General features: G+C 60.1%; 47 protein-coding genes and 1 other RNA gene. 13 read left to right on the top strand and 35 right to left on the bottom strand.

Features of this window, described 5'->3' with window-relative positions:
* Positions 1-148 precede the first annotated feature (148 nt).
* The 3 genes from EDE05_RS23595 to EDE05_RS26975 all read right to left on the bottom strand — a co-directional run bounded on the left by EDE05_RS23595 (position 149) and on the right by EDE05_RS26975 (position 1988).
* The gene (locus tag EDE05_RS23595) at positions 149-1027 is read right to left on the bottom strand and encodes a 50S ribosomal protein L11 methyltransferase (RefSeq protein WP_132413212.1); all 879 of its coding nucleotides are present in this window, start codon (positions 1025-1027) and stop codon (positions 149-151) included.
* 76 nt (positions 1028-1103) lie between these two features.
* The gene (locus EDE05_RS23600; RefSeq protein ID WP_105370045.1) at positions 1104-1703 is read right to left on the bottom strand and encodes an SCO family protein; all 600 of its coding nucleotides are present in this window, start codon (positions 1701-1703) and stop codon (positions 1104-1106) included.
* Between the two features lie 126 nt (positions 1704-1829).
* Entirely contained in the window at positions 1830-1988 is a 159-nt protein-coding gene (locus tag EDE05_RS26975) for a hypothetical protein (protein WP_157948970.1), read from the bottom strand.
* Positions 1989-2245: 257 nt separating this feature from the next.
* On the opposite strand from EDE05_RS26975, the gene EDE05_RS23605 reads away from it, so the two are divergent.
* The 4 genes from EDE05_RS23605 to EDE05_RS23620 all read left to right on the top strand — a co-directional run bounded on the left by EDE05_RS23605 (position 2246) and on the right by EDE05_RS23620 (position 7009).
* A complete protein-coding gene (locus EDE05_RS23605; protein WP_112798427.1) occupies positions 2246-4213 on the top strand; it encodes a methyl-accepting chemotaxis protein in 1968 nt (655 codons plus the stop codon).
* Between the two features lies 1 nt (position 4214).
* Positions 4215-4682, top strand: coding sequence for a chemotaxis protein CheW (locus EDE05_RS23610; protein WP_105370048.1), 468 nt, complete (start codon positions 4215-4217; stop codon positions 4680-4682).
* 193 nt (positions 4683-4875) lie between these two features.
* Positions 4876-5199 (top strand): hypothetical protein, encoded by a 324-nt coding sequence (locus tag EDE05_RS23615; protein WP_112823772.1) that lies wholly within the window; start codon positions 4876-4878, stop codon positions 5197-5199.
* Between the two features lie 151 nt (positions 5200-5350).
* On the top strand, positions 5351-7009 hold the full coding sequence (locus EDE05_RS23620; protein ID WP_112798431.1) for an FAD-binding dehydrogenase: 1659 nt from the start codon (positions 5351-5353) through the stop codon (positions 7007-7009).
* Positions 7010-7013: 4 nt separating this feature from the next.
* Here EDE05_RS23620 and EDE05_RS23625 read toward each other — a convergent pair whose 3' ends face one another.
* Together EDE05_RS23625 and EDE05_RS23630 are read right to left on the bottom strand one after the other, a co-directional pair.
* Positions 7014-7511: a CreA family protein gene (locus EDE05_RS23625; RefSeq protein ID WP_112798436.1), complete on the bottom strand. Its 498-nt coding sequence runs from the start codon at positions 7509-7511 to the stop codon at positions 7014-7016.
* An 82-nt stretch (positions 7512-7593) separates the two neighbouring features.
* Positions 7594-8184 (bottom strand): 3'-5' exonuclease, encoded by a 591-nt coding sequence (locus tag EDE05_RS23630; protein WP_105370052.1) that lies wholly within the window; start codon positions 8182-8184, stop codon positions 7594-7596.
* A 169-nt stretch (positions 8185-8353) separates the two neighbouring features.
* On the opposite strand from EDE05_RS23630, the gene EDE05_RS23635 reads away from it, so the two are divergent.
* Positions 8354-9001 carry a GNAT family N-acetyltransferase gene (locus EDE05_RS23635; RefSeq protein ID WP_348631528.1) on the top strand — a complete coding sequence of 216 codons (648 nt, stop codon included), beginning with the start codon at positions 8354-8356 and terminating at the stop codon, positions 8999-9001.
* Positions 9002-9004: 3 nt separating this feature from the next.
* Here EDE05_RS23635 and ligA read toward each other — a convergent pair whose 3' ends face one another.
* The 26 genes from ligA to EDE05_RS23765 all read right to left on the bottom strand — a co-directional run bounded on the left by ligA (position 9005) and on the right by EDE05_RS23765 (position 39845).
* Positions 9005-11164 (bottom strand): NAD-dependent DNA ligase LigA, encoded by a 2160-nt coding sequence (gene ligA / locus EDE05_RS23640; protein ID WP_112798538.1) that lies wholly within the window; start codon positions 11162-11164, stop codon positions 9005-9007.
* Positions 11165-11234: 70 nt separating this feature from the next.
* Positions 11235-12908: a DNA repair protein RecN gene (gene recN / locus EDE05_RS23645; protein WP_132413214.1), complete on the bottom strand. Its 1674-nt coding sequence runs from the start codon at positions 12906-12908 to the stop codon at positions 11235-11237.
* Between the two features lie 24 nt (positions 12909-12932).
* Positions 12933-13799 (bottom strand): outer membrane protein assembly factor BamD, encoded by an 867-nt coding sequence (locus tag EDE05_RS23650; RefSeq protein WP_105370056.1) that lies wholly within the window; start codon positions 13797-13799, stop codon positions 12933-12935.
* Between the two features lie 193 nt (positions 13800-13992).
* A complete protein-coding gene (gene lpxC / locus EDE05_RS23655; RefSeq protein WP_112798441.1) occupies positions 13993-14949 on the bottom strand; it encodes a UDP-3-O-acyl-N-acetylglucosamine deacetylase in 957 nt (318 codons plus the stop codon).
* 253 nt (positions 14950-15202) lie between these two features.
* Positions 15203-16993 (bottom strand): cell division protein FtsZ, encoded by a 1791-nt coding sequence (gene ftsZ / locus EDE05_RS23660; protein ID WP_132413216.1) that lies wholly within the window; start codon positions 16991-16993, stop codon positions 15203-15205.
* Positions 16994-17080: 87 nt separating this feature from the next.
* A complete protein-coding gene (gene ftsA, locus EDE05_RS23665) occupies positions 17081-18412 on the bottom strand; it encodes a cell division protein FtsA (protein ID WP_105370058.1) in 1332 nt (443 codons plus the stop codon).
* Entirely contained in the window at positions 18409-19332 is a 924-nt protein-coding gene (locus EDE05_RS23670; protein ID WP_205839296.1) for a cell division protein FtsQ/DivIB, read from the bottom strand. Before EDE05_RS23670 ends, ftsA begins: the two co-directional genes overlap by 4 nt.
* Positions 19329-20255 (bottom strand): D-alanine--D-alanine ligase, encoded by a 927-nt coding sequence (locus EDE05_RS23675; protein ID WP_105370060.1) that lies wholly within the window; start codon positions 20253-20255, stop codon positions 19329-19331. Before EDE05_RS23675 ends, EDE05_RS23670 begins: the two co-directional genes overlap by 4 nt.
* Positions 20256-20546: 291 nt before the next feature.
* Entirely contained in the window at positions 20547-21233 is a 687-nt protein-coding gene (aqpZ, locus tag EDE05_RS23680) for an aquaporin Z (protein WP_112798445.1), read from the bottom strand.
* Positions 21234-21426: 193 nt separating this feature from the next.
* Entirely contained in the window at positions 21427-22401 is a 975-nt protein-coding gene (gene murB, locus EDE05_RS23685; protein ID WP_112798447.1) for a UDP-N-acetylmuramate dehydrogenase, read from the bottom strand.
* Complete coding sequence (gene murC, locus EDE05_RS23690) at positions 22398-23813, bottom strand: UDP-N-acetylmuramate--L-alanine ligase (protein WP_112798449.1); 1416 nt, start codon at positions 23811-23813, stop codon at positions 22398-22400. Before murC ends, murB begins: the two co-directional genes overlap by 4 nt.
* On the bottom strand, positions 23810-24934 hold the full coding sequence (murG, locus tag EDE05_RS23695; RefSeq protein ID WP_112798451.1) for an undecaprenyldiphospho-muramoylpentapeptide beta-N-acetylglucosaminyltransferase: 1125 nt from the start codon (positions 24932-24934) through the stop codon (positions 23810-23812). Before murG ends, murC begins: the two co-directional genes overlap by 4 nt.
* Before the next feature lie 5 nt (positions 24935-24939).
* A complete protein-coding gene (gene ftsW / locus EDE05_RS23700) occupies positions 24940-26094 on the bottom strand; it encodes a putative lipid II flippase FtsW (RefSeq protein WP_105370065.1) in 1155 nt (384 codons plus the stop codon).
* Positions 26095-26096: 2 nt separating this feature from the next.
* Positions 26097-27518, bottom strand: a complete 1422-nt coding sequence (gene murD, locus EDE05_RS23705; RefSeq protein ID WP_132413218.1) for a UDP-N-acetylmuramoyl-L-alanine--D-glutamate ligase — start codon at positions 27516-27518, stop codon at positions 26097-26099.
* 6 nt (positions 27519-27524) lie between these two features.
* Positions 27525-28628 carry a phospho-N-acetylmuramoyl-pentapeptide-transferase gene (mraY, locus tag EDE05_RS23710; protein WP_105370067.1) on the bottom strand — a complete coding sequence of 368 codons (1104 nt, stop codon included), beginning with the start codon at positions 28626-28628 and terminating at the stop codon, positions 27525-27527.
* A gap of 28 nt (positions 28629-28656) precedes the next feature.
* Complete coding sequence (locus EDE05_RS23715) at positions 28657-30090, bottom strand: UDP-N-acetylmuramoylalanyl-D-glutamyl-2,6-diaminopimelate--D-alanyl-D-alanine ligase (protein ID WP_112798457.1); 1434 nt, start codon at positions 30088-30090, stop codon at positions 28657-28659.
* The gene (locus tag EDE05_RS23720) at positions 30087-31547 is read right to left on the bottom strand and encodes a UDP-N-acetylmuramoyl-L-alanyl-D-glutamate--2,6-diaminopimelate ligase (protein ID WP_132413220.1); all 1461 of its coding nucleotides are present in this window, start codon (positions 31545-31547) and stop codon (positions 30087-30089) included. Before EDE05_RS23720 ends, EDE05_RS23715 begins: the two co-directional genes overlap by 4 nt.
* Before the next feature lie 58 nt (positions 31548-31605).
* Positions 31606-33345: a penicillin-binding protein 2 gene (locus EDE05_RS23725; RefSeq protein WP_132413222.1), complete on the bottom strand. Its 1740-nt coding sequence runs from the start codon at positions 33343-33345 to the stop codon at positions 31606-31608.
* Positions 33345-33812 carry a hypothetical protein gene (locus EDE05_RS23730; RefSeq protein WP_105370071.1) on the bottom strand — a complete coding sequence of 156 codons (468 nt, stop codon included), beginning with the start codon at positions 33810-33812 and terminating at the stop codon, positions 33345-33347. Before EDE05_RS23730 ends, EDE05_RS23725 begins: the two co-directional genes overlap by 1 nt.
* A gap of 3 nt (positions 33813-33815) precedes the next feature.
* Positions 33816-34841: a 16S rRNA (cytosine(1402)-N(4))-methyltransferase RsmH gene (rsmH, locus tag EDE05_RS23735; protein ID WP_105370072.1), complete on the bottom strand. Its 1026-nt coding sequence runs from the start codon at positions 34839-34841 to the stop codon at positions 33816-33818.
* Positions 34842-34855: 14 nt separating this feature from the next.
* The gene (gene mraZ, locus EDE05_RS23740) at positions 34856-35302 is read right to left on the bottom strand and encodes a division/cell wall cluster transcriptional repressor MraZ (RefSeq protein WP_112798461.1); all 447 of its coding nucleotides are present in this window, start codon (positions 35300-35302) and stop codon (positions 34856-34858) included.
* 429 nt (positions 35303-35731) lie between these two features.
* Positions 35732-36163, bottom strand: an RNA gene (gene rnpB / locus EDE05_RS23745) — RNase P RNA component class A.
* Positions 36164-36203: 40 nt separating this feature from the next.
* Positions 36204-37394 (bottom strand): FAD-dependent oxidoreductase, encoded by a 1191-nt coding sequence (locus tag EDE05_RS23750; RefSeq protein ID WP_112798464.1) that lies wholly within the window; start codon positions 37392-37394, stop codon positions 36204-36206.
* A 66-nt stretch (positions 37395-37460) separates the two neighbouring features.
* A complete protein-coding gene (locus tag EDE05_RS23755; RefSeq protein WP_112798466.1) occupies positions 37461-38105 on the bottom strand; it encodes a transglycosylase SLT domain-containing protein in 645 nt (214 codons plus the stop codon).
* 232 nt (positions 38106-38337) lie between these two features.
* The gene (locus EDE05_RS23760) at positions 38338-39105 is read right to left on the bottom strand and encodes an N-acetylmuramoyl-L-alanine amidase (protein ID WP_112798468.1); all 768 of its coding nucleotides are present in this window, start codon (positions 39103-39105) and stop codon (positions 38338-38340) included.
* Complete coding sequence (locus tag EDE05_RS23765) at positions 39102-39845, bottom strand: DnaJ family molecular chaperone (protein WP_162712330.1); 744 nt, start codon at positions 39843-39845, stop codon at positions 39102-39104. Before EDE05_RS23765 ends, EDE05_RS23760 begins: the two co-directional genes overlap by 4 nt.
* A 414-nt stretch (positions 39846-40259) precedes the next feature.
* On the opposite strand from EDE05_RS23765, the gene EDE05_RS23770 reads away from it, so the two are divergent.
* The 3 genes from EDE05_RS23770 (at position 40260) to EDE05_RS23780 (ending at position 43342) form a co-directional block, all read left to right on the top strand.
* Positions 40260-41471 (top strand): pyrophosphate--fructose-6-phosphate 1-phosphotransferase, encoded by a 1212-nt coding sequence (locus tag EDE05_RS23770; RefSeq protein ID WP_105370077.1) that lies wholly within the window; start codon positions 40260-40262, stop codon positions 41469-41471.
* Between the two features lie 46 nt (positions 41472-41517).
* Positions 41518-42153, top strand: a complete 636-nt coding sequence (locus EDE05_RS23775) for a hypothetical protein (RefSeq protein ID WP_105370078.1) — start codon at positions 41518-41520, stop codon at positions 42151-42153.
* A 274-nt stretch (positions 42154-42427) separates the two neighbouring features.
* Positions 42428-43342 carry a lytic transglycosylase domain-containing protein gene (locus tag EDE05_RS23780; RefSeq protein ID WP_245505235.1) on the top strand — a complete coding sequence of 305 codons (915 nt, stop codon included), beginning with the start codon at positions 42428-42430 and terminating at the stop codon, positions 43340-43342.
* Between the two features lie 17 nt (positions 43343-43359).
* Here EDE05_RS23780 and EDE05_RS23785 read toward each other — a convergent pair whose 3' ends face one another.
* Entirely contained in the window at positions 43360-44694 is a 1335-nt protein-coding gene (locus EDE05_RS23785; protein ID WP_245505236.1) for a serine hydrolase, read from the bottom strand.
* Positions 44695-44864: 170 nt separating this feature from the next.
* On the opposite strand from EDE05_RS23785, the gene EDE05_RS23790 reads away from it, so the two are divergent.
* From EDE05_RS23790 to EDE05_RS23810, 5 genes are all read left to right on the top strand, one after another.
* Positions 44865-46112, top strand: coding sequence for a DUF3419 family protein (locus tag EDE05_RS23790; RefSeq protein ID WP_112798470.1), 1248 nt, complete (start codon positions 44865-44867; stop codon positions 46110-46112).
* Entirely contained in the window at positions 46112-46780 is a 669-nt protein-coding gene (locus tag EDE05_RS23795; RefSeq protein WP_112798472.1) for a class I SAM-dependent methyltransferase, read from the top strand. The genes EDE05_RS23790 and EDE05_RS23795 overlap by 1 nt, the downstream gene beginning before the upstream one ends.
* Positions 46781-46920: 140 nt before the next feature.
* Complete coding sequence (locus EDE05_RS23800; protein WP_112798474.1) at positions 46921-47709, top strand: GH25 family lysozyme; 789 nt, start codon at positions 46921-46923, stop codon at positions 47707-47709.
* A gap of 135 nt (positions 47710-47844) precedes the next feature.
* Positions 47845-49047, top strand: a complete 1203-nt coding sequence (locus EDE05_RS23805; RefSeq protein ID WP_132413224.1) for a lytic murein transglycosylase — start codon at positions 47845-47847, stop codon at positions 49045-49047.
* A gap of 84 nt (positions 49048-49131) precedes the next feature.
* Entirely contained in the window at positions 49132-50097 is a 966-nt protein-coding gene (locus EDE05_RS23810) for a DMT family transporter (RefSeq protein ID WP_112798478.1), read from the top strand.
* Positions 50098-50468: 371 nt separating this feature from the next.
* Here the strand turns inward: EDE05_RS23810 and metF are convergent, their stop codons facing one another.
* The 3 genes from metF to EDE05_RS27060 all read right to left on the bottom strand — a co-directional run.
* Positions 50469-51356, bottom strand: coding sequence for a methylenetetrahydrofolate reductase [NAD(P)H] (gene metF / locus EDE05_RS23815; protein WP_112798480.1), 888 nt, complete (start codon positions 51354-51356; stop codon positions 50469-50471).
* Between the two features lie 11 nt (positions 51357-51367).
* The gene (locus EDE05_RS23820) at positions 51368-52363 is read right to left on the bottom strand and encodes a metalloregulator ArsR/SmtB family transcription factor (protein WP_112798546.1); all 996 of its coding nucleotides are present in this window, start codon (positions 52361-52363) and stop codon (positions 51368-51370) included.
* A gap of 266 nt (positions 52364-52629) precedes the next feature.
* The coding region (locus EDE05_RS27060) for a hypothetical protein (RefSeq protein ID WP_132413226.1) at positions 52630-52817 on the bottom strand (188 nt) is incomplete at its 5' end.

Here is a 52817-nt window from a genome sequence, read left to right on the forward strand (position 1 = left end):
TCGTCGCCGTCATGCGAAAGATGATCATCATCCTCAACGCAAGAATGCGGGAACACCACGCTAACGCGATTGACACCTAACACCGTTGCTTTTTTCTATGGAGGCGCCTCAGCCATGCGGTAAATTCAATGCTGCAATGCGGAATGTTTCAGCCGTGCTGGAGATGGATTGTCACCCAGCCGTTCCGCCAGATCGTCCGGACATGACGGAGCCGCACGCCGTTATAGGCGGCCAGCACCTTCCACCGCTGCCCTGCCAGAATGCCGGACAAAATGACGGAGCCTCCAAGGGCCAGATGCGCGGCCAGTTGCGGCGCCATCTTCATGAGCGGACGCGCCAGAATGTTGGCGATAATCAGGTCGAATGGTCCCTCTTGAAGGAAAGCGGGTGAATGGAATCCGGACGCCGTCTCTAATCGGATGCCGGTGGCGATCCCGTTGCGGCGCACGTTCTCCTTGGCGACGCGGACCGCGACCGGATCAATGTCCGTGGCAAGAACAGGAATGTTCTTCAACTTGCGCACCGCAATCGCCAGCACGCCGCTTCCCGATCCGAGATCGAGCGCGTTGCGGACCTTACGAGCCCGCATGACATCCTCGATAACTTCAAGGCAGCCGGCCGTGGTGCCGTGATGGCCGGTCCCGAAGGCCTGGCCGGCATCGATCTCGATCGCGATATCATTGGGCTTGACCTTGTCGCGGTCATGCGAGCCATGAACGAGAAAGCGCCCTGCCCTGACCGGTTTCAGGCCTTCCAGTGATTTGGCAATCCAATCGATATCAGGAATGACTTCGCGCGTGATTACCGCATCGGGAAAGGCCTGGCCAATACCTGCAGCCATACGGTCACGCACCGCTTCCTCTTCATCCGCCATCATGTAGACAGAGGCTTCCCAGATATCCTTCTTTTCCTCGACCTCGGTGGTCGCTATGGCAAGATCTTCCTCGCCGAAGACTTCCGAGAGGATATCGAGGATCTGTGCTGCGCCCTTCTCGGTGGACGTGACGTAAAGGCGGATTTCGCTCAAGGAGATATCTCTCAGCTAATGATCAATGGCCGAGAGGATTGCCACAGAAGCATGGGGGGCTTCAACAGCGAAGGCGTCACCCTTTGATCAGATTCTCAAGCTTCTTGACGGCAACGTCAGGATTTTCGCCGTAAGCGATGGTGCCAGCAAAGCGTCCGCCGTTATCCAGCAGGAAAACGGAAGCGGTATGATCCATGGTGTAGTCGCCCTTCGGATCCTTTTCGTCGACCGGGACCTTCTTCGCATAGACCTTGAAGCCCTTGATCATCTCGTTGACTTTTTCGGGAGGCCCCGAAATGCCTTTCACCCGATCGGTGACGTTCGAGATATACTGGCCGAGCAATTCTGGCGTATCGCGCTCCGGATCGACGCTGACGAAGAAACCGTTGAGCTTTGTTCCGTCAGGATCGACCTGCCGTAGCCAGCCGTTCAGTTCGAAAAGTGTAGTGGGGCAGACCTCCGGGCAATGCGTGAACCCGAAGAAGAGCGCCGTCGGCTTTTCCTGAAAGGCTTTTTCGGTGACCGGCTGCCCGTCCTGGGCGACAAGCTGGAACGGAACCCCGAAGGGGCCTTCCGCAAGCTCCTGTCTCGACTTGCTCATTTCCACCGTCAGCCAGACAAGGACGCCCGCGAGTGCCACGACAGCGACCCAGAGGATGGTGCGAAAGGTCTTCATTGGAATTCTCTCAGTTCGCGCCTGCTAGTCAGGCTGCAGTTCCTGAAGAGATAGATGGGAAGTCGGTCTCGCGCAATTCAACACGCCGTCGTCGCGCTAATTTGTCCCACGGGCGCAATGCTTCGCTCAAAAGCACCAGGAGAGGCCACCCTCGTCGAGCACCAGCATGATGGAAGAGCCAAACCGCAACCAGCCATAGAAAGCCATTCCTCCCAGGCCGAGGAAAAATAGGCTCGCGATGGCGATTATCGGCACGCGATGAGCGTTGGTGGCATCCGGGTTCATGGCCTCATTCTAGGGCTATACATGATTTTTCGAAAGCCCTTTGCCGATTAAGATTAGCAGAGACTTAATATCTTTTTGAGAGCTTGAGGCTGCGAAACGGCTCGGAGAGTCGGCCCGAAGCGAGAAGCCGCGCCGGCAGCCTCTCGCTGCCCTGTGACACTCCGACCACCAAGACATGACGTCGCGCAATCGGTTCGCCTGCCCCATCGTAGTGAAAATCCGCCGATCTTATCCGGCGCAAAAGGAATTCAAGCTGCATGACGAATGGTCGTTCTAGCAAGACGCTTTCCGTGAACCAACGTCTCTGGACACTGGCCGGAGCTGCCTTCGCCGGTATCGGCGCCATGCTTGTCGTCGGATGGTACGAAGGCCATCAGGTTGAACTGGCCCTCGAACGGGCAACGCACATTCACAACCAGGTAGATTCCGTCAACCAGATGCGGATCGCCAATTCGCAGCTCATACTCGTTGCGATGGATACCATCGTGGATCGCGAAGAAAAGCGCGTGGCTCCCGAGCGCTTGGAAGCGATTGCATCCTCCATCCGGCAGATGAACCTCGGCGTGAGCGATATGAACGCGCTTGCTGCCGAGATCGGCACACCAGCACTCGTATCCACCTTCGAAGCTGATCTCGCCGCGGTCTCCAAAGCGATCCAGAGCGATCTCAAGACGATGGTCGAAACCGGGGCGCCCAACGAAGATTACGCGAAGATCGACGATACGATCGACGGCGCCGGCGAGCGGCTCGACATAGCCCTGCGAACCCTTGCGGAAAAGGGCAGCACGATCGTCAAGGAACGGGTCGCGGAAGCCAATTCCGTGTCCGGCCGGGCGCTTTACGTTCAGATCGGCTGCGGACTTGTCGCCCTCTTCATCATGGCAATTCTCCAGATCGTCCACGGAGGTGCGATCCGTCGAGGCATCTCCGGTGTGCGGGCCAGCATGCAGCGGATTGTCAACGGTGACTATGCGACACCGGTCGAGGGTGCAGAACGCGGCGACGAGATTGGTGAGATGGCGCGCGCAACGGATATTTTCCGTTTGTCCGCGATCGAGAAACGCCAACTTGAAGCAGACAGCGAAAAGCAACGGCAGCTCAGCGATCAGGAACGCCTTGCCCGCGAAACAGATCAGCGAGCCGCAGCCGAAGCAATCCGCGATGCCGTGCAATCGCTCGGCAAGGCACTTAACCTGCTCGCCGATGGCAATCTCTCCGTCACCATCGATCACCCCTTCCGCGGCGACCTGGAGCGCCTGCGCGAGGATTTCAACCGGGTCGTCGAACGCCTGCGCCGCACAATGAGCGAAGTCGCCTCCAACGCCGGCTCCATCGGTGCCAGCGCGAATCAGATGCGCTCGGCCAGCGACGACCTCGCCAAGCGGACGGAGCAGCAGGCCGCGTCGCTCGAAGAAACCTCGGCGGCGCTCGAACAAATCACCGCAACCGTCCGCAGCGCTACCCACCGCGCCGAAGAGGCAAGCGAAATGGTGAGCCACACCAAGGCTTATACGGAACGCTCGGCAACGGTCGTCCGCGACGCAACGGCTGCCATGGGACGGATTGAGGACGCAACCGCCGAGATCGGCAAGATCATCAACGTCGTCGACGAAATTGCCTTTCAGACGAACCTCCTGGCGCTGAATGCGGGTGTGGAAGCAGCCCGCGCGGGCGAAGCGGGCAAGGGTTTTGCCGTGGTGGCTCAGGAAGTGCGCGAGCTGGCCGGACGCGCGGCCGGTGCCGCTAAAGACATCAAAGCGCTCGTCACCCGTTCGAACCAGGAGGTGAAGACCGGGGTGGATCTCGTCAAAGCGACCGGCGAGGCCCTGACCCGTATCGGCGAGGATGTTTTGAAAATCGATGGTCACGTTCACGCGATTTTCACTTCTGCGCGCGAACAATCAACCGGACTGACAGAGATCAACAGCGCAATCGGCCAGATGGATCAGGCAACCCAGCAAAACGCAGCGATGGTGGAGCAGAGCACTGCCGCAACCCACTCATTGGCGAGCGACGCGGAAAACCTGAACAGGCTGATGAGTCAGTTTCAAATTCGTGGCGCCGGCGGTCCGCGCGCCGTCGATACGGCGGGCACCTCGACGCCGCCCGGCAAACCATCCCCCGCATTGAACTTGATGAACAAGCTCGCGGGAGCCTTCGACAACAACCCGACCTCCGCCAAGCCGAAGGCCGTGGGTTCCTCAAATCAATGGGAAGAGTTCTGACATGACGAATGCCATCAAGCAGTCCGGCGCCTACCTTGAAATCGTCTCCTTCCATCTTGGAGACCAGGAATTCTGCATCGACATCATGGCGATCCGCGAAATCCGCGGCTGGGCGCCGGTCACTCCCATGCCGCATACGCCCCCCTACGTTCTGGGTCTGATCAATCTGCGCGGTGCCGTGATCCCGGTTATCGACATGGCCTGCCGTCTCGGCATGAAGATGACGGAACCTTCCGAACGCTCGGCGATCATCGTCACGGACATTGCCGGCAAATTGGTGGGCCTGCTGGTTGAACAGGTTTCCGACATGATGACGATTCGCGGAGAGGACCTGCAGCCCGCCCCCGAGATCATCCCGGAAGCCCAGCGCGCCTTCTGCCGCGGCATCGTGGCACTCGAAAAGACCATGGTCTGCTTCCTCAACCTCGACACGGTCATTGCCGACGAGCTGTCCCGCGAAGCGGCCTGATTTTGCACCGCAAACATATTGATGATGTTCCGCCACACGCAAGCGTGGCGGAACATTAATTCATTGTAATTATTACATATTTTTAAGAATAATATTCGGAACTACTTCTTCGCACTGCGAGTTCTCCGACCGCAAACGCCCAACCGAACCGCTTCAAAACTCTTCGGCTGGTTACGAAGATAGGAGAATGATCATGAAAAAGGCCTTTGCGCTCGCAATTCTGATGTCTACCGCCACCATCGGCAGTACTTATGCCCGTGACATGGGCAGCGCTGTAAGACCCGCAACCGATTTTTCCATCGTCTATACCGATCCGGAAATCGACAACAGCGCCAATCGTCTCGATATCCCTGATAGTATCGTCCATCCCACCCCGGCAATGATCCGTCAGGCTCAGGCCAAACTTGATCGGGATTCAGCTCTCCGCGCCGGCCTTCTGCAGAAGAATGTCGAGCTGAACAACGTCGTAGGGATCGATACCGCTGCGGACGGAAGCCGGATCGTCTACATCCGCTGATCCGCCATCCATACCATCTGAAACCGGGTCCGCTCGCGGGCCCGGTTTTTTTCGTGCGCTCGGTCAGATTGACTCATGTCGCGCCCCATGACTGTATCTGGCAGGGTGTTGCGGCAGGAGCTGCTGCCATCCGCGCTTTGGGAGGAGCGGTGTGAGCGATGTAGCAGACGTCATCGTCGTCGGCGCGGGTTTGGCTGGCCTGGTGGCTGCCACGGAACTATCCGATGCCGGTCGCTCCGTTATTATCGTCGAGCAAGAGCCGGAGCAGAACCTCGGCGGCCAGGCTTTCTGGTCGCTCGGCGGCCTCTTCCTCGTTGATTCACCCGAGCAGAGACGCATGGGCATCAAAGATTCCTTCAGCCTTGCCTGGCAGGACTGGCTTGGAACGGCCGGGTTTGACCGAGACGACGATTTCTGGCCTTGCGCCTGGGCAGAAGCTTACGTGGGCTTCGCAGCGGGCGAGAAGCGTTCCTGGCTGCGACAGATGGGACATCGCCTCTTCCCTGTCGTCGGCTGGGCCGAACGCGGCGGCGGACCGGCGACAGGGCACGGCAATTCGGTGCCCCGTTTCCACATCACATGGGGAACAGGTCCCGGCGTGGTAGAACCCTTTGAGCGCCGAGCGCGCGAAGCCGAGCAAGCCGGGAAAATCCGCTTCCTGTGGCGTCATCGCGTAGATCAACTCATCACCGCGGGTCATGCGGTGGTCGGCGTTGCTGGTACCATTCTGGAAGCCAGCTCCGCCGCCCGCGGCGCAGAAACATCAAAAACGCCAGTCGGCGACTTCGAAATTCGAGCGCCCGTGGTGATCGTTGCTTCCGGCGGCATCGGCGGCAATCAGGACCTCGTGCGGCAGATGTGGCCGGAAAGGTTGGGCAAGCCGCCCGCCTTCATGGTCTCGGGCGTGCCGAAACACGTCGACGGACGGATGATCGGCATCACCGAATCTGCCGGCGGCCGTGTGATCAACCGCGACCGCATGTGGCACTACACGGAAGGCCTTCGGAATTGGAATCCGGTCTGGCAGGATCACGGTATCCGCATTCTCCCCGGTCCGTCTTCGATGTGGTTCGATGCCACCGGTCGTCGTCTGCCGGCACCGTTTTTCCCTGGCTACGACACGCTCGGCACGCTGCAGCATATCTTGAGTACGGGCTACGATTACAGCTGGTTCGTCCTGAACCAGAGCATCATCCGCAAGGAGTTTGCGCTTTCCGGCTCAGAGCAGAATCCCGATCTGACCGGCCGCGACTGGAGGCTGACGGCGCGCCGTGCGGTCGGCAGGCGGGCGACCGGACCGGTGGAAGCCTTCAAGGAACGCGGAGAAGACTTTGTCGTCGCTGAGACGCTTGTCGAACTGGTCGACGGCATGAACCGGCTGACCGGTAACGATCTCCTGAAACCGGAGGATCTGGAGCGCGAAATCCTGGCGCGGGACAGGCAGATCGACAATCCCTTCTGCAAGGATGCGCAGATCATGGGCATACACAACGCCCGGCGCTCTCTCGGCGACAGGCTGGTACGCACCGCCAAACCGCACAGGATTCTTGATCCGGCTCACGGGCCGTTGATCGCCGTAAGGCTCAATATCCTGACCCGCAAGACTTTGGGAGGACTTGAAACCGATCTCTCGGCCCGTGTTCTTGGACATGACGGCCAGCCGATTTCCGGCCTCTATGCGGCGGGAGAAGCGGCTGGGTTCGGCGGCGGAGGTCTGCACGGTTACCGCTCGCTCGAGGGTACCTTTCTCGGAGGCTGTCTGTTCTCCGGCCGAACGGCAGGACAAGCCGCGGCGGCCGCAGTCGCGTAAGATCTCACGGCTTCGGCTTGCCGTTCTTCCAGACAACCTGCTGGCCATAGAGCGGCACGGTCGAGATCGCCATTTTGGCCGATCCCTCGACGACCTGCCGCGAATGCGCCAGATAGACCAGCGTATCGTTCGTCTCGTCGTAGATGCGTTTGACGAGGAGGTCTTTCCATATCAGCGAGCGGCCTTCGCGGAACACTTCCTCACCCCCTCTGGACAGGTCGATTTCGCCGATCTCGATCGGGCCTGTCTGGCGGCAGGCGATGGAACTGTTCGAGGGGTCCTCGAACCAGTTGCCCTTTTTGAGGCGGTCGATAATGCTCCGGTCGAAATAGGTGACGTGGCAGGTCACGCCCTTGATTTCCGGATCGGCAATCGCCTCGACGATAATGTCGTTGCCGATCCAGTCGACCCCTACCTTGCCGATAACTTCGGCAGACGTGGGTGCCGCAAGGGCGCAGAACGAAAGCGCGGCGGCAGATACGAGGCAGGCCAGTCGGTTCATGGGTGCGGGCTCCGGTAAACGATCCGTGATCTGAGATAAGAAGCGCCGGAGCAGAAACAAGCAGGCCCCTCGCAGTAGGGGTCTATTTCAGCCTGCAGGTGCAGGGATCATAACCGCCGGAAAAGAGCCTCCCGACCTTCATTCCGATCATCGCGGGTATGTCGCGCACGTGCGAGACCTGAAGCGAACGGGCGATGGCGATCGCCGCCTGACCGCAAATTGCGGCATCCTCTGCCGCATTATGATGGGCAAACCGTAATCCCAGATGTCCGGCAAGGACATTGAGTTTGTGCGAACCGAGATGCGGCCAGACCTTCTTTGCCATCTTCACGCTGCAGAGATAGGAAAGTTCGGGATAGCCAAGCCGATAGACGTCCAAACAGGCGCGCCACACGCTGAAATCGAAGGCGGCGTTGTGAGCGATCATTGTCGCCCCGCGGAAATCATCGGCAAACTCTTCCATCACCTCAGGAAATTCCCCGGCGTCTTCGACATGTTCCGGCCGGATTCCATGGATCGCCACGTTGAATGAAGAAAAACGCATATCCTTCGGGCGAATGAGCCTCTCTTCGACGCGCACGACCTTGTTATCCTCAATCCATGCAAGCCCGACGGAACAGGCGCTGGCGCGCTGTTCGTTGGCTGTTTCGAAGTCGATGGCGATGGTCTTCAAGGGCTGGTTCCGAACGAATATGCACTGACTTCTATCGTTGCCCGATTGATTCGGCAAAGACGGTTGTCATCGATCGTCTCTTGACGCGCCACACAACCTCTGGCTTCATACGCTCCATGATCAGCTTCGCCGCCCACATGCATCTTACCCTGACCATTCACCCCGCAGGATGCGTGGCGGTATTGGCGCGTTAACCGGTCATCCGTCCACCAACCCTGCCGAAGCGGCAGGGTTCGGTCATTCCGCTCTGCTTCGGCGCCCAACGAAGGAGAGCAAAATGAAACGCATTCAAGACGCCCGCGAAAAGCCGCCACGACCGGAAAGGTTTGGCGATGTGCTGATCCGCGCCGCCTGCCCTGCCGATGCGGAAAAGATTACCGCGCTCGCCAATATGTACGGCTACCGCTACGGCACGCTACGCCTGCCCTTCCAGACGGTCGAGGAGACCCGCAAAGGGCTCGAATCCCCTAATCCAGGAGCAAAAAGACTGGTGGCGGAACGCAACAGTCAGATCGTCGGCGACGTATTTCTGGGACCGATGCTCGGTCGACGACGCCACGCAGCGTCGATCGGCATCGGGGTGCACGATGATTTTGTGGGAAACGGCGTCGGAAACGCATTGATGATGGCCATTCTTGACATCGCCGACAATTGGCTGGATCTGCGCCGTGTCGAACTGACAGTCTTCGTCGACAACGAAAAAGCGATCCGTCTCTACGAGAAGAATGGCTTCGTGAAGGAAGGTCATTTGAGAGAATTCGCCTTCCGCGACGGCCAATATATCGATGCTTACTCGATGGCTCGTTTAAAAGATTGACGATCACTCGCTGATGAAAGCCAGCCACTCGTCCTCGTCCATCACCTGGACGCCGAGTTCCCTTGCCTTGTCGAGCTTGGAACCGGCGCCCGGACCGGCCACGACGAAGTCGGTCTTTTTCGAAACAGACCCTGCCACCTTGGCACCGAGACCTTCCGCACGAGCCTTGGCCTCGTCCCGGGTGAACTTTTCGAGCGCTCCGGTAAAGACCACAGTCTTTCCAGCGACAGGGCTGCCGCTTGCGGCAATCTGCTCCGCCGCCTGCGGCGTCACCTCTTCAAGGAGGCGTGCTATCACCTCGACATTGCGCGGCTCCCTGAAGAACTCAACAATGGCGCGAGCAACCACCTCGCCTATGCCCTCGATATTGTTGAGGTCATCCCAGGCGTCGCCTGAAAAGCTTTGCGCCTCCCTCATCGCGGCTTCGAAGGCCTCATAGGTGCCGTAGGCGCGCGCCAGCAGCTTCGCCGTAGTCTCGCCGACATGGCGGATGCCGAGCGCATAGATGAAGCGGTGAAGGGCGATATTGCGGCGTTCGTCGATCGCATCGAAGAGCTTCTTCACGCTTACCTTGCCGAAACCCTCGATATTCTCGAGCTTGGTAAGCGGCGAGGCTTCCTGCCTTTTCTTCAGCGTGAAAATGTCCGGCGCGGTGCGGATCTGCAGTGCAGGGTCCTGGTTCTCGAAGAAAAAGTCGATCTGCTTTGCGCCCAGGCCTTCGATGTCGAAGGAATTCCGCGAGACGAAATGTTTCAGGTGCTCGACCGCCTGCGCCCGGCAGACGAAACCGCCGGTGCAGCGGGTGACCGAATCGAGCTTGCCGGTCTTTTCGTTGCGCTCGCGCACCGCATGACTGCCGCAGACCGGACATTTCTTCGGAAACTCGTAGGGCACAGCGTGGGAAGGGCGCTTTTCCATAACGACGTCGAGCACCTGCGGAATGACATCGCCCGCCCGCTGCACGATAACCGTGTCGCCGATGCGGATATCGTGCTCGTCCTCGCGGATGCGCTCACCGGAATTCCCGATGCCCTTGATATAGTCCTCGTTGTGCAGCGTTGCGTTGGTGACTACGACGCCGCCGACGGTGACCGGCGTCAGGCGCGCAACCGGCGTCAGCGCCCCGGTGCGGCCGACCTGAATGTCGATTCTTTCAACCTTGGTAAAAGCCTGCTCGGCCGGGAATTTATGCGCCGTCGCCCAGCGCGGGCTGCGCGAACGGAATCCGAGGCGGGCCTGCAGGTCGAGCCGGTCGACCTTGTAGACCACACCGTCGATCTCATAGTCGAGGTCCGGGCGCTTCAGGCCGATATCGGTGTAATGCGCAATGATGTCTTCCACGGAATTCAGGCGCTTCATGAGCGGGTTGACCGGAAAACCCCAATCCCTGAATTTTTCCACCATGCCCATTTGGGTATCGGCCGGCATTTCCGACATTTCACCCCAGGCATAGGCGAAGAATTTCAGATTGCGGCTCGCCGTCACCTTTGCGTCGAGCTGGCGGAGCGACCCCGCGGCCGTGTTGCGCGGATTGACATAAGTCTGCTTGCCTTCCGCCGCCATCTTCTCGTTGAGCGCCAGGAACTCGCTTTTCGTCATATAGACCTCACCGCGCACTTCGACGACATCTGGCACGCCGGATGGCAGGCTGTTCGGGATTTCCTTGATGGTCTTGATGTTTTCGGTGACGTTTTCACCCGTCGTGCCGTCGCCACGGGTGGCGGCATTCACCAGTCGGCCCTGCTCGTAGCGAATCGACATGGAAAGCCCATCGATCTTCGGCTCGGCGGTAAAAGCGATCGATCCATCCGGAAGTTGACCCAGGAAGCGATAGACGGAACCGATGAAATCCCGCACGTCCTCGTCCGAAAACGTGTTGTCGAGCGACAGCATCGGCCTTGAATGGGTGATCGGCGCAAAAGTCGGCAGAGGAGCCGCCCCAACCCGGATCGACGGACTGTCGGCGCGGACGAGCTGCGGAAACTGCTTCTCGATCGCATCGTTGCGCCGTTTCAGTCCATCGTATTCTGCGTCCGAAATCTCCGGCGTGTCGTGACCGTGATAAAGCTCATCGTGGCGTGCGATCTCGGCGGCGAGGAAGGCCAGCTCGGCTGCGGCCTGTTCTTCGGTCAGGTTCTCGACGGGCGTCTGTTCGGCGGACATGGCAACGGCTCCTCGGGGTATCGCGGAGTCGTTTTTGTAGAGCAATTTTTGCCGATGGGAAGAGACGAGATCAGCCGCTTCCGGCAAGCAGGCGCTTCGCCGCTGCGCGCGCCTCGTCGGTGACGGAAGCGCCGGCAAGCATGCGGGCGATTTCTTCCATCCGGTGTTCCGGCTCCATCGTCGCAACGCGGGTGGCGATTTTTTCAGAACCTTCGCCCGCCGGTCCTTTGGAGATCAGAAGATGCGTCGCGGCACGGGCAGCCACCTGCGGGGCGTGGGTGACCGAGAGCACCTGCACTTTTTCCGAAAGCCGCTTCAGCCGCTGACCGATTGCATCCGCTACCGCGCCGCCGACGCCCGTATCGATTTCGTCGAAGACCAACGTCGGAGCCGAGCCGCGATCCGCCAGCGCCACCTTCAGCGCCAGCAGGAACCGCGACAGCTCGCCTCCCGAAGCAACCCTCATGATCGGACCAGGGCGCGTGCCGGGGTTGGTCTGGACGTGGAACTCTACCCTGTCGATGCCCTCGGCGGTCGCGGCTTCGGGATCGCTCGTCACGTCGACCATGAAGCGCGCTCGCTCGAGCTTCAGCGCCGGCAATTCAGCCATGACCGCTTCCGCCAGGGCCTCGGCGCCGTGGCGGCGTTTCTCCGACAGAACGGAAGCCGCTTGATCGTATTCGATCTTTGCCGCGACCGCGAGCTTCTCGAGTTCAAGGAGTCTTTCCTCTCCCGCATCGAGATCGGCAAGATCGGCCACCATTTTTTCGGCAAGCGCAGGCAGGTCGGCCACCGCGACCGAATACTTGCGGCCGGCGGCGCGAAGCGCAAAAAGCCGCTGTTCGACGCGCTCCAGCTCCCGCGGATCGAACTCCGTCTTGCGCAGCGCGGCCTCTACTTCCATCTGCGCATTCGAAAGGTGGTTCAGGGCCTGGTCGAGGAGTTCGACGGTTTCTTCAAGAAGGCCCGGCGCCTCATGGCTCTTGCGCTCCAGGCGGCGGACCAGCGAAGCGATCAGCGGCACCGGCGATGCATTGCCATTCAGAAATTCGGAGGCCTCAGAAATGTCGCCGGCAATACGCTCGGCCTTCTGCATGCGAGAGCGCTGCTCGGCAAGCTCGTCCTCTTCGCCGTCGCGCGGCGCCAGTACCTCAAGCTCCTCGACCGATGCGCGGATATAGTCGGCTTCACGCGCGGCAGCCTCCACTTTGGCTCGGTGGGTCCTGAATGCGCGCTCCGCGTCCCGCCAGGAGCGATAGAGACCGGAAATAGCCTGCACTTCTTCCGTCAGGCCGACAAAGGCGTCCAGCAGCGTGCGATGGACATCCGTATCGATCAGCGCACGATCGTCGTGCTGGCCGTGAATCTCGACGAGCAGTTGACCCGCCTGCCGCATGAGTTGCACGCTCACCGGCTGGTCGTTGATGGAGGCGCGCGTGCGGCCGTCGGCGGATTGGACGCGCCGGAAAATCAGGTCGCCATCGTCATCGATGCCGTTTTCACGCAGGAGCCGGCGAGCGTCGTGGTTGCCGGGCACGTCGAAGACCGCAGTGACCTGCCCCCTCTCCTCACCATGCCGAACCAGCCCTCCATCGCCGCGACCGCCGAGCGCAAGCGAGAGACTATCAAGGAGGATAGACTTGCCCGCACCCGTCTCACCGGTCAACACCGACAGGCCGGTCTCGAAGGCAAGATCCAGCCGCTCGATCAGAACGATATCCCGGATCGATAACTGGCTCAGCATGTTTCCTCGATACCGCGCCCAGTCTCAGGCGCCGATGAGCTTGGCTCCGGCGCGTGAAATCCACGAGCCACGGTTTTCGCGAGGCTCTACACCGCCGCCCTGCAGCAGCTTGTAGGAATCCGCATACCACTGGCTGTCCGGATAGTTTCGCCCAAGCACAGCTGCCGCAGTCTGGGCTTCCTCCACGATGCCCATCGCATAATAGGCTTCGGTGAGTCGCGCCAGTGCCTCTTCCACCTGGTTGGTATTCGAAAACTGCTCCACGACATTCCGGAAACGTCGTACCGCAGCAAGATATTCTTTGCGCTCCAGGTAATAGCGCCCGACCTGCATTTCTTTGCCGGCGAGCTGGTCTCGCGCAAACCGGATCTTGGCCTGCGCATCCTCGACATATTCAGAATCCGGATAGTCCTTCACGACCTTGTTCATAGCTTCGATCGTACGGTTGGCGGCACGCTGATCCTGCGTCACGTCGGCGATCTGCTTCGAATGAGCAAGGCCGATGAGGTACTGCACATACGCCGAATCCTGCGACTGCGGATACTGGTTCATATAGCGGTTGCCGGTCGCGATTGCTTCGTCGTTGCGGCCAAGCCGATATTTCGTGAAGGTGCTCATGACCAGCGCCTTGCGCCCCCATTCCGTAAACGGGTTCTGCTTGTCGATCGCGTCGAACTTTCGCGAAGCCTCCGACAGATTGCCGGCCTTCATGTTGGCAAGCCCCTGATTGTAGAGGGCCTCCGGCGGATCCGTTTCCATGCCGAGCTTGGTAATGTCGATATCTCGGTCCGATTGGCAGGCGGTTATGCCAAACCCGGCGCCGATAAGCACCAGCGAGACAAGCGCTAATCTTGCCGTCTTACGCATTCCAACAGACCTTACATGATTCATTCGACAGTTCCTGATCGTCCCGCGCACAAACGCCCTGCCCCGAGCAGGCCGTTCTAGCCATAAAAGCAAAGGGAGAGCAACGCAATGCTGTGGCATTAATGCATTTTTGTGGCATTGATGCCAGCATCGGGATCCTCCCAAAAGAAAAGGCCGCTCCCGAAGAAGCGGCCAAGTCGACTGGATCGGAGTTCTATCAGGCGGACCAGGGTGCCATTTCCGGCATGCTGACCGGTACGAACTCACCTGCCCGCACGCGCGCCGAACGCGAAGACGGAGCCTCGACCACCTCATAGGCGGTCGGATCGCTCATCAACGCCTTCAGCGCATTGGCATTCATTTTGTGACCGCCTCGATAAGAACGGTAACAGCCAATAAACTGGGCACCGGCCAACGCCAGATCACCAACAGCGTCGAGCGTCTTGTGACGGACGAACTCGTCCTCGTAACGCAGGCCCTCGACATTGACGATCGTATCGTCGTCGGAGATCACGACGGAATTTTCCAGCGACGAACCAAGCGCATAACCAGCCGCCCAGAGCCGTTCCACGTCACGCATGAAGCCGAAGGTGCGTGCGCGTGAAAGCTCCTGCTTGAAGGTAGCGGCCGTCAGGTCGCCCTTCCAGGTCTGGCGGCCGATGAGCGGCGAGGAAAAGTCAATTTCGACTTCAAACCGGGTGCCGTCATAAGGGCGAAACTCGGCCCAGGAAGCACCGGAATCGATCCGCACCGGCTTTATGACGCGGATGTAACGCCGCTTGACGCCCTGATTGACGAGGCCGACCTGCTCGATCGCTTCGATGAACGGTAAGGAACTGCCATCCATGATCGGCATCTCGCCGCCGTCGACTTCGACGACGATGTTGTCGACACCGAGCGCGTAGAGCGCTGCCATCACATGTTCAATCGTGGCAACCCATTTCGCGGGCGAGCTGCCGAGAACCGTGCAGAGGTCCGTTGGACCTACATGGGAGGAAACGGCGCGATATTCGACGGAGCTGCCATCATTGAGAATACGGCTGAAGACCACGCCCGTGCCCGCTTCCGCAGGCTGGAACGTAATACCGACTGGAGCTCCAGAATGAACACCGATACCCTTGAGGCTCACCGGAGCGGCAATGGTGTTCTGGAAACCGAGCAATCCGATGGTCATTCCTGCTGCCTTCTTTTCGTCGGATCCACAATCAGAAGATCCGAAATTCTTAGCGCCTTTTGTAGCCGACCGTCTGAATCGGCGGGTCTTTTCGGCGTCTCTTCAGCATCCTTCATACGCAGCCATCCGGAACATTCCAAATCACTGTTCGTTTCGAATTGTAACGTTGCTAACTCTAAGTCCTGATTGAGAAAACAAGGAAAGCCCGGATCTGTGATCCGGGCCTTCTTCACGTTTGGTGACTGCCGTTACCCTAGTTCGACTGGCGCCGCAGGAAGGCCGGAATTTCCAGCTGATCTTCCTCATGGTGAGCCTGCGGAACAGCCCGGCCGTGATCGTCGAGATTGCCACGGCGCGGAGCGTAGAGGCTTGCCTCGGGCGAAAGCGGACGGCGCTGCTGGGAAGCTTGAGCCGGCGCCGGCGCGGTCATGTCGGCATTGACCGGCTCTTCTTCCTCACGGCGTCCCAGCGAATTGGTGATCCGCTTCAGGAGACCCATGGGACCCCGCTCTTCCTGCACGTGCTGTACCGGCTGAGAGCGGCGATCCATCTCCGCCTTCACCACCGGCGGAAAATCTTCCACCTTAGGCATGCGTACAGGCTCCATGATCGGCGACATCGACGGAGCAACCGGCTCGTGATGCTGCGGCTGCGCCATGCGCGGTGCGGGCTGGCTCATCTGAGGAGCCTGCGGCTGAACGTGGGCCTGCATCGGCGCAGGCTGCGGCGCCGGTGCAGGACGGTTGATGACCGGAGCCGGAGCTTCGACCGGAGCAGCACCAAAAATGCGGCTTTGCGGGCGGAATTCTTCCTGCGGCTGCTGCATCGCCGGCTGGGGGGCCGGGGCTACGCGCTGAGGTTCGGCGATTGCGAGCTCACGTTCCATTTCGGCTTCCGCCATGCGGATGGTCTCGGCAATCGGATCGAAAGCCGGCTTGGGGGTCGGAGCGGGAGCCGCCTGCATGACCGAAGCGGGAGCCGGCTGTGCAACCGAAGCTGCCGGCACCGCAGCCGACGGCCGGACGATCGGCTTTGTGGCGGCGCGCATTTCCGCAGCGCGGATATCGACGGACGCCGCACCGCGATCGATGCCGGTCGCAACGACCGATACGCGGATGAGGCCTTCCAGCGCTTCGTCGAACGTCGCGCCAAGAATGATATTGGCGTCCGGATCGACTTCCTCGCGAATACGGGTCGCGGCTTCGTCCACTTCGAAGAGCGTCAGGTCGCGGCCGCCGGTGATCGAGATCAAGAGACCCTGTGCGCCCTTCATCGAGGTTTCGTCGAGGAGCGGGTTGGCGATCGCTGCCTCCGCAGCCTGCATGGCGCGGCCGGGACCCGAGGCTTCGCCGGTGCCCATCATCGCGCGGCCCATCTCGCGCATCACCGAACGGACGTCAGCGAAATCGAGGTTGATGAGGCCTTCCTTGACCATGAGGTCGGTGATGCAGGCAACACCCGAGTAGAGAACCTGGTCGGCCATTGCGAATGCGTCCGCGAAGGTCGTCTTGTCGTTGGCGATGCGGAAAAGGTTCTGGTTCGGGATGACGATCAGCGTGTCGACCGACTTCTGAAGTTCCTGAATTCCCGATTCGGCAAGGCGCATGCGGCGCTGGCCTTCGAAATGGAACGGCTTGGTGACGACGCCGACCGTCAGGATACCCTTGGAACGGGCGGCCTGCGCGACGACCGGCGCTGCACCCGTGCCCGTGCCGCCGCCCATACCGGCGGTCACGAAGCACATATGAGTGCCGTTCAGATGATCGACGATCTCGTCGAGGCATTCTTCAGCGGCGGCGCGACCGACTTCCGGCTGCGAGCCTGCACCGAGACCTTCGGTAACCCGGGCACCCATCTGGATGATCCGTTCGGCCTTTGTCATGGTCAGCGCCTGGGCGTCGGTGTTGGCGACGACGAAATCGACGCCCTCCAGCCCGGCCGTGATCATGTTGTTGACAGCGTTACCGCCGCCGCCACCGACGCCGAACACGGTAATCCGAGGCTTCAGCTCGGTGATGTCAGGCTTTTGCAGCTTGATGGTCATTGCACCAGTTCCTTCTCTCTCAGGCCGCATCGCCGCCGGCCAATTCATTCCAACTCTTCTCTGACGCAGCCGGCAGATACCGCTGTATCAAAAACTTTCCTTCAGCCATTGGCCGACGCGGGCCAGCCGGCCGTTTCCGCTGCCAAGCGAAGCGATCAGCCCGCTTTGCGAAGCATGTGTTTCCATGTCCGCGACCTGCGGATAGATCATCAATCCGACCGCAGTCGAAAAAGCCGGCCCCTTGGCTGCCGCCGGCAGACCCGAGACGCCCATGGGGCGGCCGATACGGACGTTGCGCGCCAGGATACGGCGAGCCGTTTCGGAAAGACCCGTCAGCTGGCTGGCTCCGCCGGTGAGCACGACACGTTTGCCGACGATCGGGCTGAATCCTGACTTCTGTATGCGATCCCGGATGAGCTCCAACGTCTCTTCGATCCGGGCCCGAACGATGCGGGTGACGAGGGAACGCGGCACCTGGGTCGGCTGATCACGATCGTCCTCGCCAATCGGCGGAACGGAGATCACGTCGCGTTCGTCACCGCTGTTTGCGAGCGCCGAACCGTGAACGACCTTCATGCGTTCCGCGTCTTCGATCCGGGTCGAAAGGCCGCGTGCGAGGTCGGTCGTGACGTGATGTCCGCCGAGGCTGATTGCGTCCGTGTGAACGAGCTTGCCTTCGGCGAAGACGGAGATCGTGGTGGTGCCGCCGCCCATGTCGATTGCCGCACAGCCGAGTTCCACCTCGTCATCGACGAGGGCGGCAAGGCCGCTGGCGTAAGGAGTGGCGACAATGCCCTCCACCGAAAGATGCGCCCGGTTGATACACAGTTCGAGATTCTTGAGGGTGGCGCGCTCGGCAGCGACCACGTGCATGTCGACCCCCAGTTCGTCGCCGAACATCGCCAGGGGATCGCGAATGCCCCGTTCGCCGTCCAGCGAGAAGCCGGTCGGCAAGGAGTGGAGAATGGCGCGGTCCTGACGCAGCGACTGCTGGCTGGCCGCAACCAGAACCTTCTTGAGGTCCGCAGCCTCGACTTCCTGGCCGCCCAGATCGATTGTGGCGGTATAGACGTCGCTCGCCAGCCGGCCGGCGGAGACGTTGACGATGAGGCTATCCACGGTGAGGCCGGCCATGCGCTCGGCAGCATCGACTGCAAGCCGGACGACGCTTTCTGCGGCATCCAGATCAGCGATAACGCCGGACTTCACGCCGCGCGAACGCTGATGGCCGATGCCGATGATCTCGATATTGTGGGTGCGGCCCGGCAATACCTGGCTTTCCTGACGCGGCGTCAGCCGGGCGATCATGCAGACCACCTTGGTGGAACCGATATCAAGGACCGAAACAACATGCGAACGCTTGGAAGACAGAGGCTTCATGCGCGGCAACCCAAAGTGCGAGGAACCAAAAACGCTCACAACTGCTCTCCCTGCTTCTTCAGGGTCTTTGCCCGCGCCTCCAGGGCCTCCCTGCGGCGCTCCGTGGCGCCGGAAGTCAACTGGATGGTTGTGCGGTCTTCCAGACGCAGATCGACTGCGGCGACATCGCGCTCCAGCACACCCTGCTCCTTTTCAAGACGAGCGAGCACAGCCAGCGCCTTGCCGACATTGGCTTCCGGTAATTTCAGCACGACACCGTTGTCGAGATGCAGATCCCAACGGCGGCTGGCGACACGAACATAGGCCTTGACCCGGCTTCTGAGCTCCGGCCAGGCAGACATTTCACCTTCGAACGAAGTAGCAGCGGTTTCCGCGTCACGTCCGACAAAGAGCGGAAGCGAAGCGAACTTGTTGTCGCGCAAAGGGGCGATGATGCTACCGTTCCTCTCAATCAGCGAAAGCTCGGAACCATGCTGCCAGATACCGAAAGCCTCGCGCTCTTTCAGCATAACCTCGATCGTCTTCGGGTAGACCTTACGGACCTCCGCATACCGCACCCAAGGAAGCTCTGAAAGCTTGCGGCGCGCCGCATCGACATCGAGAGCGACGAGCGAGGTCGTACCATCAAGGCCAAGAAGCTGGAGGATATCGATTTCCGAGGTTTGGTCGTTGCCGGAGACACGCACGTCCTCGATGGCAAAGCCTGCGGCAGCTGTGGTTGCCTGAGCAACAGTCTGGGTATGGCCGCCCAGCGACATGCCATAGAGACCGACCACGGCGAAGAAGCCGAAAGTCGCAACCGTTCCGGTGTGCTCGGGAATATGGATGCGCCCAGTCGCAAGGCTGACACAAAAACGTACGGCCCGACGCAACGGCCGCGGCAGCACACGCCGCTCCTCCGCACTGGAGTAAAGCCTCTGGGAACGGCCCTGCGGTCCATCCGCTCTTTTGCCGATCAACGCAAGCACGAAGCGTCCTCCACCATCCAACGGACGAGTTCACCAAACGATCGGCCGGCATGTGCGGCCATTTCAGGCACCAGCGATGTCGGAGTCATGCCTGGCTGGGTGTTGATCTCAAGCCAGATAACCTCACCATCCTCGGAGAAACGGTCGTCGTAGCGGAAGTCCGAACGACTGACGCCCCGGCAGCCCATCGCCTGATGCGCCTTAAGCGCTATTGTTTGAATCTTTTGGTAAACATTCGGTGAAATTTGCGCAGGAATGACGTGCTTTGAACCACCTTGAGCGTATTTTGCATCATAGTCATAGAAAGCATTGCCGGTCGGAATGACCTCGGTCACACCGAGAGCCACATCGCCCATAACGCCGCACGTCAGCTCCCGTCCGTAAATGTAACGCTCAACGAGAACCCGATCCCCGTAACGCCACTCGGCGGATCCGATCACCTGCGGCGGATGCGACTGATTTTCCTGAACGATCACGACACCGAAGGACGATCCCTCCCGGACCGGCTTCACGACATAGGGAGGCGTAATCGGATGCACACCCCCTATCTCGAACCGATCCATAACCCTGGCCTCCGCAACCGGAATCCCGGCCGCCTTGGCGACATGCTTTGCCTGATGCTTATCCATCGAAAGCGCAGAAGCGAGAACGCCGGAATGGGTGTAGGGAATCTCCAGATATTCCAGGACACCCTGAATCGTACCATCTTCGCCAAACGGCCCATGCAAGGCATTAAAGGCCACGTCCGGCTTGATTTCGGAAAGGACGGCGGCGATATCTCGGCCAACATCGACGCGAGTGACGCGATAACCTTCGGATTGAAGCGCCTCGGCGCAGGCATTGCCCGAGGACAGGCTGACAGGCCGCTCCGAGGAAAAACCTCCCATCAGAACAGCCACATGCTTGTCACTCATCAATCACTCCCGAAAAAAGGACTTCACGCTACGTTGCGGCGCTTGCGCCAGCCTTGTTCTTCAGCGATTCCCGCCACACCCAAGGCATGCCTATATTAGTGCCTCAATATGGTTAACAAACCGTTTACTTTCGTTAATGCCCCAGTTGAAATCCATTATTGTTCCTTTTGTTTCAGCATCTTAACAAGCCTCTCTAATCAAGAAGATAAAAATAAGCCGACGGCAGTTAGATGCAAAAAAGCCCGCCGGAGGCCGTCCCGCGGGCTGTTTAGTGGCCGGGAAGAATCGCGGTTATTCAGCTTCTCCGACAGCCCTCCAGGCAATCGCGCCCAGTACCGCACCCAGGATCGGCGCTACCCAGAAGAGCCAGAGCTGGCTGAGCGCCCAGTCTCCCACAAACAGCGCCGCGCCGGTGGAACGGGCCGGGTTGACCGAAGTGTTGGTGACAGGAATCGAGACTAGATGAATCAAGGTCAAAGCCAGGCCGATCGCCAGAGGGGCAAAACCAACCGGGAACCGATGGCTGGTAGCTCCCAGGATGATGAACAGGAAGAAGGCCGTCATCACCACTTCCATCACCAGCGCCGAAAGGAGGGAATAGCTGCCGGGCGAATGCTCGCCATAACCGTTGGAGGCGAACCCGCCGAGCTGAAAATCAGCCTTGCCCGAAGCAACCAGATAAAGCACGGCGGCCGCTGCAACCGCGCCGGCCACCTGCGCGATGGCATATGGAAGCAGGCTGGAGGCGGGGAACCGGCCTGCAACCATCAGGCCAATGGATACCGCCGGGTTGAAATGACCACCGGAGACGCTGCCTACCGCATATGCCATGGTTACGACCGTCAGGCCGAACGCCAGAGAAACGCCGAGAAGGCCGATGCCGACTTCGGGAAAGGCAGCTGCCAGAACTGCACTGCCGCATCCGCCGAACACCAGCCAGAACGTGCCGAGAAACTCGGCGAAAAGCTTCTTAAACATCTTGTATCCCCCAAGAGCGCCGCCGGCCCCTGCCAGCGTGATGACTCGCTCAATGCCAGGGGATTATCTGACCACTGCTCATGAATGCGCAATGAATGAGAAAATGCTCAAACGCGCCGCCATTCCCAGGGGGATGCTGTTGGAAGTGTACCACGGGATTGGTGGGCCTGACGACCTCAGCCGAAGGCCCAGATCATTCGGTCGTTACGCCCTGGAACGGTTTTACCTCACGTCCCGGCATAAAGATGCCGAGCCGTTTGATTTCCCATTCGAGCTTGATCCCGGAATGTTCGAAGACCCTCGCCCGAACGGTCTCACCGAGATACTCGAGATCATAACCGGTAGCATGGCCGATATTGATCATGAAGTTGCAGTGGAGTGAAGACATCTGCGCACCGCCGCTCATCAGGCCCCGCCCACCTGCCTCGTCGATCAATTTCCAAGCGGAGTGACCTTCGGGATTCTTGAAGGTAGAACCGCCCGTCTTTTCCTTGATCGGCTGTACCGTCTCGCGATGCTGGCGAACCGCATCCATTTCGGCGCGGATCTTGGCCCGATCCTCCGCATAACCTTCGAAGATCGCATGGGTGAAGATCAGGTCCGCCGCAGCCGATGAGTGGCGATAGGAATATCCCATGTCCGCCTTCGACAAGACATGCTTGTTGCCCTTCCGGTCGACTGCGTGGACCTCGATCACCCGGTCCGCCGTCTCGGTACCGTTTGCACCGGCATTCATGCGGAGCGCGCCGCCGATCGATCCGGGAATGCCGTAGTAGAAGGCAAAGCCTCCGATGCCGTTGTCCATCGCCATGGCAGCAATATGCTTGTCCGGGCAGATCGCACCGGCCCGGATGCGATTTTCGCCGATAAGGTCAACGCTGCCAAACCCCTTCGCCGAGAGCCGCAATACGACGCCGGGTATACCGCCATCGCGGACCAGGAGGTTCGAGCCGACTCCGACCACTGTCAGCGGCACGTCCTCCGGCAGGAGCTTCAGGAAGCTGACAAGATCGTCGACGTCATGGGGCTGGAACATGAGTTCGGCCAAGCCGCCGGCCTGGAACCAGGTAACACGATCCATTGGCGCATCGGGCGTAAGCCGCCCGCGCAGTTGATTGACGCCATCCCCCAGCGACGCCAGCAGCTTTTCCCCATTCACCTGTTTCATTCCTGTCGTCCCGATATGCTTTCCAGTTCCTTCGGCAAGGCAGCCGCCCATTGCGTGATGTTGCCAGCCCCCAGAAGAACCACGAAATCACCCGGTTTCGCAATGGCAGATACAATCGAAGCGAGTTCTATCGGCGATTCCATATGGCGAGCATCGCGATGGCCGCCCGAGCGGATCCGGGTGACGAGCGCCTCCGAATTCGCTCCATCGATCGGCTCTTCCCCTGCCGCATAGACCGGCGCAAGAATGATGCTGTCGGCATCGTTGAAGCAGGTGGCAAAGTCCTCGAACAGGCTGGACAGACGCGTATAGCGGTGGGGCTGATGCACAGCGATGATGCGCCCCTGGCACGCTTCCCGAGCCGCCTTCAGAACCGCCTTGATCTCGACCGGGTGATGCCCGTAGTCATCAAAGACGGACACGCCGTTCCAGGTGCCCGTCAGCGTAAAGCGGCGCTTGACGCCGCTGAAGGCAGCAAGCCCCTTCCGGATATTTTCCTCTGAGATTCCGAGCCGATTGGCAACGGCGATCGCAGCCGTGGCATTGGAAATGTTATGGCGCCCCGGCATGGGCAGCGCCAATTCCTTGAAGTTGAATACCCGACCGGTGCGGCGGCGACGGATTTCGACGTCGAAGATCGATTTGGTACCTTCCATGCGCACATTGAAGAACCGAGCGTCGGCCTGCGGGTTTTCCCCATAGGTGACGATCTTGCGGTCTTCGATCCGGCCGACCAGCGCCTGCACTTCGGGGTGATCAAGGCAGAGCACGCCAAACCCGTAAAAGGGGACGTTCTCGACGAACTGCCGGAAGGCGGCGCGCACCGCATCGAAGTTGCCGTAGTGATCGAGGTGTTCGGGATCGATATTGGTGACCACTGCCACATCGGCCGGAAGCTTCAGGAAGGTACCGTCCGATTCGTCGGCCTCCACGACCATCCACTCGCCCTCGCCCATGCGGGCGTTTGTGCCGTAAGCATTGATGATGCCGCCGTTGATGACGGTCGGATCAAGCCCGCCGGCTTCCAGCAGCGTCGCGACCATCGAGGTCGTGGTTGTCTTGCCGTGCGTACCCCCGATCGCGATCGCATTGCGAAAGCGCATCAGTTCGGCGAGCATTTCGGCACGACGGACGATCGGCAGCGATTTTTCACGCGCAGCCATCAACTCCGGATTGTTCTTTTTGATCGCAGTCGAGACCACGACCACTTCGGCGTCGCCAAGATTTTCTTCCCTGTGGCCGACGAAAACCGGAATGCCCTTGTCGCGTAGCCGCTGGACATTGGCACCATCTGCCTGATCGGAACCCTGCACCTTGTGTCCGAGGTTATGCAGCACTTCAGCGATGCCGCTCATCCCGATGCCGCCGATGCCGATGAAATGGACGAGCCCGATGGCCTTCGGCATCTTCATGTACGCACTCCCTTAAATTCTGCGATGGACCTGCGCTCGGCAATAGCCACAACCATGTCCGCAAGCAAGATCGCCGCATCGGGTCGTCCAGCCGACTTGGCGGCCGCTGCCATCTTTTCGAGGCGTTCAGGCTCTTTCATCGCAGCGGAGACGAGACCGGCCAGCTTCTCCGGCGAAAGTTCAGATTGCGGCACGACCTGCGCCCCGCCGGTCGCAACCAATGCCGCCGCATTCGCTGCCTGGTCATGATCCAGAGCATGCGGATAAGGCACCAGAATGGCCGGCCGGCCGATCACGGCTATTTCCGACACCGTCGAAGCCCCCGAACGGCAGATGACAAGATGCGCCGTCGCCAGACGCTCGGCCATGTCCGAAAAGAAGGAGGAAATATCCGCCGGCGCCTTCAGCTTGGCAAAGCACGACGTCACACGATCCTTGTCTTCCGGGCGAGCCTGTTGGGTAACCGTGAGGCGGTCGCGCTCGGCCTGATCGAGCAGGCTGAGCGCCGTCGGCACGACCGAAGAGAAATACTGCGCGCCCTGGCTCCCGCCAAAGACGACGAGACGGAACGGATCGGCACCGCGGGATGCCACATAGGGAACGGTTGAAGCCGCAAGGACCGCCGGACGCACCGGATTGCCGGTCGTCACGGTCTTGCCTGCATAGGGACCTTCGGTCTCCGGCAGGAAGCCGCCGGCGATCGCCTGAACCTTTCCCGCCAATGCCTTGTTGGCGCGGCCCATTACGGCATTCTGCTCGTGGATCATCGAGGGCACGCCCATGGACGTTGCTGCCATCAGCGGCGGCACGGTCGGATATCCTCCAAAGCCCACGACGGCGAGCGGTTTCAGCCTGCCGATCAGGCGGCGGGCGGCGCGAAGGCCCGTCCAGAGTCTCCAGCCGGTACGGGCGAGCGCCACCGGATTTTTCGAGCCCAGCGTGGCGGAAGGGACGACATGAATCTCTTCTGCCGGAAAGGTGCCGGCGAAACGCTCGGCGCGGCTGTCCGTGACGAGGTGGACGGAATAGCCCCGTGCCTTGAGCTCATGTCCGAGCGCTTCGGCCGGAAAAACATGGCCGCCGGTTCCGCCGGCGGCAAGAAGGATGATGCCTTTGGTCATTCATCTTACTCCGCCGGCAGGCTTTGAGTGACGCGGAACAGGCTGCGCTCCTGCGCCCGCTTTTCCGGCCGGTGCCGCGTCAGCGCCAGAATGAAACCTGCGGTGACGCAGATCGCGATCATCGAAGAGCCGCCATAGGAGATCAAAGGCAGCGTCATCCCCTTTGCCGGCATGAGTTCGAGATTGACGCCGATGTTGATCATCGACTGCATGCCGACCTGTAGGACGAGACCTGCAACCGCGAAACGGTTGAAGTCGTTGCCTTCCTTGAAGGCATGATTCAGGCCGCGCAGCACGACGAAGGCAAAGATCGCCACCAGCGTCATACAGAAGATGATGCCGAATTCCTCGGCCGCGACGGAGAAGATGAAATCGGTATGGCTGTCGGGAAGGATCCGCTTGACGATCCCCTCGCCCGGCCCCTGACCGAACCAGCCACCCTGAAGAATCGCTTCATGCGCGGTCTCGATCTGGAAACGGTCGCCCTCGCCCGTCAGGAATTTGTCGAAACGGGAGGTGACGTGCGGCAGCATGTAATAGGCTGCGACGATGCCTCCCGCCCCGACGCCGCCGAGCAGGAATATCCACAGCCACGGCATGCCGGCCATGAAGAACATGCCGCCCCAGACGACGCTGGTCAGGATCGTCTGTCCAAGGTCCGGCTGGGCGACCAGCAGTGCTGCGACAATGCCGAAAAGGATGATCGCGAAGAGGTTACCGGGGATTTCCGGCTGGCGTGCATGCTCGGCAAACAGCCAGGCGCAGACGACGACGAAAGCCGGCTTCATGAATTCGGACGGCTGTATCGAAAAACTGCCGACCCCTATCCAGCGGCGCGATCCCTTGACCTCGACACCGAAGAACAACGCCAGCACCATCATAGCCAGCGAAATGACAAGCAGGATGACCGCCGTTCGACGGACCTGCCTCGGCGTCAGGAAGGACAGGCCGATCATCACCACCAACGACGGCAGGAGGAAAAGCGCATGCCTCTCAACGAAGTGGAAGCTGTTCAGACCGATTCGCTCGGCAACCGCCGGCGAGGCCGCGAAGGAGAGCATGAAGCCGATGCCCATCAGCAGCACGAAGGCGACCAGGAAGAAACGGTCGATCGTCCAGAACCAGTCTGCGAGCGGCCCTCGGTCTGCGCGGCTTACCATCTTCAGCTTCCCTTTCCGGTCTCGACCAACATCGTGACGCCATCGAGAGCCGCGACATGGCCGACGAAGGAATCGCCGCGGACCTCGAAATTCTTGAACTGATCGAAGCTGGCGCAAGCAGGTGACAGCATGACCGCAGAGGGCGCCGGGTCGATCCTGGCGTCCGCTGCGGCATGGATCACGGCTCTTTCGAGGGTGCCCGAAATCTCGTAGGGCACCGCCTCACCGAGAGTTGCCGCGAAAACCGGCGCCGCCTCTCCAATCAGATAGGTTTTCACGATACGGGAAAAGAGTGGAGCGAGGCTGACTATCCCGCCTTCCTTCGGCAGACCGCCCGCGATCCAGTAGATCCGGTCGTAGCTGGAGAGTGCCGGCGCTGCCGCATCCGCATTGGTCGCCTTCGAATCATTGACGAAAACCACCTGCCCGCCCGCGCGGTTCATCAATTGGCCGATCGGCTGCATGCGGTGCTTCAGTCCCGGGAAGGATTTCAGTCCGGCGCGGATGTCGTCTCTGGACATTCCGACCGCGAGGCACGCGGCAATCGCGGCCGCGGCGTTCTGGGCATTGTGGCTGCCTCGGAGCGTCTGGATACCGTCGAGATCGGCGAGCAGCGAAGTCGTGCCTCCATGGGATTCGATGATCCGGCTGCCTTCCGCGTAAAAACCTTCGGCCACGACGTTGCGTTTGGAGATCCGCTTGACGCTCACGCCGGCGCGCTCCACCCGGTCGGCGATGAGCGCACAATAGGAATCGTCGACACCGACGACCGCGGTATCGCTGCCGGCTACCAGCCGCTCCTTGATATCCGCGTAATGCTGCATCGTGCCGTGCCGATCGAGATGGTCCGGCGTCAGGTTGAGTAGGATTCCGGCGGTCGGATTAAGCGTCGGGGCAAGGTCGATCTGGTAGGAGGAGCACTCGACGACGAAATAGCGTTCCGCCTTCGGCGGATCGAGGGTCAGGATCGCCGTACCTATGTTCCCGCCGAGTTGCACGTCGCGGCCGCTCGATTTCAGGATATGGGCGATAAGGGCGGTGGTCGTCGACTTGCCATTGGTGCCGGTGATGGCAATGAACGGGCAATCCGGCGCATGCGCCCGGCGTTCGCGAACGAAAAGCTCTACATCCCCGATGATCTCGACGCCGGCGGCATGGGCGAGATCGACGCTCCAATGCGGCTTCGGATGGGTAAGCGGCACGCCCGGCGACAGGACGAATGCAGCCTGCGCCGACCAGTCGATCGTGCGAAGGTCCGCGGTTGCAATCTCTTCGGCGCCAGCCTTCGCGACACTGTCTGGATTGTCGTCCCAGGCGGTAACATCCGCGCCACCGGCAACCAGCGCCTTTGCGGTCGCAAGCCCGGATCCCCCGAGGCCGAAGAGAGCGACCCGCTTATCCTTAAAGGTGGTGACCGGAATCATCTGGCCTCACCGGAGCTTGAGGGTCGAAAGGCCGAGCATGGCAAGACCGACGGCGATGATCCAGAAACGGATCACAACCTGGCTTTCCGTCCAGCCGAGCTTTTCGAAATGGTGATGAATCGGCGCCATCAGGAAGACGCGGCGGCCGGTCATCTTGAAAAAGCCGACCTGGATGATGACCGAGAGCGTCTCCATCACGAACAGTCCGCCGATGATCGCCATGACGATTTCGTGCTTGGTGGCGACGGCGACCGAACCAATCAGCCCCCCGAGCGCCAAAGAACCGGTGTCGCCCATGAAGATTGCCGCAGGCGGCGCGTTGAACCACAGGAAGCCCAGGCCCGCTCCGATCACCGCACCAAGGATGACGGCAAGTTCGCCGGTGCCGGGGACGAAGTTGATCTGCAGATAGTTCGCGAAGACGGCATTGCCGGCGAGATAGGCAATCACGCCGAACGAAGCCGCGGCGATCATCACCGGGACGATCGCGAGACCGTCGAGGCCGTCAGTGAGGTTAACTGCATTGCCGGCGGCAACGATCACGAACCCGCCGAACAGCACGAAAAAGACACCAAGATTAATGATCAGATCCTTGAAGAAGGGAAAGGCGATGGAAGTGCCGAGAGTCGGGTTGGTCGCCGAGCCGCTCGCCAGTGCCATACGCATCATGAAGAAGACCGCGATGCCTGCGATGACAAACTCGATTCCAAGTCTCGCCTTGCCTGAAAATCCCTTTTCCGTCTGCTTGGTGACCTTCAGATAGTCGTCGTAGAAGCCGATCGCACCGAAACCGAGCGTGACGAGCAAGGTCGCGACGACGTAGACATTGGACAGATCGGCCCAAAGCAACGATCCACCGACGATACCGGCAAGGATCATCAGTCCGCCCATCGTGGGCGTGCCAGCCTTCTTGAAGTGAGTCTGCGGACCGTCGGCGCGAATCGGCTGCCCCTTGCCCTGCCGAACGCGCAGCGAAGCGATCATTTGCGGGCCGAAGAGGAAGACGATCAGGGCCGACGTGAAAAGGGCGGCACCGGTCCGGAACGTGATGTACCGGAACAGGTTGAAAAATTGGAAATGGTCCGCCAGTTCCACAAGCCAGATCAGCATTCAGCGCCCTTTCTCAAGCCGCATCTCATTAAAGTTGGCGCTCCGTGTCGGAGAATGCCGGATAGTTGTCAAGCAGGGCTGCCACGATCTTGCCGAAGCCAAGTCCGAGCGATGATTTCACCATCACCACATCACCCGGGATCACCGAACGCACGACGAAGTCCGCGAGATCGGCGGTTCTCTCATAATATTGCACCTCGACACTCTCAGGCAGAGCATCGCGAAGTGCGGCCATCTCGGGGCCTGCGAGCCAGACGTGCTCGATGCCGGCGGCCAGCAGCGGACCGGCAAGCTCTTCATGTACCGCAGCGGAGAATTCTCCCATCTCGAGCATGTCGCCGAGCACGGCGATGCGCCGGCCGGTAACTTCCGGCGTGGCCGAGGCAAGCAAGGCGATCGCCGCCCGCACGGAAGCGGGGTTAGCGTTGTAGCTTTCGTCGATCAGCGTCAGATGTCCCTCGCCTATGCCGAGCAGGTGGCGCTCGCCCCTGCCCTTTACCGGTCTAAGGACAGCGAGCGCCTCCATGGCCTTGGGCATGTCCGCGTTGACGAGCAGGCAGGCTCCAAGTGCCGCCATGGCATTTTCGGCAATGTGGCGTCCTGGCGCGCCGATCTGAATTTCCGACGTTTCGCCGTTGAGCACAGCCCATACCGTGGAGCTTTCGGCATTGCCTTCGAAATCCGCCAGCCGGAAATCCGCCTTGGCGTGCTGACCGAAACTGCAGACACGCGAGACACCGTCTTCCTGTGCCTTCTTTTCAAGAAAATCGAATTGCTTGTTGTCGCGGTTGAGGATTGCGACCCCGCCGGGTTCAAGGCCCTCGAAGATCTCGGCCTTTGCGGCGGCGATTTCCTCGAGGTTCTTGAAGTGGCCGAGATGAGCCGCAGCAATCGTGGTGATGATCGCCACGTGCGGACGCACCATCTTCACCAGAGGCCGGATCTCGTCCGGATGGTTCATGCCGATCTCGAAGACGCCGAAATCCGCATCCGCCGGCATCCGGGCGAGCGTCAACGGCACACCCCAATGATTGTTGAAGGAGGCAACCGCGGCATGTACCTTGCCGGAGGGCGTCAGCACGTGGCGCAGCATCTCCTTGGTCGTCGTCTTCCCGACCGAGCCGGTAACCGCGATGATCCGCGCCCGGCTGCGCTCTCGTGACGCAAGAGCCAGCTTTCCCAGCGCCGCAAGCACGTCTTCCACCACGATCATCGGCACCGTCAGCTTGCCGAGCGCCGGCAATTTCGCCTCGTTGACGACGATGAGCGGCGCGCCGTTGGCGACCGCGAGGCTCGCATAATCGTGGCCGTCGACACGGTCGCCTTTGATCGCGAAGAAAGCCTCGCCCTCGCCGATCGAGCGGCTGTCGATCGAAATGCCGGTAATGCCAGCGGGTAACGTACCGATCGGGCGGCCGCCGATTGCGGCCACCATTTCCTCAGAAGTCCAAAGAAAGCTCAAGGTTTCAGCTCCTCCAGTGCCTTGCGTACCTCCACGTGGTCGGAGAACGGCAGAACCGTGGTCCCGATCGTTTGCCCCTCCTCATGCCCCTTCCCGGCAACAATCAGCGTATCGCCCGACTGCAGCATCTTCACCGCCTCGCGGATCGCCGTAGCGCGATCGCCGATCTCGATCGCACCAGGAGCCGCAGCCATGATCTCGGCACGAATAACCTCCGGCACCTCGGATCGCGGGTTGTCGTCCGTGACGATAACAATATCGGCAAGCCGCGTCGCCACGTCCCCCATGATCGGCCGCTTGCCCTTGTCGCGGTCGCCGCCGCAACCGAACACCACGATCACGCGCCCGGTCGTGAAAGGCCTTACGGAGGTCAACACATTTTCCAGCGCATCCGGCTTATGGGCATAGTCGACATAGGCCAGTGCACCGTCCTTCGTCTGCCCGAGAAATTCCAGGCGCCCGGAAGCGCCGACCAACTTCTCCAGCGCGGCCATCGCGACAGACGCCGAAACGCCGGTCGACATGGCAAGACCGGCCGCAACGAGCGCGTTGGCCACCTGGAAGTCACCTGCAAGCGGAATATGGACCTCGAAGATCTCATCGCCGAAATGTACTTCCGCCACCTGCTTGTGGCGGAAATGCTCGACGCGTTTGAGGCATAGATAATCGCCACGCCGACCGACGGTACGCACGTTGAGGCCGGACACTGTCGCGACACGAATGGCCTCTTCCGACCAGGCATCATCCGCGAAGATCACCGCCGGTCCGCCTTTCGGCATCAGCGTATCGAAAAGCCGCATCTTTGCAGCCATGTAGCTCTCGACCGTCGGATGGTAGTCCATGTGGTCGCGGCCAAGATTGGTGAAAGCTGCTGCCGTCAGACGAACCCCGTCGAGCCGGCTCTGGTCCAGACCATGGCTGGACGCCTCCATGGCCGCATGGGTGACGCCTTCGGCAGCGAGTTCCGCCAGAAGCTCCTGAAGTTCCACCGGGTCCGGCGTTGTCAAAGATCCATAATCGTTGCGGGTGGGAGAGACGACGCCCGTTGTGCCGATCTGCGCGGCCGCATAGCCGGCATAGGTCCAGATCTGACGCGTAAAGGAAGCGACGGAAGTCTTGCCGGCCGTCCCGGTCACCGCCGCCATCGTCGCCGGCTGCGCTCCATAAAACCGCGCCGCCGCAAGCGCCAGAAGCTTGCGGGGGTTGGAAACGGTCAGCACCGGAATGCCGGCATCGGCCGGCTGTGCGGCAATAGCGGCAATTGCACCACGGGCTGCAGCGTCGCCGATATAGCTGGAACCATCGGCCTTTGTGCCCGCAAGTGCTGCAAAGAGCATGCCGGGCTTCACCTTGCGGCTGTCGGAGGTCAGGCCGGCTACGTCGAGATCACCTGCCCGGCCGGCCACGAGTTCGGCCAGCTCCGGGAAGTCCTGTCCGACGAGGTCTCGCAATTTCATCGTTTGAATGTCCCTCTTGAGCGTTTCCCCACGAATCGTCCCGTCGATTTGTTGTCGCTCAATAAGACACAAGCAGGGCAGAACCGTCACTGCCGAATTTCGGCTTTACACCGAGAATGGGCGCCGAGCGGCTGATGATCTCCTTGACCATCGGCGCCGCCGAGGTACCTGCAATTGCTGCACCGTTGCCCTTGTCGGTTTTTGGCTCGTCGATGAAGGTCAGCACCACATATTGCGGATTGTCCATCGGGAAAGCGGAAAGAAACGCGTTGAAGTTCTTGTCGTTGACATAACGGCCATTGACGACCTTGTCGGCGGTGCCGGTCTTTCCGCCGACATTGAATCCCTCGACGCGCGCATTTCTGCCCGAACCGTTGATACCGTTCCATTCGAACAGGAAGCGCATGTCCTTGCTGGTGGAAGGCTTCATGACCTGGGTTGCAACCAGATCGGCCTGTTCCCGCGTGCGCGGCAGGAACGTAGGTTCGATGAGCTTGCCGCCATTGACGAGAGCCGCTCCCGCGACGGCCGTCTGCAAAGGCGTGGTGGATACGCCGTGGCCGAAGGAAATGGTGATCGAGTTGATTTTTTTCCATTGACGCGGTTGGGTCGGCTGCGCGACTTCCGGCAGCTCGGTCTTCATCTTGTTCAACAAGCCGATCCTCGTCAGGAAGTCCTTGTGGCCTTCGATGCCCACCGTATCGGCGATCTTGGCGGTGCCGATATTGGATGAATACTGGAAGATCTCGGGAACGCTCAGCACGCGTCCTTTGCCGTGGAAATCCTTGATGGTGAAGCCGCCGATGCGGATGGGAAAACGCGCATCGAAACTGTCCGACAGCTTCACTTTGCCCGAATCCAATCCCATGGCAATCGTGAAAGACTTGAAGGTCGATCCCATTTCGAACGTTCCGTTCGACATGCGATTGAGCCAGCCTTCTTCGGCTCCTTCTGCCGGATTGTTCGGATCGTAATCGGGCACCGAGGCCATGGCGAGGATCTCGCCCGTATGGACGTCCATCACCACCGCGCCCGCGCCGATTGCCTGAAATTTCTTTATCGCGGAAACAACCACGTCCCGCACGATCGCCTGGACCCGCAGGTCGACCGAAAGCTTGACCGGCTCAAGCGGCTGGCTGGACGTCATCCCAACGGCGGCAAGATCGGCCAATCCCTGGCTGTCGACGTAACGCTCCATTCCCGCCACGCCGCGGTTGTCGATATTGACGTGACCGACGACGTGCGCAGCTGTCGGACCACCCGGATAGAACCGGCGCTTTTCCGGCCGGAATCCGATGCCCGGAATGCCGAGTGCAAGAATCTGGCTCTGCTGCTTGGGCGTCAACTGACGGCGGAGCCACTGGAATCGGGAATCCGACTTGAGCTTGGAATATGTGGACTTGACGTCGAGATCGTTGAGAACGGTAGAGAGTTTTTCGACGACCTCGTCCGGATCGACGATCTTGTGAGGTTCCGCAAACAGCGAGACGGTGCGGATATCGGTTGCCAAAACCTCGCCGTTCCGGTCGACGAGATCTGGGCGCGATGCCATCAGCCGATCGGGTGGCAGGATGCTGGATGTGGTCAGGGGTTCCGCAACGCCATATTGCACGAGGCGACCGCCGATGACGCAGTAAAAGACCGTAAAACCGGCGATCAGCAGGCCGACCCGGTTCTTCGCCTGGGCCGACTTGCGCTTGCGCGTGCCTTCGAAGGAGGCGCCTCGGGCGGGTGAGCGGCCGCCTGCGGAAAAATGCGCGCGGCTCTTCAGGACCATAATGCGGGACAGGAAAGACATCAGCGTTTCACCGATCCGGTAGAGATAACTTCGATGGAGCCGCGCCCGCGCGGGGTGGGTACGGGGATTTTCGAGGCTGGTCTCGCCTTGGCCGCCTCGACACCCTTGAGAGCTGCGGCGACTTCGCTGCTCTTGCCGGCGATGATGTCCTCGATCGTCGTCTCCGGCTGCGGAAGCTGCGCCTTCAACATCGGCAGCTCCTTCGGCATGGCAAGCTGGGTCGGCACCGTTGGAGCCAATTGAAGCTCGGAATTGTAGACATTGATCAGTCGGTGCAGGCGGTTCGGCTGCGTCAGCAGCGCCCAGTCCGCCTTCAGCAGATCTATCGTATCCTTCTCCAACTTGATTTCCGCCTCCAGCCGGCGGACCTCGGCAAGCTTCTCGTCGGCGCGGTGCTTGATCGTGTAGGTGACGACCGCGGTAGCCGTCATGACGCCGATCAGTACCAGATCGAAGCTACGCAGCATGTTTCAGGCTCCCATCTTTGCAAGGCTGGCGAGGTCGGGCAGATCGAAAATGGAAAGATCGGCAGCACGGGGCGGAGCGACGGAACGAATGCCGGCCCGCAGCTTTGCCGAACGGGCGCGCGGGTTGGCTTCCGCCTCCTCTTCGCTCGCGACGATCATCGACTTGCCGATCGGTTCGAATATGGCGGGCTTCGCTTCGACCATTGGCAGATGACGCGAACCTGAAGCCTTGCCGGAGCGGTCGGAAAAGTACTGCTTGACGATCCGGTCTTCGAGCGAATGAAAGGTAACGACGACGAGACGGCCGCCGGGTTTCAAAGCGCGTTCGGCGGCAAAAAGCGCCGTTGCGAGCTCACCCAGTTCATCGTTCACAAAGATGCGCAGCGCCTGGAAGACGCGGGTAGCCGGATGAATCTTGTCCTTCGCCTTGCGCGGATTGACGCTTTCGATGAGGTTTGCCAGATCCCGCGTGGTCGCAAATGGCTCGGAGGCACGACGCTTCTCGATGGCCCGCGCAATGCGGCCGGCCTGCTTCTCTTCGCCCAGAAAACCGAAGATGCGGGTAAGATCGCTGACCTTGGCGCGGTTGACGACATCAGCAGCAGACACGCCCGCTGCCGACATACGCATGTCGAGCGGGCCGTTTCTCTGGAATGAGAAGCCGCGCTCCGCCTCATCGATCTGCATGGACGACACGCCGATATCGAGCACGACGCCGTCGAACCCTCCTTCGGGCGCATAGTCGGCGAGATTGGAGAATTGCGAATGGATAAGCGTAAGACGCCCTTTATGAGCTTCGGCCAACGCCTGCCCGGCAGCGATCGCGGTCGGATCACGATCAAGCGCGATCACTTCCGCACCGGCAGCAAGCAGGGCGGATGAATATCCACCCGCCCCGAATGTGCCATCGAGGATGACCTTGCCCGCTTGAGGATCGAGCGCCTCGACAACCTCGTCAAGAAGGACTGGAATGTGACGAACCAGTCCGCCTTCGGCCTCGGTTTCTCCGTTGCCAGAATTCGCCGCCATTCCGCACCTCTGTTTTACGCAGGGCGCGAACCGAAGCGCCCCTCTCTCGCTGCCGCCTGCGCCTCGTGAAACGCCTGCGGCCGCCAAAGCTGAAAATGATCCGAGCGCCCAACGAAGGTTACTTCCGAGCTGATTCCCGTGAAGTCCCGGATAAAATCCGTGACCATCAGCCGGCCCTCCGCGTCGAGCCTCATGAAGACGCCGCCACCATGTACCAGCAGCGACATCCTGTTGGCTTCCGGCGAAAATGGATCGACCGATGCGATCTGCTTTTCGTATCGACCGAGCAGATCCGGACCTCCAACGCTGATCGCCGGATAGATGAAATCCTGAAGACAATAAAGCTCCTGGATTCCAAGCTCCAAAAGAACCGCACGAAAACTCGCCGGAACGGAGACCCGCCCCTTCGCATCGATCCTGTTCGTCGCATTTGAAAGGAAGCGACTTACCACGCCGAACACCCGCTCCCTTGCAATTCCAGACGGATACCCGCCCGTCCCGACGCACCGCCCCAGACAAAGCTTCGCCATCCGGATGAACGGAAATCCGCCCGGCCGACCGACCGAAACTTTGGGATTGGCGGGCGCTCATACGCCCTTGTGCAGTGCGATTTTGGGATACCATGGGACCATATGGGCGTCAATGGGAGAGACCCCGCTAGCCGCTCCCAAACCTGATTTATTTATAAGCTGTTAAGTTTAACAAAGGGTTATTGGAGCAAGCGGAGAAACCGCCTCTACCGACCGCCGCAAGTGGAATTCCGGCGCTCCCTAATGCTCCGAAAGCAAAGGAGATTTCGCAGATCCTTAAATACACCTTTCCGTTAGCCGCACCTCCGGATGCGCTCGCGGGAGGCGATTTCGCAGAATTCATCACATCCGGTGCGGGAAATTGCCAGTTGGCCTGTAAGCCGGGTTCTGTATGGCCCCGATGCAAGCACCGGAACGTGGCAGCCATTCGTCTGGGACGACGTTTGCACATCGCCTCACGCAACCCACCCGGATGACTGGCCCGGAAACAGGCTGTAGCCTCGCTTTCGCGGGGCTCGCGTCATCCCTATTCGGTCTTGCTCCCGGTGGGGTTTACCATGCCGCCGCTGTTACCAGAGGCGCGGTGGGCTCTTACCCCACCCTTTCACCCTTACCCCGCCATCTCAGCCGCCCATCGGGCAGTTGAGAAAGCGGGGCGGTTTCCTTTCTGTGGCACTTTCCCTGGGGTCGCCCCCGCCGGACGTTATCCGGCACCGTGTTTCCGTGGAGCCCGGACTTTCCTCACCTTATCGCCTTTCGACATTGATAAAGCGCGGCTGCCCGGCCAACTGGCATGCGGTCCATAACCGAGATAGGCGTCGAATACCAGAGTTTACAGGTAGCTCGCCGCGAAATCTGTCGGATAGCTTTCGTCGATAATCCGACCATGGAAAATGAGCTCTGCACCAAGCCTGCCGATTTCATCCGAACTCTTGGCAGCAGCGCCGCATCCGCCGCTCAAGATCCCGATACAATCCGATTCCGTCATGGCGATCGCAGGATAGCCGGTCGGGGTAAAGGAGGTTACGCAAGCCGCCTTCGACGTGCGGGAAATATCGAGCGACGGCATCAGCCGGTGGATGACCTCGGTCAGATATCGGTGGGTGCTCTCGCGGCCGCCGGAACGAAACCAGGCGCGCACGTCCGGCTCGGTCGGCAACGGCAGATCATCCGGATCGCCGCCGATTTTCAAATAGACCTTGCCGTCGGGATAACGCACCGGCGGCAGAAGATAAATCCCGTCATCGGCCTCGTCCCATTTCCAGATCAGCGACGGAACGTTGCCCAGGGCATTCAGGGCTGCTTCATCGATCTCGTAGAAGGCAACGGTTCGAGCATAGACGTCCAGATGAAACCGCCGCGGCAGGAGATTCTCATTTATGGAAAATCCGCCGGCAGCGACAAGGACCTTTTCGCCTTGATAGGTATTGCCTTCGGCCGTCGTCACCGTCACCGCATCGCCGGCCTGCTGGATGGAGGAAACGGTTTCCGGAATGATTGCGGCGCCCTGCCGTTCCGCAAGTTCGGCCTGGGCTTTGACCAAGCGGCGCGGGTTCACATAGCCGGCGTTTTTCGGCTCCCAGACACCCTCGCTACCGGACGGAAAGGCAAAGAACGGAAAACGGTCGCCGAGATCGGCATCCCCGGATATTTCGGTAGTAACACCAAGCTTTCCCGCAGCATCAAGGACCTTGGCGACATAGGACAGACCGCTAGTGCGGGCGGGTCCCACAATCAAACATCCGCACTCCGAATAGAAGTCGATCCCGCTCTCCGCCGAAATTTCCCTGTACCGGGCAATGGAGCGGTTGGCGAGGCGCGCCCAGACCGGATCGCGATCGATCGTCCTGGTAATGCGCGCCTCGTCGTAGTGGCTGGCGAAGACGCCCTCATGGCGCCCATAGTCCGCCGGCTCACCCGGACCGATCAGCGCGACGCCATCGGTCCATTTCGAGAGGTAACGGGCAGCCGCAGCGCCCATCATGCCCTTCCCGACAACTATGTATTTAAACCGCCCCGACATGCTCTGCCCTTTGATTCCTTCGACTGAAATGCCTGTTCCTGAAGGCACTTCTAGCCGTTTCCGGAATCAAAATACCAGAGGTGTTGTCGTCCGGATGACGTTCGATGCGAAATCGAATTCCGCAGTATCGGCTATCTGCGGCTGGCCGGTCGGCTGCTTGGTAGCGTCGATGACGGCGAGCACTTTATCGCAATAGCGCTTGGAGACCGGGTTCATGCGCTTGGCAGCGTGGCCTGCATTGTATTTCAGGATCGTGCCGCAGATCCTGCCGCCGCCGCGCTCATGCGCTCCGGCAAGGTATTTCATTCCATAGCGAATGTTCGTCTCAGGGTCGTAAAGACCGTAGCTCGGCCCCTCGTATCCCATCAACCTGGCCGTTGCAGGTTTGATTTGCATGAGGCCGATCTCGCCGGCCCTGCCCTTTACGGTTGGACGGAAATTGCTTTCGATCTGCACGACGGCATTGGCCAGTTCAACCGGAACACCATACTCGCCGGCATATTTCTCAATTATCTTGGAATAGTGGAGCTGTCTGACTATCCGCTTTGCCACGTCGGTAGGTGCAGCAAAGCCCGTCTCGCGCGTTTCCCAAGGAACAATGAGCGGTTTGGTGTAGACGGTAACCTTCTCGGCGTCTTCAGCGCGCACGAATTCGCTTCCCGCGACGACCATGGCCAGGCCCGCCGCGGCTATAACAGCCAGTTTTTTCATTCAGTTAGATTCTCTCCGGACTAATAGGCTCGCCGGCGTCAATACGCAGACACCCTCACCGCGTCGCCGGATAGACGGCGCGGTGCTTCACGATGACCTATCGTTTATCTCTGCAACCCCCGTCCAACATGGTGGCTGCGTTAACCTGTCCTTTAGAAAGACCTAATGAGGAGATGATGTGGCAGCGCAATATTTTTGCTGAAACGCGCCCATTGCGCCCCAACCACCGCGACTAACAGCGGCGGTATTTCGGCAATGCGGCCAGCAGCCGATGCAGGGTGTCGATTGTTGAAAAATCAGCGATGCCGTCAACGAGCTGAGGTCTGAAATGTCGCTGAAAGGCCTCAACGACGCCTTTTGTCCGATCACAAAAGCCTCCCGTAGTTTCAATGGCATACCCATAGAGAGAGAGCATGGATTGAAGAGCTTCGACGGGTTGGCCGCTCTCTCCGTACTGAAAGAAGCGCCCTCCGCTGATTTGCGTTGGGTTTATCCAGTGCCCCACCCCGTCAAGATGCAATCTTTCCCAGGGGAAATTTTCGCCCGGGTCGACCTTGCGGATCGGCGCTACGTCCGAGTGGCCAAGCACCCTTTCGGGCGGAATTTTCCATCTTTTGCCACAATTGAGACACAAATCGGCGACCGACTTGATCTGTGCATCCGGAAAATCGGGAAGCCCGCCGGGATGTCCGGGATTTGCGATCTCTATTCCGATCGAACAGGAATTGATGTCGCTTTCGCCGGCCCAGGAGCTCTTTCCGGCGTGCCAGGCGCGTCGCCCTTCCGGCACGAGCTGGACGATCCGCCCGTCTTCATGGACGAAATAATGGCTGGAAACCTGGCTCTCCTCATTGCAGAGCCAGGAGAGCGCCTGATCGGCGCTGGGCATGCCCGTGTAGTGCAGAATGATCATGTCGGGCTTGCGCCCGTTTGCACGATCGCCCTGATTGGGAGAAGGGTTCACCGAGGCGCCGGGATAATCGGCGGCAAAAACCGTCATGCAGCGCGGCGCTCTTTCGAAATCGCTGCGTAAGCCGCATTCAAGGCAGCCATCCGCTCGTTGGCCGCAGCATGGAGGGCGACAGGAACGCCCCGCGCGATAAGCCGATCCGGATGATGTTCGGAAACCAGCAGTCGATATTGCTTGCGGATCTCGGAGAAATCGTCCTCCGGTGAAACCCCGAGAACAAGGTAAGGATCCGCTCCATCGAGATGCACGTGACGCGCCATGATGCGGCGGAAATGCGCCTCGTCGATTTGGAATATCTCGGCGATGCGCCCGAGGAAGACCAATTCGTCTTCGTGCACGAGGCCGTCTGCCTTGGCGATGTGGAAGAGGCCGTCGACCACGTTCTCCAGCATTGGGCAATTCTTTGCGACACCGGAACTGCAGAGACCGGCGAGCTTCAGCGCATAGGCTTCGTAACCGGCAACGTCCTGGCGCGCCAGATTATAAAGCCGCGCTACGTTCCGCGCCTCTTCATCCGGAAAATCGAAGATCTGCTGAAAAGCCCTCACCTCGGCCTCGGTCACGATCCCGTCGGCCTTGGCCATCTTGGCAGACAGAGCAATGATGGCCACCGAGAAGGAAACCTGTCGGCGGGTTTCCGGATCGCCCTCGAAGACCGTCCGGACGGCCTCCACCATACGGCCCAGCGCGCTGCCGGCCGCGTCGCCGATGGCGCCGAGGAGCCGTTCCCAGAGGGAGGAGATTTGGAAGCAGGCGAAATCGAATATCATGACCCCAATGGACCAGATTATCCCAATGATTGCAAGGCAGCGGACGGTCCATCTCAGATTAAACTATGTTCATGTTTTCCGAACAATCACTGCCGTTCACAGCGGCATTACCAAGTCTGCGAGACCAATCGACCGGATCGTCAGCCGGTGATCCCAAGAGCCATTTCATGACCCCGTGATCGGGCTGCAACGGCATCGCGGGTACGGATGCTGCGGACTTTCTCCATGTTTTGCTTTTCCACAGCCAACCCCCGCGAGGGTTCTCTCAGTTGAAACGATTATATCGCCGCTTGCCGTCATATTCAGCCGAAAGGCCGGATTTTCTTGAGAAATTCACTTTACAGGTGACCATCTCTGTCGCATCCATTCGAGCGGTTTTGAACTGAACGCGAGTGTACGCGTCAAGGAGGATCGATGGCCAAACAGAAAGTAGCGATGCTGACCGCCGGAGGCCTTGCGCCCTGCCTCTCGTCTGCCGTGGGCGGACTGATCGAGCGTTATAACGATATCGCGCCGGAGATCGAGATGATTGCCTACCGCTCCGGATACCAGGGCGTACTCCTGGGCGACCGCATCGGCATCACGGCCGATATGCGGGAGAAGGCGCATCTGTTGCATCGCTATGGCGGCTCGCCAATCGGCAACAGCCGCGTCAAGCTGACAAACGCCGCCGACTGCGTGAAGCGCGGCCTCGTCAAGGAAGGAGAAAATCCTCTCAGGGTCGCCGCCGAGCGCCTTGCCTCCGATGGCATCACCATCCTGCACACCATCGGCGGGGACGATACCAACACCACCGCAGCAGACCTCGCCGCCTATCTCGGTGCGAACGGCTATAATCTGACGGTGGTCGGGTTGCCGAAGACGGTCGACAACGACGTCGTGCCGATCCGACAATCGCTCGGCGCCTGGACGGCCGCGGAGGTGGGGGCGCATTTCTTTGACCACGTCTCGAACGAACAGAGCGCCGCTCCTCGCACACTTGTGATCCACGAAGTGATGGGGCGTCATTGCGGCTGGCTTACCGCCGCCACTGCACGGGCCTATATCCAGAAGACCAAGGACAATGAATATGTCGAAGGCCTGATGATGAACTCGGAGTTGAAAAACATCGATGGCATCTATCTTCCTGAAATGGCCTTTGACATCGACAAGGAAGCCGCCCGGCTGAAGGACGTGATGGACAAACGCGGTTTCGTGACCCTTTTCGTTTCTGAAGGAGCCTGTTTGGACGCGATCGTCGCCGAGCGGGAAGCCGCCGGCGAGACGGTCAAGCGTGACGCCTTCGGTCACGTGAAGATCGACACGATCAATGTCGGCAACTGGTTTCAGAAGCAGTTCGCAGCACTTCTTGGCGCCGACCGCTCCATGGTGCAGAAATCCGGTTATTTTGCACGTTCGGCCGCTGCCAACGCCGCTGATTTGATGCTGATCAAAGGCATGGTCGATCTGGCGGTAGAAAGTGCCCTGAACAAGGTCTCGGGCGTGACCGGTCATGACGAAGACCAGAACGGAAAACTGCGGACGATCGAATTCCCGAGAATCAAGGGTGGAAAACATTTCGATCTGACGGCAAAATGGTTCGGCGAAGTGATGGACCATATCGGTCAACCCTTCGAAGCTGCTTGATACAAGACGATTGACGAGCGCCTGGGGGCGTTCGGGAGGAAGTGGAATGACGGCTGATATCTGGCTCGCTTTTGCCGCGACCGCGATTTTTTTCGTCCTTCTCCCGAGCCCTCTTGCTTGTCTTACTGCCAGCTTCTCTCTCCAGCGTGGCCGCCGTACCGCGGTCGCCACCCTGCCCGGCCTGGCGCTTGGGTTGACGACGGCCCTGCTGCTGGCGAGCGTGCCGGTCGCAATTGCGGCTCTTTATGCCCCGCGGCTGATGGAAACGATTTCCTGGATCGGCCTTGGCTATCTGATGCTCTATATATTGTGGTCCTATCAGGATCCGAAAATCACCGGCCCCATGGCCGACAACGACAACCTGCCGGAATGTCGTCGCGCGCGGATTTTCGGCTGCCTCTTCGGTCAATCCGCATTCACTCTTCGCTACGCGCTCGTGCTTGCCGCCATACTTGCGCAGTTCATCGATCTCCAAACTCCAATTTTGCTTCAGCTTCTTGAAATGCAGGCAATCTTTCTCGTCTGCATGATAATCGGTGGCGCCGTCCACGTGCTGCTGCCGCGCCGCGTTCTCGGCCGGAAACGCAATGCTGCAAACCTCAACCAAGCCTCACGCAAGCCCCAGACGCGATTCATATCGCGACGTGCGGTCACGGCCGGTTATCGCCGGATTGCGGCCTAGGCCTCACCGTCTTGTCGGACGCTGCCCAATAGGTTAATGAAACCACATATTCGGTAGCGGTTCGGCGGGCTGGGGTAACCAAATTCATGAAAGAAACCCAATGGCGATAATCCGATTTCTCGGCCGTGGAACGGCCGTGGCCTGCGCCATGTCTTCGGTTCTCGCTTCCTGTTCGAGTGTTGAACGGGAACCCAAACTTGCCGCGACTCAGAGCCAATTCCCGACAAATACTGCTGTAGCCGGTGCGGTTCAGACTGCGTCCGCGGATGGGCAGTTGGCTGTCCAGTACAAGTCGGATCTGCCGGTCGGTCAGCAGGCACAGGCCGCGGGTGCACAGCCGGCGGTCGCTCTCGCCAAGACGTCGCGGCTTCCGGTTCCTGTTCCGATGGCCGCAGAAGCGGCCTCGGTCCAGACGGTAGCGATGGCATCTGCAACCATGGCGCCGTTCGTTGCCTTGGCACCCGCCCCGAGCGCCGCGACGGCGTTGATACCTGGCAAGACCACCTCGACCCTTGTGGCAGCAGCATCGCCCGCCGCCCCGACCGTTCCCGCAACCTCGACGATCCTCGCATCCAGCAAGGGCGGACGGCTGGCCGTACCGGCCGTAGCTCCCGCCGTTTCAGAAGGCAGGATCCAGCCGGCAGCAGCCCAGGCGATTGCATTGGACGAGCCCGAACTGACACCGGATATGGTGGCGCTGCAATCGGTCGTACCCACGCCGCGACCGGACACGTCGACACTTGCCTATGCCGCTCCACCGAAGGCCGTCGCCGCACTTTCGGCGATGGAATTTCCCCCGGCACCCGGCGACCCCCTGCCAACCACCGCAGCTGCGGCACCTGCGGATTTGAGCAAGCTCATCAAGCGTTATGCGGGACTGTACGGCGTGCCGGAATCGCTGGTGCACCGCGTCGTACATCGGGAAAGCAAATACGACCCCAAGGCCTATCACAAAAACGGCTATTGGGGTCTCATGCAGATCAAATATTCGACTGCCAAGTCCATGGGTTATGAAGGACCCGCTTCGGGTCTGCTCGACGCTGAAACAAACCTGAAATACGCGATCAAATATCTGCGCGGTGCCTGGCTCGTAGCCGACAACAAGAACGATAATGCCATCAAGCTCTACGCGCGCGGCTATTATTATGATGCCAAGCGCAAGGACATGCTGCACGTGCTTGAGAAGTAACGGCAATTGGCGGCTCCTTAGGGCGCCGCCGTCACCTTTATGATCTCCGCAACAAGCATCGACGGATCATAGCGCTCCGGCGTCAGGCCAAGCCGCACGACCACAAGGTCGAGCGATGGAATGACGATGACGTTCTGTCCGTCATGGCCGTCCAGGATGAATGTATCGGCGGGCAGACCCTTACCGGCGACCGGCAGCCAGGTCTGCATCCTGGAATAGCGGCCGTTCGAGGTCCGGTTCGGCTGGCGCATCGCTTCGACGAAGCCTTCCGGCAGGATCCTGTTACCGTTCCAGACGCCGTCCCGCACCAGCAGCAGTCCCAATCGCGCCCAGTCCCACGCAGTCGCATACATGTAGGAGCTGCCGACGAAAGTACCGGTGGCATCGACCTCCAATACCGCGCTTGCCATTCCCAACGGTTCGAATAGCGCCTTTCGCGGATAGGCAAGCGCCGCTTTCTCTTCCAGCCGGCTCATCCATATCCGGGAAAGCAGCACACCTGTGCCGGAGGAATAGTTGAAGCGGGTGCCCGGATCGGCCTCAGCCGGCTGATCCGCGGCAAAATTTGCCATATCGCTCTCAAGATAGAGCATCCGGGTCACGTCCGCGACCGTGCCGTAGTTCTCGTTGAACGCCAGGCCGCTCTCCATCGCCAGAAGGTCGCCGAGGCTGATGTCGGCACGCTGATCGTTTTGCCATTGCGGTAAGAGCCTTTTATCGTCCGCCGACAGCCGGCCGTCCCGCATCATCGTGCCGATGATTGCCGCAGTGACCGTCTTGGTCATAGACCACCCCAGAAGCGGCGTGTCCTTCGAAAACCCGGCAGAATAGGTCTCTCCTACGATACGCCCCCCCTTCACGACAACCACCGCCCGCATACCGGCTCCAATGAGATCATCGCGTGAAAGAAAAGGCGCAATTGCCGGATGGGATTCAATTTTTCCGCCCTCCGGCCAAAGGACAGTCTCATCGACGGGCGTCCGAATAGCCGATGCCGTTTCCACCCGCGGCAATGTTTCCCCATTCGGAGTGACAGTACACCCTAAGCCATCGCGATGGACGGCATCATTGCCGGCAAAAATGCCGAGCAGCGCGGCATGGACACGTCTTTCGGTCCGATCGACGGACACGTGCATCAGCTTGAGCAGCGGATGGCCCGGCGCCTGGACGTCGACCGCAAGCACCACGTCAGCGTCCCGCCCGGCGATGAAGACGTTCGAGCAGACGATCTTGGCGGCATAGCCGCTTCCGACCCTCAGCAGTTCCGGCGGCATAACGTAAAGCCAGCCCGCAACTCCGGCGACACTGACCAGGACGACACCAAAACAAATCTTCGCAATCCTGATCAACAATCGCTTGGTCCCTCATCTTTTGCGCATGCATGCAATCAGGATTCTCGCCCCCAAGGAAGCAGTTTTGTTGGCGCAGGGCCCGTTCTGGATGTTCAGCACAGGCCGCGTCATCAATCTGTTGCACGATCGGGCTACACGCCCTGCAACTCTGGACTAGGCGGGACTCGATTATGGCAGATATTGCTCAGGAAGCCGGTTTTCGGAAAAACAAGAAGCTCAAGGATGCGCTCCTGCAGCACAAGGCACTTTCTCGACAGGGTTTTTCAGAGAGGCTTTTCGGGCTGCTGTTTTCCGGGCTGGTTTATCCGCAGATCTGGGAAGATCCGGATGTCGACATGACGGCTATGGAATTGGCCGAAGGGCACTCGATCGTTACAATCGGTTCCGGCGGCTGCAATATGCTCGCCTATCTGTCCCGCGCGCCGAGGAAGATCGACGTGGTAGACCTTAATCCACATCACGTCGCTTTGAACCGCCTGAAACTGGCCGCCTTCCGCCATTTGCCGGGCCACGGCGATGTAGTACGCCACTTCGGAATGGACGGCGTTCGCTCCAACAGCACGAGCTACGACAAATTCGTCGCCCCGCATCTCGACACCGCCACACGCGCCTATTGGGAGAAGCGGTCCCTGTCGGGCCGACGCCGCATCGGCGTCTTCAATCGCAACATCTACAGAACTGGCCTGCTCGGCCGCTTCATCGGCGCCGGCCATCTGATCGCCCGCTTGCACGGAACCGACCTTACCGAAATGGCGAATGCCCGCTCCCTGCGCGAGCAGCGGCAGTTCTTCGACCAAAAGATCGCTCCTCTGTTCGAAAAACCCCTAATCCGCTGGATCACCAGCCGCAAGAGTTCGCTTTTCGGTCTCGGTATCCCGCCGCAGCAATATGACGAGCTCGCAAGTCTTGCCGCCGATGGATCGATCGCGCCGGTGCTGCGCCAGCGACTCGAAAAGCTTGCCTGCCATTTCCCGTTGCGCGACAACTACTTTGCCTGGCAAGCCTTCGTACGCCGCTACCCAAAGGCGGAAGAGGGTACGCTGCCGACTTATCTGAAGGCGGAAAACTTTCAGATGATCCGCAAGAATGCCGATCGCGTCACGGTCCACCACGCGAGCTTTACCGAGCTTCTGGCGCGCAAGCCCGCGGCTTCCGTGGACCGTTACGTCCTGCTCGACGCTCAGGACTGGATGACGGATCAGCAGCTCAATGATCTCTGGACGGAAATCACCCGCACGGCGGCTTCCGGAGCCCGCGTGATCTTCCGCACGGCGGCCGAAAAGACCGTGTTTCATGGCCGGCTGGCGGCTGCGCTACTGGACCAGTGGACCTATCTGGAAGATCGATCGGCCGAACTGAACCTCCAGGACCGGTCCGCAATCTATGGCGGCTTCCATATCTACGTGAAAAAAGCCTGATGGCGCAGCATATGACAAGCACGTCCCTTCCCGACGAGCATGCAGAGCGGATGGATCGGATGTACCGCTATCAGCGTCACATCTACGACGCCACGCGCAAATATTACCTCTTCGGTCGTGATCGGGCGGTAGAAGGACTGAACGTCCCGCCGGGAGCGACATTGCTGGAAGTCGGATGCGGAACGGGCCGCAATCTGTTGCTCGCTCACCGGCATTATCCGACTGCCAAACTCTATGGCTTGGACATCTCCGCAGCGATGCTCGAAAGCGCCCGAGCGAATTTTCGCGGCAGAGCCGCTGCACCGAACTTCCAGGTGGCGGACGCCACGAATTTCAAGGCGGAGGAGTTCGGCAGGACGGGCTTTGACCGGATCCTGATTTCCTATGCGCTTTCGATGATCCCGAACTGGGAAGGTGCAGTCGATGCGGCCTTGGCCGCGCTTGCCCCGAACGGCTCGCTGCATATCGTCGATTTCGGCCAGCAGGAACGCTTGCCCGGCTGGTTCGGACGGCTGCTGAAGGCTTGGCTGACGCGCTTCCACGTCACGCCTCGTGCGAACCTGCACGGTGTACTGGAAAGCAGGCTTGCCGCAGCAGACGCCGACATGATCTTCGAAGAGATCGGCTGGGGTTATGCGTGGCACGCGGTGATCCGCCGCCGCGGCTGATATCCGATCGCTGCGCATGCGGCTGGCAGCCCTCTTGCCATAACCGATTTTTTACGACGTTATGACGACATCGCGTTTACGCCTCCTCGTTGCAGATTCGTGAGGCGAGAGGCTTTAGTCGGCATCAACACGGGACTTCCATGCCTCGGCTCCTTTTGACGTTTCTTGCGACAGTCATGCTCGCAGCCGCCGGCTGCACATCGACCGATTACGATCTGGTGGAGACCTCGTCGGTCAAGCAGATGAGGTTCAAGGATAACGATCCGCAGGATTTCGGCAGATATCATCCCGGCCGCCACGAAATCCATGGCATCGACCTTTCCAAATGGAACGACGGGGATATCGATTGGGCTCAGGTGAAGGGCTCCGGAGTCGCATTCGCCTTCATCAAGGCGACCGAAGGAAAAGATCGGGTCGACGCCGCATTCGAACGGCATTGGCGCAACGCCGCCGCATTCGGTATTCCGCACGCGCCTTACCACTTCTATTATTTCTGCTCGACTCCGGAGGAGCAGGCCGATTGGTTCATCGCCAATGTGCCGAGGCAGTCGACGAAGCTGCCGCCGGTGCTCGACGTGGAATGGAACCACGCCTCGCCGACCTGCAAGCTGAAGCCTGACCCTGCCACCGTGCGCGACGTTATGAAGCGCTTCATGGATCGTATCGAACGGCATTACGGCAAGCGTCCGATCATCTACACCTCCGTCGACTTCCACCGGGACAACCTGGTTGGAGCCTTCAACGATTATCATTTTTGGGTGCGGTCGGTCGCAGCACATCCCGGTGAAATTTATGCCGGTCGCCGCTGGGCCTTCTGGCAATACACCTCAACGGGCATCGTGCCGGGCATCCAAGGTCAGACGGATATCAACGTATTTTCCGGCACCGCGAAGAGCTGGAACAACTGGGTCGCATCCGTCAGCAAGTAAACCTCGACCTGCCGGCACTCCGACATCTGGCAATATGTGAGCAGTTGCGGTAGAACCTGCCCCGACGCCGCTGCCGCCATTTCCGTCACGATTTTGTCCACATGCGGCGGTGCTTATTCACATTGGGAACGCCGAATGTCCGCTGTTTTTGTCCGCCGCCTCTTGCTCGCATCCGTTGTCGCCGGCTGCCTTGCCTCCACCGCCCTTGCTCAGACGCCGGCCCCCACGTGCGGAGGTGATCTCTCCACCTTCCTTCAGGGCGTGAAGGCCGAAGCGATCGCCAAGGGTATCCCTGCCGATGCCGCCGATCGAGCTCTCGCCGACGCGCAGATCGACCAGAAAGTACTGTCCCGCGATCGCGCCCAGGGTGTCTTCCGCCAAACCTTCCTCGATTTTTCCCAACGCACCGTCAGTCAGGCGCGGCTCGATATCGGCCGCCAGAAGCTGAAGCAATATGCCGATGTCTTCGCCCGCGCCGAGCTGGAATTCGGCGTGGCTCCGGGCGTCATTGCCGCCTTCTGGGCCATGGAAACGGATTTCGGAGCGGTTCAGGGCGACTTCAACACCCGCAACGCTCTGGTGACCCTCTCCCATGATTGCCGGCGCCCGGAACTCTTCCGTCCGCAGCTTATCGCACTCATCGAGATGGTGCAGCACGGAGACCTGGATCCCGCGACCAATACCGGTGCTTGGGCGGGTGAGATCGGCCAGGTTCAGATGCTGCCTGAGGACATCATCGCGTTTGGCGTCGATGGCGATGGCGATGGCCATGTCAACGTGAAGAACAGCGCCGCCGATGCGATCCTGACTGCCGCCAAATTCATCCAGAGCCTTGGTTTCAAGGCAGGCCAGCCGTGGGTTCAGGAAGTAACGCTGGCTGAGAACCTGCCCTGGGGGAAATCGGGCCTCGGCAACGAGATTCCCGCTGGCGAATGGTTCAAGATGGGTGTCACACCGCGCGACGGCAATACGAGCTTCGGCGATCTGCCGGCGGCTCTTGTCCTGCCGCAGGGACGAAAGGGGCCAGCCTTACTCACCTATCCCAATTTCCGCATTTATCTCGAGTGGAACCAGTCCTTCATATACACGACATCGGCGGCCTACTTCGCCACCCGCCTGTCCGGCGCTCCGCCCTATCTGAAGGGAACGCCTGAACCCGGCCTCGATGATTCCGGTATGAAGGCATTGCAGGCGAAGTTGCAATCGCTCGGCCACGATGTCGGAAAGGTCGACGGCATCTTGGGTTCCGGCACCCGCATGGCGGTTCAGAAGGAACAGGCCCGCTTGGGACTGCCGGCAGACGGGTGGCCGACCCAGGGGCTGCTTTCGGCACTCTAAGGCCTGCAATCCCACTGCTCAAGATTCGGGTGGCGGTCGGCTCGTCCTGGCTATATTCCTGCTTCCGATGTGAAGGAAAATTCCATGACGACCGCCACCGTTTCGAAGCCCAATGCAGTTGTCTGGGCGCTTCTTCTGCTGCTGGGCTTGATCTGGGGCGGCTCGTTCTTTTTTGCGCGCATTGCCGTGCTGGAAGTGCCGCCCTTCACTTTGGTCTTCCTGCGTCTATTCCTGGCAGCGCTTGCGCTCCACATCTATCTCCACGGCCGATTTGGCCTCTATCAGTCCTTGGCCGCTCACTGGCGCTCCTTCGTGGTCATGGGCTTCGTCAACAATGCCCTGCCCCATACGCTGATCTTCTTCGGCCAGACCGAGATCGGGGCAGGCCTTGCGTCGATCCTCAATGCAACGACACCGATCTGGACAGTCCTGATTGCCAATCGTTGGACGCCGGACGAAAAACTGACGGCAGGCAAAATCGCCGGCTGTCTCGCCGGCCTCGCCGGCACGGTTGTTCTGATCGGGCCGAGCATCACAACAGCGGCATCTGCTCCGCTCTGGGCTCTGGTTCTGCCGGTGGCCGCAGCAATGTCCTATGGGGTAGCCGGAACCTACGGCAAACGTTTCCGCAGCCTTCCCGCTCCGGTTTCCGCCACCGGCCAACTGACTGCCTCGACACTGATGATGCTGCCCGTTTCAATACTCCTTGACCAGCCTTGGACATTGCCGGCGCCTTCCATGCAGGCTGTGGCGGCGATCCTGGCGCTGGCACTGATCTCGACGGCGTTTGCCTATATGCTTTTCTTCCGTATCCTGGCTACGGCAGGCGCCACCAATGCATCGCTGGTGACGCTCATTGTGCCTCCAAGCGCCATTCTGCTGGGCGCCTTGTTTCTCGGCGAGCGGCTGGAGGCGCCGGACATCGCCGGCATGCTGCTGATCGGGTTCGGCCTCGTCCTGCTCGACGGACGGCTTCTTCGCTACTGCAGCAAATGGCTTCGCAAAGTGTCAAAAAGAAGCGCAGCTCTCACGGAATATGACGCTCAGTAACACTCATACACCACTTTTTAAGGGTGCGACAATTAAGATTAACAACAAATTTATTGAGCAAATTCAGCAATATGACAGATTTAAGGTCGTGAAGCGAGGTTCGGGCAGCGGCGGTGCAGCATAGAATCTGCTTTCCAATCGACACAAAACCGACATAGACTTTAACGGTCAACGCAAGGAGGCAGACATGGGACGTACATACTCTCTGAATGTCCTGGTAGTCGGTGTAGCGTTCGTGTTCGTGGCATCTATGCTGTTCATCTGAACGCTACAGATCCCACTACCCGGTCATAATTTTGCATCCATGACCGTTTGATATCAGCACTTCAATTAGAACGCATGCTCCTCTCGTAGAAGCATGCGTTTTTCATTCAGGCCGCGACAGTGCGAGGACTGGCAATCTGCCGGCGGCCGAGCCGCTCCAGCACGGCCGAAACGAGCGGCGCGCGGTTCATGGTATAGATGTGGAACTCGTGGATGCCGCGACGGCTCAGATCTTCCATCTGTTCTGCGGCAACGTCAGCCGCCACCTTGGCGCGATCCTCCGGCTTCTCATCAAGCCCTTCGAACCGGGCATCGAGGAAAGCTGGCACAGAGGCGCCGCAACGACGGGCGAAACGCTTGAGCTGGGTAAGGTTCTGGATCGGCATGATGCCCGGTACTACGGGGATGGAAACGCCCGCCCCCTGCACCTTTTCCAGATACCGTTCGAAAATGTCGTTATCGAAGAAGAATTGGCTGAGGGCCCGCGAGGCGCCCGCATCCGCCTTGGCTTTCAGGGCCTCGATATCCGCCGCGAGATCAGCGCTCTCCGGGTGCTTTTCCGGATAAGCCGACACCGACACGTCGAAATCCCCATATTCCATTAGAGCCCGCACCAGATCTGCCGTCTGTGCATACCCCTCGGGATGGGGAAGGTAAGCGGTTCCGATGCCGGTTGCCGGATCGCCCCGAAGAGCAACGATGCGGCGAACTCCGGCGGCCCGATATGCTTCGATGACCGAGCGCGTTTCCTCGCGCGAAGCATCCACGCAGGTCAGATGCGCCGCTGTCGGAAGTCTCGCCTCGCCGATCATCCGTGTTACCGCTGCAAGCGTCGGCTCCTTCGTCGAACCGCCTGCGCCATAGGTCATGGACACGAATTCCGGCGCCCAACCCGCAAGCTGCTCCACGGCTTCCCACAGCTGGGCCTCCATCTCGTCCGACTTCGGCGGAAAGAATTCGAAAGAAACGCTGAAGGGTTCGCGATTGGCAGTCATGGTCAGTTCCCTTATGAGGCGTTTTGGGTTTCTGCGGGTGCGTGGGAAGCGATCAACAGCCTGCGGTCTCGTGCGAGCCAGACTGTCGCCGTAAGTGCGCCTTCCTTGCCGGAGCCGAGATCGATCGCCTCCTCCACTTCGAGCCACACCTTGTCCAGCCACTCGGCCATGACCTGGTGAGAGAAACCAAGCCGGATATGCGCATGATCCTCGCGCAGATAGTCAAGCTTGTGGGGCGCCAGATCGACGATGATGATCCGGCCGCCGGGGCGCAGCACCCTGGCAGCCTCCGCGATGGCCAGTTCCGGCTGATCGAGGAAGTGCAGCACCTGATGGATCGTGATCAGATCGAAGTCCTGGCCTTCCAACGGCAGGTTCAGGATGTCGCCGTGCCGGACGGAGGCCTTGGTGATGCCGGCCTTGTCGAGATTGGCGCGTGCCACAGCGAGCATGTCACGGCTTGCGTCGATGCCGACAGCTCGGCGATAAAAATCGGACAGAAGCTGCAATATCCAGCCCGTACCCGTCCCAAGATCGAGCAGCGCATCGATTGGCGTCTTGCCGATGAGCTTCAGCAGTGCCGCTTCGACCGCTGCATCACTCACATGCAGTCGCCGCAGTTCGTCCCATTCCGACGCGTTGCGGCTGAAATAAGCCTGCGCCCGTTCGGCCCTCAGGCGCTTGACTGCCAAAAGCCGCTCGCTGTCGCGCAACAGGACCGGATCCTCCTCCGAAGCGGCAGCCAGCAGCGTACGGACCAGAGCGGCGGCCTTGCCTTCCTGTCTCAGACGAAAATAAGCCCAGGCTCCCTCCTGATAGCGGTCGATCAGCGACTCTTCGGTGAGGAGCTTGAGGTGCCGCGAAATCCGCGGCTGCGATTGCCCGAGGATATCCGTGAGATCGGTGACCGTAAGATCGCCCTCTGCCAGTAGTGCGAGCAGGCGGAAGCGAGTGGGCTCGCCTGCCGTTTTGAGCACATCTACCAATGTATCGAGCGCGAGACCCATCGAAGCAGCATCCCATCCAATCAACATATAAAGATATGTTTATGTGATTTTCTGGCTCGACGCAAGCGAGAAACGCGTCCCATCGCCTCCACTGCAAAAAGAAAGGCGGCCGACAGGCCGCCTGTTCCAGAAAAACACAATGGAGGCGTTCTGCTGCGTCGACTGACGCCAGGTGGTTGACGACCGTGTTGGGTCAAGCCTACCAGGAGCTCCTGCGCTGCATCCCGATGGCGCTCATATGGGCCGTCACGCTCTGGACAAACTACTCAATGCGGCAATTCCCCACCCGTATCGCTGACCAGCTTAACGGCCTCCGCGATGGTGACGCCGAATTGAGATAGGAGTATTTTTTGCCGCTCCAATCGGGATAGGGGGGAGCCTATTGGCTCCGCCCCTCCCACACCACCCGGCATGCGGGTCCGCACCGGGCGGTTGGAGCAGTTGAGGTCGTCAG

Source organism: Neorhizobium sp. R1-B (assembly GCF_004368875.1).
In the GTDB taxonomy this organism is placed as follows: domain Bacteria; phylum Pseudomonadota; class Alphaproteobacteria; order Rhizobiales; family Rhizobiaceae; genus Neorhizobium; species Neorhizobium huautlense.

What these genes read in the sequence shown, in the direction of transcription:
- murD (WP_132413218.1), bottom strand. Translation starts at nt 27,518, where the DNA reads ATGATTCCGGTCACCACCTTTAAGGATAAGCGGGTCGCTCTCTTCGGC.
- EDE05_RS23600 (WP_105370045.1), bottom strand. Translation starts at nt 1,703, where the DNA reads ATGAAGACCTTTCGCACCATCCTCTGGGTCGCTGTCGTGGCACTCGCG.
- murB (WP_112798447.1), bottom strand. Translation starts at nt 22,401, where the DNA reads ATGAAACAGGTGAATGGGGAAAAGCTGCTGGCGTCGCTGGGGGATGGC.
- EDE05_RS23635 (WP_348631528.1), top strand. Translation starts at nt 8,354, where the DNA reads ATGCGTGGCGGTATTGGCGCGTTAACCGGTCATCCGTCCACCAACCCT.
- EDE05_RS23810 (WP_112798478.1), top strand. Translation starts at nt 49,132, where the DNA reads ATGACGACCGCCACCGTTTCGAAGCCCAATGCAGTTGTCTGGGCGCTT.
- aqpZ (WP_112798445.1), bottom strand. Translation starts at nt 21,233, where the DNA reads ATGTTTAAGAAGCTTTTCGCCGAGTTTCTCGGCACGTTCTGGCTGGTG.
- EDE05_RS23805 (WP_132413224.1), top strand. Translation starts at nt 47,845, where the DNA reads ATGTCCGCTGTTTTTGTCCGCCGCCTCTTGCTCGCATCCGTTGTCGCC.
- EDE05_RS23650 (WP_105370056.1), bottom strand. Translation starts at nt 13,799, where the DNA reads ATGAATCATGTAAGGTCTGTTGGAATGCGTAAGACGGCAAGATTAGCG.
- EDE05_RS23750 (WP_112798464.1), bottom strand. Translation starts at nt 37,394, where the DNA reads ATGTCGGGGCGGTTTAAATACATAGTTGTCGGGAAGGGCATGATGGGC.
- EDE05_RS23820 (WP_112798546.1), bottom strand. Translation starts at nt 52,363, where the DNA reads ATGGGTCTCGCGCTCGATACATTGGTAGATGTGCTCAAAACGGCAGGC.
- recN (WP_132413214.1), bottom strand. Translation starts at nt 12,908, where the DNA reads ATGCTGAGCCAGTTATCGATCCGGGATATCGTTCTGATCGAGCGGCTG.
- lpxC (WP_112798441.1), bottom strand. Translation starts at nt 14,949, where the DNA reads ATGACCATCGGATTGCTCGGTTTCCAGAACACCATTGCCGCTCCGGTG.
- EDE05_RS23610 (WP_105370048.1), top strand. Translation starts at nt 4,215, where the DNA reads ATGACGAATGCCATCAAGCAGTCCGGCGCCTACCTTGAAATCGTCTCC.
- EDE05_RS23755 (WP_112798466.1), bottom strand. Translation starts at nt 38,105, where the DNA reads ATGAAAAAACTGGCTGTTATAGCCGCGGCGGGCCTGGCCATGGTCGTC.
- ligA (WP_112798538.1), bottom strand. Translation starts at nt 11,164, where the DNA reads ATGTCCGCCGAACAGACGCCCGTCGAGAACCTGACCGAAGAACAGGCC.
- ftsZ (WP_132413216.1), bottom strand. Translation starts at nt 16,993, where the DNA reads ATGACCATCAAGCTGCAAAAGCCTGACATCACCGAGCTGAAGCCTCGG.
- ftsW (WP_105370065.1), bottom strand. Translation starts at nt 26,094, where the DNA reads ATGGTAAGCCGCGCAGACCGAGGGCCGCTCGCAGACTGGTTCTGGACG.
- EDE05_RS26975 (WP_157948970.1), bottom strand. Translation starts at nt 1,988, where the DNA reads ATGAACCCGGATGCCACCAACGCTCATCGCGTGCCGATAATCGCCATC.
- murG (WP_112798451.1), bottom strand. Translation starts at nt 24,934, where the DNA reads ATGACCAAAGGCATCATCCTTCTTGCCGCCGGCGGAACCGGCGGCCAT.
- mraY (WP_105370067.1), bottom strand. Translation starts at nt 28,628, where the DNA reads ATGCTGATCTGGCTTGTGGAACTGGCGGACCATTTCCAATTTTTCAAC.
- EDE05_RS23730 (WP_105370071.1), bottom strand. Translation starts at nt 33,812, where the DNA reads ATGCTGCGTAGCTTCGATCTGGTACTGATCGGCGTCATGACGGCTACC.
- EDE05_RS23615 (WP_112823772.1), top strand. Translation starts at nt 4,876, where the DNA reads ATGAAAAAGGCCTTTGCGCTCGCAATTCTGATGTCTACCGCCACCATC.
- EDE05_RS23725 (WP_132413222.1), bottom strand. Translation starts at nt 33,345, where the DNA reads ATGTCTTTCCTGTCCCGCATTATGGTCCTGAAGAGCCGCGCGCATTTT.
- EDE05_RS23760 (WP_112798468.1), bottom strand. Translation starts at nt 39,105, where the DNA reads ATGACGGTTTTTGCCGCCGATTATCCCGGCGCCTCGGTGAACCCTTCT.
- EDE05_RS23770 (WP_105370077.1), top strand. Translation starts at nt 40,260, where the DNA reads ATGGCCAAACAGAAAGTAGCGATGCTGACCGCCGGAGGCCTTGCGCCC.
- EDE05_RS23800 (WP_112798474.1), top strand. Translation starts at nt 46,921, where the DNA reads ATGCCTCGGCTCCTTTTGACGTTTCTTGCGACAGTCATGCTCGCAGCC.
- EDE05_RS23765 (WP_162712330.1), bottom strand. Translation starts at nt 39,845, where the DNA reads ATGATATTCGATTTCGCCTGCTTCCAAATCTCCTCCCTCTGGGAACGG.
- murC (WP_112798449.1), bottom strand. Translation starts at nt 23,813, where the DNA reads ATGAAGATGCCGAAGGCCATCGGGCTCGTCCATTTCATCGGCATCGGC.
- EDE05_RS23675 (WP_105370060.1), bottom strand. Translation starts at nt 20,255, where the DNA reads ATGAGTGACAAGCATGTGGCTGTTCTGATGGGAGGTTTTTCCTCGGAG.
- EDE05_RS23790 (WP_112798470.1), top strand. Translation starts at nt 44,865, where the DNA reads ATGGCAGATATTGCTCAGGAAGCCGGTTTTCGGAAAAACAAGAAGCTC.
- EDE05_RS23605 (WP_112798427.1), top strand. Translation starts at nt 2,246, where the DNA reads ATGACGAATGGTCGTTCTAGCAAGACGCTTTCCGTGAACCAACGTCTC.
- EDE05_RS23625 (WP_112798436.1), bottom strand. Translation starts at nt 7,511, where the DNA reads ATGAACCGACTGGCCTGCCTCGTATCTGCCGCCGCGCTTTCGTTCTGC.
- EDE05_RS23720 (WP_132413220.1), bottom strand. Translation starts at nt 31,547, where the DNA reads ATGAAATTGCGAGACCTCGTCGGACAGGACTTCCCGGAGCTGGCCGAA.
- EDE05_RS23775 (WP_105370078.1), top strand. Translation starts at nt 41,518, where the DNA reads ATGACGGCTGATATCTGGCTCGCTTTTGCCGCGACCGCGATTTTTTTC.
- rsmH (WP_105370072.1), bottom strand. Translation starts at nt 34,841, where the DNA reads ATGGCGGCGAATTCTGGCAACGGAGAAACCGAGGCCGAAGGCGGACTG.
- metF (WP_112798480.1), bottom strand. Translation starts at nt 51,356, where the DNA reads ATGACTGCCAATCGCGAACCCTTCAGCGTTTCTTTCGAATTCTTTCCG.
- EDE05_RS23795 (WP_112798472.1), top strand. Translation starts at nt 46,112, where the DNA reads ATGGCGCAGCATATGACAAGCACGTCCCTTCCCGACGAGCATGCAGAG.